This window comes from Cognatishimia sp. SS12 (assembly GCF_028369055.1).
Classification (GTDB): domain Bacteria; phylum Pseudomonadota; class Alphaproteobacteria; order Rhodobacterales; family Rhodobacteraceae; genus Cognatishimia.
This window is the reverse complement of record NZ_JAQNCZ010000002.1, coordinates 335,510-390,828: the sequence shown is the minus strand read 5'-3', so window position 1 is coordinate 390,828 and position 55,319 is coordinate 335,510. Positions and strand designations below refer to the sequence as shown.

At 59.1% G+C, this 55,319-nt stretch carries 55 protein-coding genes (2 of these 55 running past the window's edge); 23 read left to right on the top strand and 32 right to left on the bottom strand.

What is annotated here, in order from left to right:
* Positions 1-91, top strand: the 3' portion of a protein-coding gene (locus N6L24_RS06545) for a transglycosylase SLT domain-containing protein (protein ID WP_271843859.1). The gene continues 497 nt to the left of window position 1, outside the view; the window shows 91 of its 588 coding nt (coding positions 498-588); the start codon falls outside the window, past its left edge; it ends in the stop codon at positions 89-91.
* A gap of 80 nt (positions 92-171) precedes the next feature.
* On the opposite strand, the gene N6L24_RS06540 is transcribed toward N6L24_RS06545, so the two are convergent.
* From N6L24_RS06540 to N6L24_RS06525, 4 genes are all read right to left on the bottom strand, one after another.
* Positions 172-786 (bottom strand): outer membrane lipoprotein carrier protein LolA, encoded by a 615-nt coding sequence (locus N6L24_RS06540; RefSeq protein WP_271843858.1) that lies wholly within the window; start codon positions 784-786, stop codon positions 172-174.
* 81 nt (positions 787-867) lie between these two features.
* Entirely contained in the window at positions 868-3,774 is a 2,907-nt protein-coding gene (locus tag N6L24_RS06535) for a DNA translocase FtsK (protein ID WP_271843857.1), read from the bottom strand.
* A gap of 16 nt (positions 3,775-3,790) precedes the next feature.
* Positions 3,791-4,969, bottom strand: a complete 1,179-nt coding sequence (locus N6L24_RS06530) for an aminotransferase class I/II-fold pyridoxal phosphate-dependent enzyme (protein ID WP_271843856.1) — start codon at positions 4,967-4,969, stop codon at positions 3,791-3,793.
* A 122-nt stretch (positions 4,970-5,091) separates the two neighbouring features.
* On the bottom strand, positions 5,092-6,420 hold the full coding sequence (locus N6L24_RS06525) for an amidase (protein ID WP_271843855.1): 1,329 nt from the start codon (positions 6,418-6,420) through the stop codon (positions 5,092-5,094).
* A 74-nt stretch (positions 6,421-6,494) separates the two neighbouring features.
* On the opposite strand from N6L24_RS06525, the gene N6L24_RS06520 reads away from it, so the two are divergent.
* Positions 6,495-7,709: a UbiH/UbiF/VisC/COQ6 family ubiquinone biosynthesis hydroxylase gene (locus N6L24_RS06520; RefSeq protein ID WP_271843854.1), complete on the top strand. Its 1,215-nt coding sequence runs from the start codon at positions 6,495-6,497 to the stop codon at positions 7,707-7,709.
* Positions 7,710-7,726: 17 nt separating this feature from the next.
* Here the strand turns inward: N6L24_RS06520 and N6L24_RS06515 are convergent, their stop codons facing one another.
* The 5 genes from N6L24_RS06515 to N6L24_RS06495 form a co-directional block, all read right to left on the bottom strand.
* Positions 7,727-7,909 carry a Trm112 family protein gene (locus tag N6L24_RS06515; protein WP_271843853.1) on the bottom strand — a complete coding sequence of 61 codons (183 nt, stop codon included), beginning with the start codon at positions 7,907-7,909 and terminating at the stop codon, positions 7,727-7,729.
* Complete coding sequence (locus N6L24_RS06510) at positions 7,906-8,550, bottom strand: LON peptidase substrate-binding domain-containing protein (RefSeq protein WP_271843852.1); 645 nt, start codon at positions 8,548-8,550, stop codon at positions 7,906-7,908. Before N6L24_RS06510 ends, N6L24_RS06515 begins: the two co-directional genes overlap by 4 nt.
* Positions 8,551-8,576: 26 nt before the next feature.
* Positions 8,577-9,488 carry a thioredoxin family protein gene (locus tag N6L24_RS06505; RefSeq protein WP_271843851.1) on the bottom strand — a complete coding sequence of 304 codons (912 nt, stop codon included), beginning with the start codon at positions 9,486-9,488 and terminating at the stop codon, positions 8,577-8,579.
* A 77-nt stretch (positions 9,489-9,565) separates the two neighbouring features.
* Positions 9,566-10,354: an exodeoxyribonuclease III gene (locus N6L24_RS06500; protein ID WP_271843850.1), complete on the bottom strand. Its 789-nt coding sequence runs from the start codon at positions 10,352-10,354 to the stop codon at positions 9,566-9,568.
* Positions 10,355-10,607: 253 nt separating this feature from the next.
* Complete coding sequence (locus tag N6L24_RS06495; protein WP_271843849.1) at positions 10,608-11,294, bottom strand: response regulator transcription factor; 687 nt, start codon at positions 11,292-11,294, stop codon at positions 10,608-10,610.
* A gap of 159 nt (positions 11,295-11,453) precedes the next feature.
* Here N6L24_RS06495 and ribA point away from each other — a divergent pair, with 159 nt between their 5' ends.
* Complete coding sequence (gene ribA / locus N6L24_RS06490; RefSeq protein WP_271843848.1) at positions 11,454-12,545, top strand: GTP cyclohydrolase II; 1,092 nt, start codon at positions 11,454-11,456, stop codon at positions 12,543-12,545.
* A complete protein-coding gene (locus N6L24_RS06485) occupies positions 12,542-13,045 on the top strand; it encodes a L,D-transpeptidase family protein (RefSeq protein WP_271843847.1) in 504 nt (167 codons plus the stop codon). Before ribA ends, N6L24_RS06485 begins: the two co-directional genes overlap by 4 nt.
* Here the strand turns inward: N6L24_RS06485 and N6L24_RS06480 are convergent.
* Both N6L24_RS06480 and N6L24_RS06475 read right to left on the bottom strand, forming a co-directional pair.
* The gene (locus N6L24_RS06480) at positions 13,042-13,695 is read right to left on the bottom strand and encodes a YggS family pyridoxal phosphate-dependent enzyme (RefSeq protein WP_271843846.1); all 654 of its coding nucleotides are present in this window, start codon (positions 13,693-13,695) and stop codon (positions 13,042-13,044) included. The genes N6L24_RS06485 and N6L24_RS06480 overlap by 4 nt on opposite strands.
* Positions 13,696-13,802: 107 nt before the next feature.
* Positions 13,803-14,627, bottom strand: a complete 825-nt coding sequence (locus N6L24_RS06475; protein ID WP_271843845.1) for a porin — start codon at positions 14,625-14,627, stop codon at positions 13,803-13,805.
* Between the two features lie 293 nt (positions 14,628-14,920).
* Between N6L24_RS06475 and N6L24_RS06470 the strand changes: the two genes are divergently transcribed.
* Positions 14,921-15,421 (top strand): DUF3576 domain-containing protein, encoded by a 501-nt coding sequence (locus N6L24_RS06470; protein ID WP_271843844.1) that lies wholly within the window; start codon positions 14,921-14,923, stop codon positions 15,419-15,421.
* A gap of 58 nt (positions 15,422-15,479) precedes the next feature.
* On the opposite strand, the gene N6L24_RS06465 is transcribed toward N6L24_RS06470, so the two are convergent.
* Entirely contained in the window at positions 15,480-16,739 is a 1,260-nt protein-coding gene (locus N6L24_RS06465; protein WP_271843843.1) for a glycosyltransferase family 4 protein, read from the bottom strand.
* A 165-nt stretch (positions 16,740-16,904) separates the two neighbouring features.
* Between N6L24_RS06465 and leuS the strand changes: the two genes are divergently transcribed.
* The 3 genes from leuS to holA are packed head-to-tail and all read left to right on the top strand — an operon-like array spanning position 16,905 to position 21,032.
* Entirely contained in the window at positions 16,905-19,526 is a 2,622-nt protein-coding gene (leuS, locus tag N6L24_RS06460) for a leucine--tRNA ligase (protein ID WP_271843842.1), read from the top strand.
* On the top strand, positions 19,513-20,010 hold the full coding sequence (gene lptE, locus N6L24_RS06455) for an LPS assembly lipoprotein LptE (RefSeq protein WP_271843841.1): 498 nt from the start codon (positions 19,513-19,515) through the stop codon (positions 20,008-20,010). The genes leuS and lptE overlap by 14 nt, the downstream gene beginning before the upstream one ends.
* A complete protein-coding gene (gene holA / locus N6L24_RS06450; RefSeq protein ID WP_271843840.1) occupies positions 20,007-21,032 on the top strand; it encodes a DNA polymerase III subunit delta in 1,026 nt (341 codons plus the stop codon). Before lptE ends, holA begins: the two co-directional genes overlap by 4 nt.
* On the opposite strand, the gene N6L24_RS06445 is transcribed toward holA, so the two are convergent.
* The 4 genes from N6L24_RS06445 to N6L24_RS06430 all read right to left on the bottom strand — a co-directional run bounded on the left by N6L24_RS06445 (position 21,029) and on the right by N6L24_RS06430 (position 24,980).
* Positions 21,029-22,195, bottom strand: a complete 1,167-nt coding sequence (locus N6L24_RS06445) for a TIGR03862 family flavoprotein (protein WP_271843839.1) — start codon at positions 22,193-22,195, stop codon at positions 21,029-21,031. The two genes, holA and N6L24_RS06445, sit on opposite strands and share 4 nt — an antisense overlap.
* The gene (locus N6L24_RS06440; RefSeq protein WP_271843838.1) at positions 22,192-23,514 is read right to left on the bottom strand and encodes a mechanosensitive ion channel family protein; all 1,323 of its coding nucleotides are present in this window, start codon (positions 23,512-23,514) and stop codon (positions 22,192-22,194) included. The genes N6L24_RS06445 and N6L24_RS06440 overlap by 4 nt, the downstream gene beginning before the upstream one ends.
* A 108-nt stretch (positions 23,515-23,622) precedes the next feature.
* Positions 23,623-24,234 carry an enoyl-CoA hydratase/isomerase family protein gene (locus N6L24_RS06435; protein ID WP_271843837.1) on the bottom strand — a complete coding sequence of 204 codons (612 nt, stop codon included), beginning with the start codon at positions 24,232-24,234 and terminating at the stop codon, positions 23,623-23,625.
* On the bottom strand, positions 24,231-24,980 hold the full coding sequence (locus N6L24_RS06430) for an SDR family oxidoreductase (protein ID WP_271843836.1): 750 nt from the start codon (positions 24,978-24,980) through the stop codon (positions 24,231-24,233). The genes N6L24_RS06435 and N6L24_RS06430 overlap by 4 nt, the downstream gene beginning before the upstream one ends.
* Before the next feature lie 133 nt (positions 24,981-25,113).
* Between N6L24_RS06430 and N6L24_RS06425 the strand changes: the two genes are divergently transcribed.
* From N6L24_RS06425 to N6L24_RS06415, 3 genes are all read left to right on the top strand, one after another.
* Positions 25,114-26,625, top strand: coding sequence for a DUF2125 domain-containing protein (locus tag N6L24_RS06425; RefSeq protein WP_271843835.1), 1,512 nt, complete (start codon positions 25,114-25,116; stop codon positions 26,623-26,625).
* 118 nt (positions 26,626-26,743) lie between these two features.
* Positions 26,744-28,090, top strand: coding sequence for a TldD/PmbA family protein (locus N6L24_RS06420; protein WP_271843834.1), 1,347 nt, complete (start codon positions 26,744-26,746; stop codon positions 28,088-28,090).
* Positions 28,077-28,847 carry a 3'(2'),5'-bisphosphate nucleotidase CysQ gene (locus N6L24_RS06415; RefSeq protein WP_271843833.1) on the top strand — a complete coding sequence of 257 codons (771 nt, stop codon included), beginning with the start codon at positions 28,077-28,079 and terminating at the stop codon, positions 28,845-28,847. The genes N6L24_RS06420 and N6L24_RS06415 overlap by 14 nt, the downstream gene beginning before the upstream one ends.
* A gap of 10 nt (positions 28,848-28,857) precedes the next feature.
* Here N6L24_RS06415 and N6L24_RS06410 read toward each other — a convergent pair whose 3' ends face one another.
* Positions 28,858-29,601 carry a glutamine amidotransferase gene (locus tag N6L24_RS06410; protein WP_271843832.1) on the bottom strand — a complete coding sequence of 248 codons (744 nt, stop codon included), beginning with the start codon at positions 29,599-29,601 and terminating at the stop codon, positions 28,858-28,860.
* Between the two features lie 144 nt (positions 29,602-29,745).
* On the opposite strand from N6L24_RS06410, the gene N6L24_RS06405 reads away from it, so the two are divergent.
* Entirely contained in the window at positions 29,746-30,963 is a 1,218-nt protein-coding gene (locus N6L24_RS06405) for a 3-deoxy-D-manno-octulosonic acid transferase (RefSeq protein WP_271843831.1), read from the top strand.
* A complete protein-coding gene (lpxK, locus tag N6L24_RS06400; RefSeq protein WP_271843830.1) occupies positions 30,963-31,967 on the top strand; it encodes a tetraacyldisaccharide 4'-kinase in 1,005 nt (334 codons plus the stop codon). Before N6L24_RS06405 ends, lpxK begins: the two co-directional genes overlap by 1 nt.
* Before the next feature lie 51 nt (positions 31,968-32,018).
* On the opposite strand, the gene N6L24_RS06395 is transcribed toward lpxK, so the two are convergent.
* The gene (locus N6L24_RS06395; RefSeq protein WP_271843829.1) at positions 32,019-32,678 is read right to left on the bottom strand and encodes a DsbA family protein; all 660 of its coding nucleotides are present in this window, start codon (positions 32,676-32,678) and stop codon (positions 32,019-32,021) included.
* Between the two features lie 14 nt (positions 32,679-32,692).
* Complete coding sequence (locus N6L24_RS06390; protein WP_271843828.1) at positions 32,693-33,193, bottom strand: DUF721 domain-containing protein; 501 nt, start codon at positions 33,191-33,193, stop codon at positions 32,693-32,695.
* Positions 33,194-33,277: 84 nt separating this feature from the next.
* On the opposite strand from N6L24_RS06390, the gene mutY reads away from it, so the two are divergent.
* Both mutY and N6L24_RS06380 read left to right on the top strand, forming a co-directional pair.
* Positions 33,278-34,327: an A/G-specific adenine glycosylase gene (gene mutY, locus N6L24_RS06385; RefSeq protein WP_271843827.1), complete on the top strand. Its 1,050-nt coding sequence runs from the start codon at positions 33,278-33,280 to the stop codon at positions 34,325-34,327.
* A gap of 71 nt (positions 34,328-34,398) precedes the next feature.
* The gene (locus N6L24_RS06380) at positions 34,399-35,532 is read left to right on the top strand and encodes an alkane 1-monooxygenase (protein ID WP_271843826.1); all 1,134 of its coding nucleotides are present in this window, start codon (positions 34,399-34,401) and stop codon (positions 35,530-35,532) included.
* Positions 35,533-35,547: 15 nt separating this feature from the next.
* On the opposite strand, the gene N6L24_RS06375 is transcribed toward N6L24_RS06380, so the two are convergent.
* From N6L24_RS06375 to N6L24_RS06360, 4 genes are all read right to left on the bottom strand, one after another.
* On the bottom strand, positions 35,548-36,210 hold the full coding sequence (locus tag N6L24_RS06375) for a PEBP family protein (protein ID WP_271843825.1): 663 nt from the start codon (positions 36,208-36,210) through the stop codon (positions 35,548-35,550).
* A gap of 190 nt (positions 36,211-36,400) precedes the next feature.
* Positions 36,401-37,516 carry a site-specific DNA-methyltransferase gene (locus N6L24_RS06370; protein ID WP_271843824.1) on the bottom strand — a complete coding sequence of 372 codons (1,116 nt, stop codon included), beginning with the start codon at positions 37,514-37,516 and terminating at the stop codon, positions 36,401-36,403.
* Positions 37,517-37,630: 114 nt separating this feature from the next.
* Entirely contained in the window at positions 37,631-38,263 is a 633-nt protein-coding gene (locus tag N6L24_RS06365; protein ID WP_271843823.1) for a ribonuclease HII, read from the bottom strand.
* Between the two features lie 112 nt (positions 38,264-38,375).
* On the bottom strand, positions 38,376-38,858 hold the full coding sequence (locus N6L24_RS06360; RefSeq protein WP_271843822.1) for a hypothetical protein: 483 nt from the start codon (positions 38,856-38,858) through the stop codon (positions 38,376-38,378).
* Between the two features lie 169 nt (positions 38,859-39,027).
* Between N6L24_RS06360 and N6L24_RS06355 the strand changes: the two genes are divergently transcribed.
* Complete coding sequence (locus N6L24_RS06355; protein WP_271843821.1) at positions 39,028-39,330, top strand: hypothetical protein; 303 nt, start codon at positions 39,028-39,030, stop codon at positions 39,328-39,330.
* Positions 39,302-40,006 carry a hypothetical protein gene (locus tag N6L24_RS06350; RefSeq protein WP_271843820.1) on the top strand — a complete coding sequence of 235 codons (705 nt, stop codon included), beginning with the start codon at positions 39,302-39,304 and terminating at the stop codon, positions 40,004-40,006. The genes N6L24_RS06355 and N6L24_RS06350 overlap by 29 nt, the downstream gene beginning before the upstream one ends.
* Positions 40,007-40,011: 5 nt before the next feature.
* Here N6L24_RS06350 and arfB read toward each other — a convergent pair whose 3' ends face one another.
* The 6 genes from arfB to N6L24_RS06320 all read right to left on the bottom strand — a co-directional run bounded on the left by arfB (position 40,012) and on the right by N6L24_RS06320 (position 45,128).
* Positions 40,012-40,431: an alternative ribosome rescue aminoacyl-tRNA hydrolase ArfB gene (arfB, locus tag N6L24_RS06345; RefSeq protein WP_271843819.1), complete on the bottom strand. Its 420-nt coding sequence runs from the start codon at positions 40,429-40,431 to the stop codon at positions 40,012-40,014.
* Positions 40,432-40,688: 257 nt separating this feature from the next.
* Entirely contained in the window at positions 40,689-41,312 is a 624-nt protein-coding gene (locus tag N6L24_RS06340) for a queuosine precursor transporter (protein WP_271843818.1), read from the bottom strand.
* A 69-nt stretch (positions 41,313-41,381) separates the two neighbouring features.
* A complete protein-coding gene (locus N6L24_RS06335) occupies positions 41,382-42,284 on the bottom strand; it encodes an esterase-like activity of phytase family protein (RefSeq protein WP_271843817.1) in 903 nt (300 codons plus the stop codon).
* Positions 42,257-43,168: a penicillin-insensitive murein endopeptidase gene (gene mepA / locus N6L24_RS06330; protein ID WP_271843816.1), complete on the bottom strand. Its 912-nt coding sequence runs from the start codon at positions 43,166-43,168 to the stop codon at positions 42,257-42,259. Before mepA ends, N6L24_RS06335 begins: the two co-directional genes overlap by 28 nt.
* Positions 43,165-44,502 carry an MFS transporter gene (locus N6L24_RS06325; protein ID WP_271843815.1) on the bottom strand — a complete coding sequence of 446 codons (1,338 nt, stop codon included), beginning with the start codon at positions 44,500-44,502 and terminating at the stop codon, positions 43,165-43,167. The genes mepA and N6L24_RS06325 overlap by 4 nt, the downstream gene beginning before the upstream one ends.
* A gap of 53 nt (positions 44,503-44,555) precedes the next feature.
* Positions 44,556-45,128 (bottom strand): acyl-CoA thioesterase, encoded by a 573-nt coding sequence (locus tag N6L24_RS06320; protein ID WP_271843814.1) that lies wholly within the window; start codon positions 45,126-45,128, stop codon positions 44,556-44,558.
* A 126-nt stretch (positions 45,129-45,254) separates the two neighbouring features.
* Between N6L24_RS06320 and N6L24_RS06315 the strand changes: the two genes are divergently transcribed.
* The 6 genes from N6L24_RS06315 to tdh all read left to right on the top strand — a co-directional run bounded on the left by N6L24_RS06315 (position 45,255) and on the right by tdh (position 51,494).
* Positions 45,255-45,536, top strand: a complete 282-nt coding sequence (locus N6L24_RS06315) for a YggT family protein (RefSeq protein ID WP_271843813.1) — start codon at positions 45,255-45,257, stop codon at positions 45,534-45,536.
* Between the two features lie 103 nt (positions 45,537-45,639).
* Positions 45,640-47,676, top strand: coding sequence for a DNA helicase RecQ (recQ, locus tag N6L24_RS06310; protein WP_271843812.1), 2,037 nt, complete (start codon positions 45,640-45,642; stop codon positions 47,674-47,676).
* Between the two features lie 29 nt (positions 47,677-47,705).
* Positions 47,706-48,482: a peroxide stress protein YaaA gene (gene yaaA, locus N6L24_RS06305; protein ID WP_271843811.1), complete on the top strand. Its 777-nt coding sequence runs from the start codon at positions 47,706-47,708 to the stop codon at positions 48,480-48,482.
* A gap of 43 nt (positions 48,483-48,525) precedes the next feature.
* Positions 48,526-49,089 (top strand): helix-turn-helix domain-containing protein, encoded by a 564-nt coding sequence (locus N6L24_RS06300; protein WP_271843810.1) that lies wholly within the window; start codon positions 48,526-48,528, stop codon positions 49,087-49,089.
* A 174-nt stretch (positions 49,090-49,263) separates the two neighbouring features.
* Positions 49,264-50,451, top strand: a complete 1,188-nt coding sequence (locus N6L24_RS06295; protein ID WP_271843809.1) for a glycine C-acetyltransferase — start codon at positions 49,264-49,266, stop codon at positions 50,449-50,451.
* A gap of 14 nt (positions 50,452-50,465) precedes the next feature.
* Positions 50,466-51,494: an L-threonine 3-dehydrogenase gene (gene tdh, locus N6L24_RS06290; protein WP_271843973.1), complete on the top strand. Its 1,029-nt coding sequence runs from the start codon at positions 50,466-50,468 to the stop codon at positions 51,492-51,494.
* Positions 51,495-51,788: 294 nt separating this feature from the next.
* Here tdh and N6L24_RS06285 read toward each other — a convergent pair whose 3' ends face one another.
* From N6L24_RS06285 to N6L24_RS06275, 3 genes are all read right to left on the bottom strand, one after another.
* On the bottom strand, positions 51,789-52,532 hold the full coding sequence (locus N6L24_RS06285) for a metallophosphoesterase (protein WP_271843808.1): 744 nt from the start codon (positions 52,530-52,532) through the stop codon (positions 51,789-51,791).
* 68 nt (positions 52,533-52,600) lie between these two features.
* On the bottom strand, positions 52,601-54,193 hold the full coding sequence (gene serA / locus N6L24_RS06280) for a phosphoglycerate dehydrogenase (RefSeq protein ID WP_271843807.1): 1,593 nt from the start codon (positions 54,191-54,193) through the stop codon (positions 52,601-52,603).
* Between the two features lie 90 nt (positions 54,194-54,283).
* Positions 54,284-55,319 carry the 3' portion of a phosphoserine transaminase gene (locus N6L24_RS06275; RefSeq protein WP_271843806.1) on the bottom strand. 104 nt of this gene lie beyond the right edge of the window, so only the last 1,036 of its 1,140 coding nucleotides appear in the window; its start codon lies off the right edge, out of view; its stop codon occupies positions 54,284-54,286.

Here is a 55,319-nt window from a genome sequence, read left to right as displayed (position 1 = left end):
TAAATCCTGGCTGATGCGCGTGTCCGGCGAAGTGGCCAGCCGCGCCGCTATGTATCAGCGCCAATTGGCCAGCTGCCGCCGCTATCGGTAAGGGGCAGACATCAAATGAAACAGGGGCGGAAATTCCGCCCCTTTTTTATGCGCGCGGCCTTTGTGCCTGCGGCGTCGCGATCAATCCTCTGCCGCCGGGGCGCGCAGCACCTTGAGCCGTTCGATATTGAAAAGGCTATTTGCGAGCGACACATCGCGCTTCAACTCCCCAAGCGCAACGGTGGTCGAGCCGCCGTCGCCATCGTTGATCACCCATTGACGCAATTGCACCGGATTGCTGGTGAAATGCAGCTGGATCGAGCCGTATTCCGGGTTCTCGGGGTCCTGTGCGGTCACGGTTGTCACGGTGCCGTCATAGCCATGGCCCGTTACCATATCGCGCTGTTTCAGGTTCACGTTGGGCTCCAGAATGACCCAAAGCGGCGTTTGGCGCAGCGGGTAATTCACCGGATCTTCGTTGGATTTCAGATCAAAAATCGCGACCTGCCCACTGCCTGCCAACAACAGCGCCGCCTCGGGCGGATCATATTCAAACCGCGCGCGACCCGGACGTTTCAGCATCAGCGTGCCGGTCGAAACCGAATTGTCATCGTTGATCTGGGTAAAGTTGGCCCGTGCCGCGCCGATCCCGTTGAGATAGGCGGAAATAGCATCCAGCGACAATTTTTCCGCAAACGCGGGGGCTGTCATCGCTGCCCAGAGAGCTGGGACAAGAAGAAATTTCATCTTTTTCATACTCTTTATGTAGGCATAAAAAAGGGCGGTGCCAGCCCGCCCTTTCCCTGTCTGCGCATTCTCGGCTCAAAACCGCTCAGTTCACTGTTCTGGCACAAGAATTTCGCGTTTACCCACGTGGTTGGCTGAAGACACAACGCCCTCATCTTCCATTTGTTCCACCAGTCGGGCTGCCTTGTTGTAGCCGATGGCCAGTTTGCGCTGGATATAGGAGGTCGAACATTTGCGATCCTTGATCACAATCGCCACCGCCTGATCATACAGTGCATCTTCGCCATTGGTGTTGCCGCCCAGACCAAGGACCGCGTCGATATTGTCGGCCTTGTCGTCCTTGGGCCCGTCAATCACACCGCCCACATATTCAGGCGGACCAAAGCTCTTGAGGTGGTTCACAACCTCTTCGACCTCTTCGTCGCTGACAAAGGGGCCGTGGCAGCGGGTGATCTTGGCACCGCCCGCCATATACAGCATATCGCCCATGCCCAGCAGCTGTTCGGCCCCCATTTCACCCAGAATGGTGCGGCTGTCGACTTTGGACGTCACCTGGAAGGAAATCCGGGTGGGGAAGTTGGCCTTGATCGTCCCGGTGATCACGTCCACCGAGGGGCGCTGCGTGGCCATGATGATATGAATGCCCGAGGCCCGCGCCATCTGCGCCAGGCGCTGAATGCAGGCTTCGATCTCTTTGCCCGCCACCATCATCAGGTCCGCCATCTCATCGACCACGACGACGATGTACGGCATTTTCTCTGGGATGATCTCTTCGGTTTCAAAGACCGGCTCGCCGGTTTCATCGTCAAACCCGGTTTGCACCGTCCGGCTGAAAGTTTCACCCTTGGCCAGCGCATCTGCGACCCGGCTGTTATAGCCGTCGATGTTGCGCACACCCATCTTGGACATCTTGCGATAGCGATCTTCCATTTCGCCCACGGTCCATTTCAGCGCAACAACCGCTTTCTTCGGATCGGTCACAACCGGCGACAGCAAATGCGGGATGCCGTCATAGACCGAGAGTTCGAGCATTTTCGGATCGATCATGATCATGCGGCAATCATCCGGCGTGAGCTTGTAAAGCAGCGACAGGATCATGGTGTTGATGGCGACAGACTTGCCCGACCCCGTGGTACCGGCGATCAACAGGTGCGGCATCTTTGCAAGGTTGGCGACAATCGGATCACCGCCGATATCTTTGCCCAGCGCCAGCGGCAGTTTGCGGTTGCTGCTTTCGTATTCGCGCGAGGACAGGATTTCGCGGAAAGCCACCATCTCACGCTTTTCGTTCGGCAATTCGATGCCAATGACCGACCGGCCCGGCACTGTCGAAACACGCGCCGAAAGCGCCGACATCGAGCGCGCAATATCATCGGCCAGGCCAATCACCCGGCTCGCCTTAAGACCCGGCGCGGGTTCCAGCTCATACATGGTGACAACAGGGCCGGGGCGTACCGAAACGATTTCGCCTTTGACGCCGTAATCATCCAGAACCGCTTCGAGCATGCGGGCATTTTCTTCCAGTGCCTCATCGCTCAGCACATAGCGTTCAATGCTTTGCGGGCTGGTCAACAGGTTGAGCGGCGGCAGTTCGTATTCGGCAGCCGCCGGATCAAAGGCCAGCTGCGGCTCCGCCTCTGCGCGGGCGCGCGCCGACGGTTCCACGGCTTTGCGCGGGCTGTGCTGCACAACTTTGCGAGGTTCAGCCACCGGGATTTGCGGTGCCGGGGCACGCGGGGCCTGTGCAGGTACGGGCGACGGTTCGGCGACCGGGGCTTGCGGCGCGGGTTGCATCGGCACGACCTCGGCCGCTTCAATGGGCTCTTCTTCAGCTTCGATGAAGGGCGCGGCATCGTCATAGGGCGCTGCACTCGCCATATCTGCCGTCAAAGGTGGCTCATTGCGCATCTGCGGCGTGCCGCCCGGCTGCAAAACCAAGGGCGATGGGCCACGACCCAGACCTTTGGTGACGGGCGCAATATCCGGCGCATAGGTGGGCTTGTTGCTGCGCACGCGCGATTTGATCACATCGGCGATCTTGGCCTTGATGCGGTCATCGCCCGGCATTTCACGGTCGTCCGCTTCGAGGTGATGCTCCACCAGTTCAGGCTCCGGCATCGGTTCTTGCACCGGCTCAGACCGTTTGATCAGCGCGGGCACGCGGCTCAGCAATGTGGGCTTGGTCGGCTCTTCCAGAACCGGGTCAGGGTCCGCATAGGCATCGGCATAGTCTTGGGCCGCCGCATAAGTTTGCGCGGAGGCTTCCGCTGGCTGCGGCATCTCTGCGGCCACGGCCCGACGCTCACGACGCTTGGCCTGCAGCGACTGTGCGGCCGATACCGCCCCCGTTGCGCCACGCCCCAGAAGGGTCATCAAGTTGGCGTATGTCATGATCACGCCGATCAGCAGGAAACGCCCGACCCACGAAAGCTCTGGCCGTGTGAACCCCATCACAAAAAGCGTCAGCGCCAAAACCCCAAGCCCCATCAGGAAGGACATGATTTTCAGCCCCAATACAGCCCCGATCGGCAGGATGGTTAATATCGCACCCAGCACCGTGTCGCCAAAGAGCCCGCCAAGGCCAAAGCTATGGGTCCAGCTGTCGCCCGGTACCAAAGTCGCGGCATAGACCGAGCCCAGAGCAAGAACGATGGGCGCAAAAATGACGCGGCTGAGCGCACTGTCTTCGCCGCGATGCAGGGCGAACCGCAGCCCCCAGGCCAAAGCGACAAGCGCCACGCCCCAGCTGCCCCAGCCCACAATCATAAAAAGCGGCGCAGAAATCGACGCGCCCAGACGGCCCATCCAGTTTTGCACTGGCGCATCGGTGGCTGACATCCAGTTTGGATCATCCGGCGTGTAAGAGATGATCATCGCCGCCGCCATCAGGCCAAGCAGGATCAGAACGATCCCGATCAACTCCTTGCCACGCTTCTCCAAAGCAGCCTGTGTGTCGCTGTCCAAGAGCGGGTCTCTGCCACGTGCCTGATATGCCATCGTTAAACCTCGATACTTATGGGTAGAGACAGGCGCGAATGGTGTTGAGCGCCGCTTCCACGTCTTTTTTTGGGGCCACAAGCGCGACCCGGATATAGTTTTTGCCGGGGTTGTCCCCGTTTACGTCTTTGCTCAGGTATGCGCCGGGCAGGACCCGTACACCTGTTTCTTTCCAAAGTTTCAGCGCCGCGGCCTCGCCATCCTCAACCGGAAGCCATAGGAAAAAGCCCGCCTGCGGTTTCATATACCCGGGGACGCCCGCAAAAATGCGATCCGCGATATCAAACTTCTCGGCATAAAGCCGGCGGTTCTCTGCGACATGGGCCTCATCTGCCCAGACCTTTTCAGAGGCCATCTGCAGGGGCAAAGGCAAGGGTGCACCAGAATAAGCGCGCAGTTGTTTGATCCGCTTCAGGCTGTCAGGTCCCCCGGCCACAAACCCAGAACGCAACCCCGGAAGGTTGCTGCGTTTGCTGAGCGAATGGAATATGAGCACGCGCTCAGGATCAGCCCCCAGATCCTGCGCGACTTTTAAGGCTCCGTCGGGTTTCTGGTCGCGGTAAATTTCGGAGTAGCATTCGTCTGCGAAAATCTTGAAATCGTATTTTTCGGCCAGCGCGACCAGCTTTTCCAGATAATCCCGGCTCGCGATTGCCCCCTGCGGGTTGGAGGGCGAACAGATATAGGCGACCGCCACGCGGCGCAGCACCTCTTCGGGCAATTGCGTGTAATCCGGCATAAAGCCATTTTCTGCGGTGGCCGGGCAGAAATACGGCTCTGCCGCCACGGAGATCGCGGCGATCATATAAACCTGATAAAACGGATTTGGCGTCAGGATGATCGGCTTTTGGCCGTGTTTTGTTTCCGGGCAGACCGCCATGGCCGCGTTATATAGCCCTTCGCGCGTGCCATTGAGGGGCATGATTTGCGTGTCAGCATCCACCTTGGCCCCGAAACGGCGCAGCAGCCAATCGGCAATCGCTTGGCGCAATTCGGGTGTGCCATCATTGGGCGGGTAGCGGTTAAATCCGGCAGTATTCTCCGCAATAATGTCACTGACCCAGGCCGGGAACGCATGTTTGGGCTCACCAATGGTCATATGCACAATTGCGCCGCCGGGCTCATGAGAGTCCAGAAGGCTCCGCAAGCGCGGAAACGCATAGGCCGGAAGGTTCGAAAACCGCTCGGGAAACATCTAATACTGCCTCAGTTATCGGGATCATTCACGCCCCGTTTGCAGACAAATTACCGGACTGCGCGCGTCACGTCCACAAAAACCGGGAATTCCCAATCGGTTGTGGCTTTGGCGCCAAGGGATCAGATCAAGGCTTTCTCAGCGGCGGCTGCGATCCGCAAGAGCCGTTTGTCCTGCCCAGCAGCCGCCATAAACATGATACCACAGCTTGGCACACCGGTCGGCAAGGATATCGCACTGGCATTCATCAGATTGCCCACGCGGGTGTTGCGCAGTGCCAAAAGATTTTCGGTCACATAGTAATCACGATCGGTCATCAAGCGTTCAAGATTTGGCGGCAAGATCGGTGCGGTCGGCGCAAGGATCGCATCATAAGGCGCAATACGCGCCTCCCAGGTGCTGCGATATTGGTCCAGCGCGTGCCAGGCGGCGACATAGTCCGGGCCGGACACCGACGCACCAGAGCGGAAACGCGCCAAAATTTCCGGGAACATAACCTGCGGGTTGGCTTCGATCTGGTCCTTCCAAAGCCCATAAGCCTCGGCGGTAAAAAGCGGCGCGCTGAGGCGCATGGCACTGTCAATCTCAGGGGCATTGATCGTTTCGATGATGCAGCCCGCGTCTCGCAGCCGCGCCACGGCCTGATCAAATCCGCGTTGCGGGGCCTCGCGCACCTCTTCCAGCACAACGGTTTCCAAGATCGCAAATCGCAGCCCCTTGAGCCGCGCACCGCGCAGGTCGGCGGCGGGCTTCCCCTCCAAAGCGGCAAGGGACAGCGCCGCGTCCTCAACCGTTCGGCAAATGGGTCCGATGGTGTCAAATTTTGCACAAAGCGGCACGGTGCCTGCGTTGGACACCCTGCCCCAAGTGGTCTTGAGCCCAACTAGATCATTCCAGGCCGCCGGTATGCGCACCGACCCGCCGGTATCCGACCCGATGCCAATCGCTGCAAGGTCAAAGGCCACCGAGGCCGCCGCCCCGGAAGACGACCCGCCCGGCACAGCCTTCGCATCGTTGACGCAAGGCGGCGTCGCCGTAATTGGGTTGAGGCCTAGCCCAGAAAAAGCCAGCTCTGACATATGGGTTTTGCCAAGGCACACCAGCCCCAGTTGGGTCGCAATGCGCAGCGTTTCGCCATCCCGCACTGGCCGCCGTCCTTTGAGCAGCGCAGAGCCAGCCTCGGTCGGCGCATCCGCGCTGTCGATCAAGTCTTTCCAGCTGATTGGCACGCCATCCAGTGGCGACAGCCGCGCCCCGGCGCGGGCGCGTTCCGCCGCTGCCTCAGCCTCGGCCAATGCCCGGTCATAGGTCACATGACTGTAAATCTTGTCCTTCAGATCATGGCTGTCGATTGCGCCCAGAAAGGCCTGCGTCAAGGCGACGGGATCAATCTTGCCCTCGCCAATTTCGCGGCCAAGCTGCGCCGCACTCATTTTCAACCAGTCAAACATAGCGCCTCCGAATTTGGACCCTAGCGACCGCAAGGCGCATGGACAATGCGCAAAATGAGGTCATATTGCACCCCATGACAGAGAGCAGCGAAATCATCATTGCCGGGGGTGGGCTGAATGGCCCTGCGCTGGCGCTGGGTCTGGCGCAGGCCGGTTTTTCCGTGACAATGGTGGATGCCCGCCCAGAACGTGCGCGGGCTGACAGCAATTTTGACGGGCGTGGCTATGCGCTTGCCCTGGCCTCGCAACGCCTGCTCAGGGCGATTGGTGTCTGGGCCGATGTCGCCGATGACAGCCAGGCGATGCTCGACATCAAAATCACAGATGGCCGCGCCGGCGAAGGCCCTGCGCCTTTCTTTCTGCATTTTGACCATGCGGAACTGGAAGAGGGCCCCATGGGCTATATGCTTGAGGATCGGCACCTCTATCGCGCACTGCTGAAAGCCGTGAAAGCAGAGCCGCGCATTACCCAGATCACAGAAGACACGGTTGTGTCCCAAGAGATTGGCTTGGCGGGTGTCACCGTCTCGCTGGCGTCGGGCCGCAGCTTGACCGGGCAACTGCTGGTCGGCTGTGACGGGCGCCAAAGCGGCGTCGCCGCGCGCACCGGTATCAAGCGCACCGGATGGGATTACGGCCAAACCGCCCTGGTTTGTGCCGTGCAACATGAACGGCCCCACAATGGCGTGGCCCATCAGTTCTTTATGCCCGCCGGTCCGCTGGCCATCCTGCCGCTGCCGGGCAACAAAAGCTCAATCGTCTGGACAGAAAAGACCGAAACCGCCGTGGCCATTCAAGCCATGACGGATGAGGATTACCTTGCCGCCTTGCGACCCCGGTTTGGGAATTTTTTGGGCGCTATATCACTGGCAGGCGCGCGCTTTACCTATCCGCTGGGGCTAACGGTTGCCGACCAGTTTGCATCCAAACGCGTGGCATTGGTCGGGGACGCCGCCCATGGGCTGCACCCGATTGCCGGCCAGGGCCTGAACGCCGGGCTGCGAGATGTCGCGGCCCTTGTCGATGTTTTGAGCGCCGCGCGCCAACGCGGGGAGGACATCGGTGCAGAGACGGTATTGGCGCGTTATGAAGAATGGCGCCGCTTTGACACCCATAGCCTTGTCGCGGCCACTGATCTGACCAACAAGGTCTTTTCGAACGACAATCCGCTGATGCGGCTTGGGCGTGATTTGGGCCTGGGTGCGCTCAGTAAACTGCCCGGACTGCGGCGCCGGTTCATGCGCGAAGCCGCAGGGCTGACAGGGGATCTGCCCAGCCTCATGCGCTGAGGCTGGCGGCCGTCGCGTCAATCGAGGGCGCGCGCTTCATCGATCAACATGATCGGAATGCCATTGCGAATGGGAAAGGCCAGATTGGCCCCACGCGAAATCAATTCTTGCTTTTCGGCATCATATTGCAGCAACCCATGGCACTGCGGGCAGGTCATCGCCTCAAGCATTTTGGGGTCAAAGCTGGATTTCTCACTCATTGCATTCGGTCCTCAGCGTCGCCGCCACGCAGCGCAAATTCGATCAAAGTCGTCAAAACCTCGCGCCGTTCTGTCAGCGTCGGCGCTTCGAGCATGGCCTGTTTGTCTTCTACGTCCAGCTCAAGCAGCATCGCAAGCGAATTGATCAGCATTTCATCTTCTGCCCCTTGAAGAGCATCCCAATCCGTAGAGAGCGCATTGGCCTCAAAGAATTTCTGCAAAATCATCAAGAACGCTGCGCGGTCAAAGCCCAGATCTTCTTCATGTTGGCCAAGGTCGCGCTGAAAATCTGCCCAGGCAACGCGACACTTGCGATAGGATTGAAACCCGCCAACTTCTTCCAGAATACGAAAGCGCGACACGCCGGTCAGCGTGATCATATAGCGGCCGTCTTCTGTTTCGGCAAATTGCGAAATGCGTCCAACGCAGCCAACATCATGCAGCTTTGGGGCATTTCCATCCTGGTTCGGCATCGGCTGCACCATACCGATCAAGCGCGTGCGCGTTTTCAGCGCATCTTCGAGCATGGCGAGATAGCGCGGTTCAAAGAGATGAAGTGGCAGCCGGGCACGGGGCAACAAGAGCGCCCCGGGCAAGGGAAACACGGGAATGACGTCGGGCAGGTCCGCGGCTCTAAACATAAGGAAACCTTAGCGCGGAGTTGGCATTAGGCAAATATCATTGAGCTCAGGCGGCGACGCCCGTTCAGCACCACCGGATCTTGCGGTTTCAGCGCGTCAAAAATGGTGAAGAGCTGCGCTTTCGCGGCACCCTCATTCCAGTCGCGGTCCCGGCGGAACAATTCCAGCAACTCGTCAACGGCAGCCTGCGCATCACCGCTGGCAAAAAGCGCCTGCGCCAGATCATAACGTGCCTGATGATCCTCGGGGTTCGCGTCAACTGCGTTGCGCAACTCGGCCACCGGCCCGGCGCTTTCGGCTTGATGCGCCAGCTCGATCTGTGCGCGCGCTGCTTCGATTTCGACGGCGTCGGCAATCTCGGCAGGGGCACCGTTCAAAACGGCCTCGGCTTCTGAAACATTGCCCAGCGCAATCTGCGCCCGCGCCAATCCGCCAAAGGCCGCGGCGCTCATCGGGTCTTCTTCAATGATCGCGGCAAAGGTCTGCGCGGCATCGGCGGCCTCGCCAGCGGTCAGCATGTCTTCGGCAGCCTCAAGCGCCTCGCCCAATCCGCCATCCGCGCTAGCGCCAGCTTTTTCAGCGACACGCTGAACGAAAGCGTCGATCTCGCTGGCAGGCACGGCACCCTGAAACCCATCAATCGGTTGCCCTTGATAAAAGGCATAGACCGTCGGAATGGATTGCACGCGCATTTGGCCAGCGATGGCCTGATTTTCATCCACGTTGACCTTGGCCATCAGCACCGCGCCTTTGGCCCGCGTCACAGCCGCCTCCAGCGCCGGGCCAAGCGTTTTGCACGGGCCGCACCATGGGGCCCAGAAATCAACAATTACCGGCGTGGTCATGGACGCATCCACAACGTCCTGCATAAAGGTCGCTTCGGTCACATCTTTGATCAGATCGGCGGCGGGCGCAGTGCCTTGTCCAAGTTCCAGCATGGATTCATTCTCCCATCAGTGGTTGAGGGTTATATGGACCTTCCGGCCCGCGCTGCCAAGGGTCATCCAAGACGTGATCAAAGATCAAACGTCGCAAATACCGGGGCATGATCGCTGGGCTTTTCCCAACCGCGTGCGTCACGCAGAACATGACTGGAGTGCCCAGCCGCTGCAATGTCTTTGCTGGCCCAGACGTGATCCAGACGCCGCCCTTTGTCTGCGGCATCCCAGTCGCGGGCACGATAGCTCCACCAGCTATAAAGCTGCCCCTCGGGAATGTCCTGCCGGGTGATATCCACCCACTGCCCGGCATCTTGGGTTTCGGCCAGCTTTTCGACCTCGATCGGCGTGTGGCTGACAACTTTCAAAAGTTTCTTGTGATCCCAGACATCATCCTCCCGCGGGGCGATGTTCAGATCGCCCACCAGGATGGATTTTTTCGGAGGCTCCGCGCGAAACCAATCGCGCATATCAGAAAGGTAATCGAGCTTTTGTCCGAATTTTTCATTCACTTCGCGGTTGGGCACATCGCCACCAGCCGGGACATAAAAATTCTGAATGGTCACCCCATTTTCAAGCCGCCCGGCGACATGGCGCGCATGGCCCAGCTGCGCGAAATCCTGATCGCCCGCATCCTCCATCGGGATCTTTGAGAAAATGGCGACGCCGTTATAGCCCTTTTGGCCGCGCGCAACCATGTGGGTGTATCCCAGCGCGCGCATCCCTTCGAGCGGGATCAGGTCCACCGGACTTTTGCATTCCTGCAGGCACAAAACGTCTGGGGCCTTCTCCGCCAGGAGTTTCAGCACGATGGGCTCCCGTAGGCGCACAGAATTGATGTTCCAGGTGGCTAGTGTGAAGGACATGTCCGCTCCGAGAAGTTCACGATTTGTGCGAAGCTACCTCAACCTCGGGGTCACTTGCCACCGCAAAGGGGGCGATCCACAAAAAAGGTCCGGACAAATGCCCGGACCAGTCCAACAGGGAGGTACATACCATTACCCGGATATGCGCGGGAACCCGTCTTTCTTTTTAAGGTCTCACAATGAGTTCAATTCTGTCAACGCATGCCTTGCGGTTTGGAAAAGGCCTGTTGCAGAAATACTCACCCAAAGGTTGTCACGATACCAAACGATAGCCGCCCGATTCCGTGACCAAGAGCCGCGCGTTTGAGGGGTCAGGCTCAATTTTCTGGCGCAGACGATAGATATGCGTTTCCAGCGTATGGGTCGTGACGCCAGCGTTATAGCCCCAGACCTCGTGCAACAGTACGTCACGCGCAACCACACCATCGGTGCTGCGGTAGAGGAATTTCAGGATGTTGGTTTCTTTTTCAGTCAGGCGGATCTTGCGGTCATCTTCTGTCACCAGAACCTTCATCGCTGGCTTGAACGTATATGGCCCAAGTGTGAACACCGCGTCTTCGCTTTGCTCGTGCTGGCGCAGCTGCGCGCGGATACGGGCCAAAAGCACAGGGAATTTGAAGGGTTTTGACACGTAGTCATTTGCACCGGCATCCAACCCCAGGATCGTATCTGCGTCGGTATCATGGCCGGTCAGCATCAGGATCGGGCTTTTGACGCCCTGCTTGCGCATCAAACGGCACAGTTCGCGCCCATCTGTGTCTGGCAGGCCCACGTCGAGGATCACCAGATCATACAGGCCCTCTTTCACGCGCGCCATAGCCTCGGTGCCATTGCCTGCTTCAAAGACGTCAAAGTCTTCGGTCATCACCAGTTGTTCTGACAGCGCCTCGCGCAGATCATCATCGTCGTCAACCAGCAGGATTCTCTTGAGCTGTCCCATAGGGGTCTCCGTTTTCTGTTTCCCAAAACTTGCGCATGGCGCATGGGTTTCACAAGATATGCTGCAAGGTTCTCACGCCGACGTGTAAAACCGTGTCGTTTTGTTTCACAATGCTACAAAAGCGGTTACATCTGCTGAGCACGCTGCAATGAGAATGAAATGAGCTTTGCACCGAATATCGTAGAACGCATCGCCCGCGCCCGCGCTGACCTGCGCATGGGCGTGCCCATTGTGTTGACTGGCCGCAAGGATGCTTTGCTGGTTCTGGCTGTGGAAACCTTGGGCAATGACCGGTTTGAAGACCTGGCAAATTTGGCAAGCGCGCGAACGCTGGTTGTCACCGACCGGCGGGCGCGGACCCTCAAGGCGATGGCGTATGACGACGGGCTGGCGCGCATCACAGTGCCGGGCCGCGCTGATGCGGGTTGGCTGCGCTGTGTGGCCGACCCTGCCGATGATTTGAACATCCCCTTCAAAGGCCCGTTTGTGACCGAGCGTGGCGGTGATGTCAGCCTGCACCGTCTTGCGCTGGATCTGGTGAAAACCGCGCGGCTGCTCCCGGCGGTGCTGGTCGCGCCTTTGCCGCAGGCGGCAGAATTTGCAAGCAACCATGGTCTGACCCTGCTGCCGGAGCATCAAGTTCTGCCATTCATTAACGCGACCAGCCCCATGCATCCGATTGTCGATGCGCGGCTGCCAATTCAGGCCAGCGCGGCGGGCAAGCTGCATATCTATCGCCCCGAGGACGGCGGCGAAGAGCATTATGCGATCGAAATTGGCAAGCCCGCGCGCGACAAACCCGTGCTTGCGCGGTTGCATTCGGCCTGTTTCACCGGCGATGTGCTTGGGTCGCTCAAATGCGACTGTGGCCCGCAATTGAATGGCGCATTGGCGCAAATGGGTGCCGAAGGCGAGGGCATCTTGCTCTACCTCAATCAGGAAGGGCGCGGCATTGGCCTGGCCAATAAGATGCGCGCCTATTCGCTGCAGGATCAGGGCTTTGACACCGTAGAGGCCAATCACCGCCTTGGCTTTGAAGATGATGAACGCGACTTCCGCATTGGCAGCGAGATCCTCAAGAAACTTGGATTTGCGTCCGTGCGTTTGCTGACGAATAACCCGCGCAAGATCAAAATGATGGAAGCCTCAGGCATCAAGGTTGCAGAACATGTGCCGCTGAAGGTGGGTGAGAACATGTACAACAGCGCATATCTGGCCACCAAAGCTGCGAAGTCCGGGCACCTTTTGTGACCGATCTGATCCTGACGCGCACGCATCTGCGGTTTGGTCATGTCCGCCTGCCCTGCACGGTTGGGCGGGGCGGCATCCGAGGCGACAAGCGCGAAAGCGATGGGGCGACGCCGGTGGGCAGCCACCGGATTGTAGGCCTGCTCTATCGCCCTGACCGGCTGACAGCGCCACGCCCGTGGGCACGGCCGATCGGCATTTGTGATCTATGGTCGGATGACAGCGGCGATGCACAATACAATCAGCTGGTCCGCGCGCCATATTTGCCTAGCCATGAAAAACTGCGCCGGGCAGATCCGCTCTATGACATCGTTTTGCTGACTGACTGGAACTGGCCCGACGCCACGCCGGGGTGCGGGTCAGCGATATTTTTGCACAGTCAGCGGCGGCCGGGGTATCCGACCGAAGGCTGCATCGCATTTCGCCGCGATCATTTGCTTTGGCTTGTCAGTCGGATCGAGCTTGGTCACAGGCTGATCGTGCCGCGGGGCCTCGCAACTTAGCCGTAGTCGCGCGCGCCAAAAATGGCAGAGCCGACACGCACATGGGTCGCGCCTTGGGCGATTGCCTTTTCGAAATCGCCACTCATACCCATCGATAGGCCCGCAATTTCATTGCGCGCTGCGATCTTGCGCAGCAGGGCGAAATGCAGGCTGGCCTCTTCGTTCACCGGCGGGATGCACATCAACCCGACAATCGGCAGATCAAGGCTGCGGCACTCGGCAATGAAGCCATCAGCCTCCTTGGGCAGAACGCCCGCCTTCTGGTCTTCTTCGCCGGTATTCACCTGAATGAAAAGGTCCGGGCATTGGCCAAGATCCTGCGCCAAACGGGCCAGAGTGTTGGCCAGTTTTGGGCGGTCCAGCGAATGGATGGCAGAAAAGAGCTGCATCGCCTGTCGCGCTTTGTTGGTTTGCAAGGGGCCAAGCAGGTGCACGGTGGCGTCCGGATATCGTTCCTGAAGGCCGGGCCATTTGCCTGCCGCTTCCTGCACTTTGTTTTCGCCAAAGAGGCGATGCCCCTCTGCCAGGACAGCGTCCACCCGGTCATTCGGCTGCACCTTGGACACTGCAATCAGCTGTGTCGCGCCTTCAGGACGCCCAGCCTTTGCCTCGGCTTTGTAAATACGCGCTTGAATTTCCGCGAGTGACATTTGGTGCACGCCCCCTTTTTGATTTGGGGCAAAGAACACCATCTCTGCGCAAAAGAAAAGGGCAGGTCCGAGGACCTGCCCTAATTTGGGATCTTCAGCTTCTAAAATTAGAAGGAGAAGGAGATACCCAGATCAGCAACAGTTGTGTTTGCAACTTCACCGATACCACCGGCCAGGGTTGCGCCACCCAGGTCGTATGCAACACCGATACCGTATGCGTCAGATGTGCCATCTGCGTATACTGCAGTTACAGTAACGTCGCCAGTTGTGTAGGAACCTTCGATGCCCCATGCGTCAGCTGCGCCGGTTTCACCGTAGTGAACTTTCGCACCGAATGCGCCTGCGGAGTAACCCAGGGTTACACGGTAGAAGTCAGTACCACCGGTTTCACCGAAACCTGCTGCAACAGTGAACGCGTCAAAAGATGCGTTACCACCCAGAGCCCAGTCGCTGTTGGTGGAGTCAAGCGATGCCGCCAGGTTGATGTCGCCTACAGCGTAGTCAACACGAACGTCATCGTTGCCGAAACCGTTGGAACCGCCTGGTTTCTCAGCAACATCGTCAACGCCGATGCCGTTGTAACCCAGATCCGCGAGACCACCTTGGTCTGCAGCGGAGGAAACCTCACCAACAGTCAACTTCAGACCGTTATAGGAAATGAAAACTTCTGGGTCGAACTTGTTGCCAGCACCAGAATTGTTGGTGATAGTGTTGTTATCAGTATCTGCGTCCAGATCGATGGATGCACCGAATGCTACGCCGCCATCAGTTTCACCGGAACCAACGATGTTGAAGTCGATGTCGTTGTGCACAGTAGTGGTTGTACCGTTATATTCCAGACCCATGTCTGCGCCACCGGTGATGGCGATGTCTGCGGATGCTACACCTGCGGTCAGAACCAGCGCGGTGGATGCAAAGAGAACTTTTTTCATCTTTTTTCCCTCGGATTTCCAAATTAACGCCCTAGCCAGAGAATCCGGAAAGGGTATGACGAGGGTTTCGCTCTTTTCGGGGTCACTTTGCAAGCACCTCAAATCGGCCCCCCGCATTGTCGGGGAAAGTTGATGCATGTTTGTCACACTTCAGCCAAGCCACCGGTGCCCCTACAGCAATTTCCGATTCATCCCGCTGACATACGGCATATATATAGAGCGAATGGAAAAGCCTTGCTCTGCTGCGTCTGCTTGGATAGGACGATACAGAACTGGGCAAAATGGGCGGGATCATGACAGTCAAATCCGTTGCAAAACTGATCGTCTCGGCAGGCGCACTTAGTACGCTTGTGGCCTGTGGTGGTTTCGGGCGCAGCAGTGACGCCGACAGTTATGGCACAAATTCTGGTTCTGACCTGACGAACCGGGCTGTCCCCGTTCAGGAACGCGAAACCACAATCTGGGACATCTTCAAAAGCGACGACAGTGATGTCACCGTAAAGGTGAACAAATACATCTGGGCCGCTTCACTTGAGATTCTCGACTTCCTGCCTGTGGAATCGGTTGATCCCTTTTCGGGTGTCATCGTGACCGGATATGGCACGCCGCCCGGTGGCGGGCGCGCTTATCGCGCGACGGTATTGGTGCGCGACCCGGCGCTGGATGCGCGCGCACTGCATGTGGCGCTGCAAACCCGTGGCGGGCGCGCCGTTTCTGAAAGCACCGTGCGCGCGGTCGAAGATGCGATTCTGGCCCGCGCGCGTCAGCTGCGCATTCGTGACGGCCGTTTCTGATCGCTTAGCGTCTCTTAGCAAACGGAACACCATGGGCCCTTTGGGGCCCATTTTTGTGTCAGCTTCCTGTGCCGCCCGGTTTAGTGCGTGCCAACCGATCCACCCATGTCAGTTGTTCGGGCAGGCACACAGACGTCAGATCATAGCGGGTTTTGATCAGCGCCCGCGCCTGCGTGCCCAATGTCGCCCGCGCATCAGGATCATTCAAAAGATCGCTGATCCGCCCAGCAAGCGCCGCGCTGTCAAAGAAATCTACCAGACGACCCGTGACCCCATCTTTGATCACTTCGCGCACCGGCGGCGTATTGCTGGCGACAATCGCCGCGCCGCAGCTCATCGCTTCCAAAAGCGACCAGCTCAGTACAAAGGGATAGGTCAAATAGACATGCACCCGCGCAAGCTGCAGCAGTTTCAGGAAATGCTCATAAGGGATCTTGCCCAGGAAATGCACCCGCGCCCAATCGGCATCCGAAATCTCACCGCGCACCTCATCAATAAAGCGCTGCTTCCAACTGATGCCATCTGTCGGGGCCGCGCCATAAGACTGCCCTTCACCGCCGACAATCAAGATCCGCGCATGCGGGCGGTCGCGCAATAACTGCGGCAACGCGCGCATGAAGATGTGATAGCCGCGATAGGGCTCCAGATTGCGGTTCACAAAGGTGATCACCTCATCTTTGCGCGTAAGCTGCTGGCCGTCTGGCAAGGCAAACCGCACATTTTCATCCGGCACGGCGCGCGCCGTGTCGATGCCGTCGTGAATCACACTGATGCGTTCTTGGTAGGGTTCCGGAAATGTCGCCGCTTGATATTTCGTTGGGCTCAGCCCCATATCTCCGAGCGGAAAATGCATCATGTTATTGAGGTTCTTGAGCCTCAGCCGCATCGCATCATCCGCATCATCGCTGCGCGGAAACTCCGGGTCAAAGCCCGCATCTGCGGCGTGCTCCTGATAGAAAAGTTCGTAATAAAGCCCGATCCGCGCCTTTGGCCAGACGTCGCGCAGAAACAAGGATTCGCCCCAGCCGGGGTGAGCGATGATCACATCCGGCTCAAAGCCCCGCTCTTTCAGCGCGCGCGCGGCACGCATGCAGGCTTCGCCCCGCAGCACCTTGGTGTCAAAATCCTTCAACCAAGGGTGGGTGCCGGTGCCCTGCTTGCGCTGCACGCGATAGGGTAAAACGCGCACGCCTTTCCAGTTGGTCGGTTCTTTCACGCGCAGGGTCAGCGCCACGCAGCGATCGCCGCGCGCCGCCAAAGCCGGGGCCAGATTCTTAAATTGCCCCGGAAAGTTCTGGTGAATAAAAAGAATGTTCATGCCGGGCCTGCCCAAAATGCGCTTTGCTTCGTTATAGACAGGTCTGATTCCCGCTGGGAACCGCATTTTTTGCTGCCAGCACTGGACCACCGCGCGCGCGCAGCCTATCACCTTGGCGACTGAGCCCACGCCGGGCCACCAAGGAATGTGAAAGGGATGTCCCGCATGACGCGCTATAGCCCCGCGGAAATCGAAGCAAAGTGGCAAGCGGCCTGGGAAAAGGCTGACACCTTCAAAGCGGTTCGCGATGAGAGCAAGCCCAAGTATTACGTGCTTGAGATGTTCCCCTACCCGTCGGGCAAGCTGCACATGGGTCATGTACGCAACTACACCATGGGTGACGTCATTGCGCGTTATAAGATGAGCACAGGGCACAACGTGCTGCACCCAATGGGTTTTGACGCTTTTGGCATGCCCGCCGAAAACGCTGCCATGGCCAGCGGCGGCCATCCAAAGGATTGGACCTACGGCAATATCGACACGATGGTCGAGCAGATGAAACCGCTGGGCCTGTCGCTGGACTGGTCGCGCATGTTCGCCACCTGCGATGTGGAATATTACGGCCAGCAGCAGGCCTTGTTTTTGGACATGCTCGACAAGGGCCTCGTCTATCGCAAAAACGCTGTCGTGAACTGGGATCCGGTCGATATGACCGTGCTGGCCAACGAACAGGTTGAAAACGGCCGTGGCTGGCGCTCGGGCGCATTGGTTGAGCGGCGCGAGCTGACCCAATGGTTCTTTAAGATCTCGGATATGTCCGAAGAACTGCTGAGCGCGCTCGATGGTCTGGACAATTGGCCCGCAAAGGTGCGGCTGATGCAGGAAAACTGGATCGGCAAATCCCGTGGTCTGCAATTCAGCTTTGAGCGCACCGACCGTGCCGCCCCAATCGAAGTCTATACCACCCGCCCCGATACGCTGATGGGCGCATCCTTTGTCGGCATCTCGCCTGACCATCCGATTGCCAGAGAGCTTGAGGCGCAGAACGCTGAGGTCGCGGCCTTTGTCGCCGAATGCCGCAAGGGCGGCACCACCGAAGAAGCGATTGAAACCGGCGAGAAGCTGGGCTTTGACACTGGGCTTAAGGTGAAGCACCCGCTGGACCCGAATTGGGAATTGCCGGTCTGGATCGCGAACTTTATCCTGATGGATTATGGCACCGGCGCAATCTTTGCCTGCCCGGCGCATGATCAGCGGGATCTGGATTTTTGCCGCAAATATGACCTACCGGTTAAAGCAGCATTCGAAGAAGCTTCGGGTGAGACCTATGTTTGGGGCATTTCAGATACTCTAGCCAAAAATCCCAACGCTGAACAGAGCGATATTGCATTTGTACCACCAAAAAATGAAAAGGTTCGCTTTATCAACCACTTCGCTGGGCTGACCGAAGCTACCGGAGAAGAAGCCATAAACGCTTCAGTGGATTTCGCAGAAAAAGCGGGCTGGGGCGAAGGCGTCACCAAATACCGCCTGCGCGACTGGGGGCTGTCACGCCAACGCTATTGGGGCTGCCCGATCCCGGTGGTGCATTGCAACAGCTGCGGCGTGGTGCCGGAGAAGAAAGAAAACCTGCCGGTTGAGCTGCCCTATGACGAAGAGGGCAAAGCGATCGACTTTTCGGTGCCCGGCAACCCGCTGGATCGCCATCCGACCTGGCGCGATTGCGCCTGCCCGTCGTGTGGCAAGCCAGCGCAGCGCGAAACCGACACGATGGACACATTTGTCGACAGCTCTTGGTATTTCGCACGCTTCACTGCGCCGCGTGCCAGCACGCCAACTGATCTGACCGAAGCAGATTACTGGATGAACGTCGACCAATACATCGGCGGCATCGAGCACGCGATTTTGCACCTGCTCTATTCGCGCTTCTTTGCGCGCGCGATGAACATCACCGGCCATCTGCCAGAAAAAAGCATTGAGCCGTTCAATGCGCTCTTCACCCAGGGCATGGTGACTCACGCGATTTACAAGAATGCAGAGCGTACGGATGACAACGGCCGGGCGATCTATCATTACCCCAACGAAGTCGAAGAGCGTGACGGCCAAACGGTCGTGAAAGAAACTGGCGAGAAGATCACCGTGATCCCGTCAGCGAAAATGTCCAAATCCAAAAACAATGTGGTCGACCCGCTGGCGATCATCTCGGCTTATGGTGCCGATACCGCACGTTGGTTTGTTCTGTCCGATAGCCCGCCCGAGCGCGATGTCGAATGGACGGCCTCGGGCGCAGAAGCGGCGCATAAACACCTGAACCGGGTCTGGAACCTCTGCGACAAGATCGGCGCGATGGACCCGGGCGCCAAGGGCCAGGAAGACGAAGCGTTGCTGCGCGAGATGCACAAGACCATCCGCGACGTGACGCTGGGCGTCGAAAGCTTCGGGTTTAATGCAGCGATTGCAAAGCTTTACGGCTTTACGGCCACACTCGCGAAATCCAAAGCCGGGGCCGCCGCGCAAAAACAGGCCATCATGACGTTGGCGCAGCTGATGTCACCCATGACGCCGCATCTGGCAGAGGACATCTGGGCTCATCAGGGCGGCGAAGGTCTGATTGTCGATGCACCTTGGCCCGTTGCCGATGAGGCGATGCTGGTCGAGGCCAATGTCACGCTGCCCATTCAGATCAACGGCAAACGCCGCGCCGAAATCAGCGTGCCAAAAGACATGAGCAAGGAAGAGGTTGAAAAACTTGTCCTTGCACACGAAGCTGTGCAGCGAGCGCTGGATGGGGCCCAGCCCAAGAAATTGATTGTTGTCCCCGGCCGGATTGTGAATGTCGTCATTTGATCGCCGCAGCTTTCTGAGACTTACCGCAGCGCCGCTTTTATTGGCGGGCTGCGGATTTGAACCCGCCTTTGGTCCCAATGGTGCGGCGCGCACCCTGTTGGGTCAGGTGTTGGTGGATGAGCCCACCACAAGCGATGGCTTTGTGCTGACGCGGCAATTGGAACATCGGCTGGGCCGGGCGGCAAATCCCCGCTATGGGCTTTCGGTGGCCATCACCACCGAGAAAGAAGGCGTGGCGCTGACCGCCGACAACCGCACCACGCGGATCGACATTTTGGGGCAGGCCACCTGGGCCCTGCGCGCGCTGGACAGCAAAGAAGTCTTGCTAAGCGGCAAGGTCGACAATTTCACCGGCTATTCCACCACCGGGGCCACCGTGTCCGAATTGGCTGCAGAACGCGATGCCCGCCGCCGCCTGATGATCATCCTCGCCGACCAGATCACACTCGCCCTGACGGCGCAGGCCAGCGAATTACCCGCATGAAACTGTCGCCGCGCGATGCCAGCCGCTATTTCGGGAAGCCTGATCCCAGCCGGACCGGCCTGCTGATCTATGGGGCGGACACCATGCGCGTGGCCCTCAAGCGCCAAGAGATGATCGCTGCCTTGATCGGACCGGCAGGCGAAGAGGAAATGCGCCTGACCCGCATCCCCGCCGCCAATCTGCGCAAAGATCCCGCGCAGCTGGTGGACGCGATCAAAGCCGTGTCGTTCTTTCCCGGCCCGCGTGTCGCTTTTGTCGAAGAGGCAAATGACACCGCCGCGCCGGCGATTCTGGCTGCGCTCGAGGATTGGGCCCCGGGGGATGCCCAGATTGTTGTGACCGCCGGGCAGCTCAAGGCAACGTCAAAAATCCGCAAGGCGTTTGAGGCGCATAGCAATGCTTATGCCGCGGGCATCTACAACGATCCTCCCAGCCGCGAAGAGATCGAGGCTGAGCTGGCCAAGGCAGGTCTGAAAGAGGTCTCGCGCGATGCGATGACCGACCTCACCAACCTGTCGCGTGCCCTTGATCCCGGTGACTTTCGGCAGACCGTGGAAAAGCTTGCGCTTTATAAATATGGCGACGCGGGCGGCGTGACCTCAGATGATGTGGCAGCCAGCGCCCCCGCCTCAACTGAGGCGGCGTTGGATGACGTTCTGAACATCGTGGCAGAAGGCCGCGCCAGCGAGATTGGCCCGATCATGGTGAAACTTCAGGCGCAGGGCACGCAGCCCGTCGGCCTGTGCATTGGCGCAACGCGGCACTTTCGCGCGTTATACGTCGCGGCCTCTGACCCGGGCGGCGCGGCGCAGGGCATTTCCCGAATGCGCCCACCGATTTTTGGCCCGCGCCGGGATCGCATGCTGCGCCAAGCGCAGACCTGGGGGGCCCCGAAGCTTGAACAGGCGCTGACATTGCTGACAGACACCGACCTGCAATTGCGCAGCGCCGGTCAGAATGCCCCGGCCATGGCTTTGGTTGAACGCGCGTTGCTGCGCCTGTCGATGCTGGCGCGCCGCTAGGGCTGCTGCAACAGCCAAGCCGCCGCCCCCTGCCCCGCCCAGCGCCCGGTCGCCAAACACGCCGTCAGCAGATAACCTCCGGTTGGTGCCTCCCAATCCAGCATTTCACCGGCTGCAAATAGGCCGGGATCAGCGCGCAGCATCAGATGTTCGTCCAATGCAGCAAAGGGCAAGCCTCCCGCCGTCGAAATCGCCTGATCAATCGGGTAAGGCCCGGTGATCGCAAGCGGCAAGGCTTTGATCAAAGGGGCCAGATCATCGGGCAAGGGCTGCGCAACCTCGCGGAGCAAGGCCTGCTTCACCGGATCAAGCTTTAGGGTTTTACGCAGAAAGTTACTGACGCTCATCTTGCCGCGCGGCTTTTCCAGACGCCTCCGTATGGTTTCAACGGAAACATCCGGCATCAGGTCAATCTGCAAAGCCGCGCCCTCGCGCAGCGCGCGGGACACTTCGTATATGCCGCCGCCTTCAACGCCCGCGGTGCCTATCACGAACTCGCCGCGCCCGACCTGCCCCCCGGCATGCAGCGCGACGCCTTTGACGGGGCTGCCAAAGAACCTTTGCATATGCGATGACCAGTCCACCACAAAGCCAACATTGGCGGGCGCAAATGGGGTGATCGGCTGGTCGATCAAATCCGCCCAAGCGCCGTCTGATCCCAGCCGCGCCCAGCTTGCGCCACCACAGGCCAGCACGCAGCAATCTGCAGAGAGCGTCACGCGCCCCGTCGCGGTCTCAAAGACAAAGCCGTCAGCGTCGCGCCCCACCCAGCGGTGGCGCGTGCGAATGTCGACAGGTTTCGCGCTAAGACGGCCAAGCCACTGCCGCACAAGCGGGGAGGCTTTCATCACCTCGGGAAACACCCGCCCGGTCGAGCCGGTGAAAATCTTTTGCCCCAGAGCTTCAGCCCAGGCCTGCACATCTTTGGGCCCGAAGGCCCGTAGCATGGGTTCCAGCGGCTCTGACGCCTCGGCAAAGCGACCGAGGAAATCTTCAAACGCTTCGTCCTTGGTCAGGTTTAACCCCGATTTGCCCGCCATCAGCAATTTGCGCGCTACGCTGGGTTTCGCTTCAGCGATGATCACTGCATGGCCGGCATCCGCCAGCGCCTCTGCCGCCATCAGCCCGGCCGGACCCGCCCCGATGATCAGCGCTGTTTTCATACGGGCAGTGCGCCTGCTGGGCCTTTGATCTCAACCACGCGGTGCGGATAGGGAATCTCGATCCCATGCGCTTTCAAGGTGGTCCAGATGGTCATCAGAACCTGCGGGGTGAATTTATTCTTGCCGTCATCAATGCCGTTGACCCAGAACTCCACCGCGAAATCCACACCTGAATCGCCAAAACCGCGCAGCTCGCAGTCGGGCCCATCTGGCGCATCCAGTACAAAATCCAGCCCGGCCACAGCGGCCTCAATCAAAGCTGGCACTTTGGTGATATCCGTATCGTAGCTGACGGAAAACGGGGCCTCATAGCGGTTGGCAGAGCCACTGTCGGAAAAATTCACCACCCGCGTGGTGATGAAATCTTCGTTTGGCACCACAATCCAGCGGCCGTCGAATGTTTCCAGGATCGCGGCGCGCGCTGTCATCTTTACGATGGTGCCCGCCTCGCCGCCGTCCAGTTCCACATAATCGCCGACGGTGGCCTGCCCTTCGATCAGCAGGATCACCCCTGAAATAAAGTTGCTCGCGATCTTTTGCAGACCAAAGCCAAGCCCCACACCAATCGCCCCCCCGAGCACCGCGAGCGATGTCAGCGAGATGCCCATGATGTTCATCAGCAGCAGGAAGGCGACGCCAAAAATCAGGATCTCGGCGGCTTTGGAGGCCAGCTCCCGTGTGGCGGGGCGCATGTCGGTTTGCCCCTGGATCAACGCCGTGGACTGCGCATTTGACCAACGGCCAAGCCAGAACACAACGCCGCCGACAATCGCAAAACGCGCCAAGAACAGGAGCGAGAAACTCAGGTTGCCCAGCGGAATGACCGTGGCCTCCAGCTTGGCTGTCGCCAGCCCCAAAAGACCAAATGTATGCAGCGCAGCAATGGGCAGCAGCAGATAGCGCCCAAGCACCTTAAGGAACGGGTCCCGCACCACACTTTTGACCCAGATGCGCACAGCAATCAGCAGGATCAGCCGGTTGCCAAAGGCGATGACCGCCCCAGTGCCAAATACGCTGCGCGTGATGTTTTCACCGACATCGGTCAGAACAAACGCCAACAGCGGGAACAGCAGCGGCACATATTGCAGGGCAAAACGCCGGGCCTTGGCGATCAGCGTGTCTTGCTCCGGTGGCGGCGTGAGAAGCCGTTCAAGGATAGGCCTCAACCGGCGGCTCAGCCAGAAAGCCAGCGCAAAGGCAAGCGCGATCAGCGCAAATTGCGACCAGGCGGCAGGGCTGCGGGCCCAGCCTTCGGCCACATCCCAACTTTGCTGCGCCAACGACATGATGTCGGTCAGAATTTGCGGCTGCGTTTCCATCTGTGCCCCTTGCATTCCGAGAAATCTGCCGCATCCTCTTGCCTGCTTTGGTATGAAACCTCAAGGAAAACGATGGCTGAACCCGCTGCGCCGCCAAGGCTATGCCATCTAAAGACACATGGTTTTGATGCCCGCGGCAATGTCGGGCTGTGCCGCCAGCGCATCTGCCGCAAGCTCTCGGGCGGCCTTGATGACATCCCCGGGCGCGACGATCCGGTCGATAAGACCAAATTGCAGCGCCTCATCCGCCGTCAGTTTCTGCCCGCCCATCAGAATGAGTTTTGTGCGCGCCGGGCCGATCAGCGCTGCCATACGCTTGGGGTCGGAGGGTTGCGGCAGAAAGCCAAGCTTCATCACCGGGTAAAAGAACTTTGCCTCTGGCACTGCAAGTCGCAGATCACAGGCCAGCGCCATGCCAGTGGCACCGCCTGCCAAAGTGCCGTTCAGCGCCGCGATCGTCAGCCCGGGTGCCGCCGCAACCGCCGCTGACAGCCTCTCCCACAACGGAGAGGTGGCAAGACCCCTGCGCGCCGCCTCAAGATCCGCCCCGGCAGAGAACACTTTGCCTTGGCCCGTCAGAATGATCGCGCGCGCCTCTCCCGCGCCTTCGAAAACCTCGGCAAGATGCTGCAACATATCTTCGGTCAGCGCATTGGCTTTGCCCGGGCGGTTCAATGTCACAAGCCACAGGCCGGACGCTTCTTTGGTTACTTCGATCACATGAGACCCAATCGCTGGCGCAGCTCTGGGCTGCGCAAAGAAATTTCTTGCCCCAGCAACCCGTCCGCTTCTGGACTGCACATCCACAACAGCGCCTTGGCCGGCCATTCGGGCGGCACGTGATCTTCCCACGCCAGGTCGCTGACCGGATTTATGCCACTGGCCTTGATGTCACGCTGCATCTGCGTTGCAACCGTGCCCGGCGACAGGCTGATTGCTCGAATGCCTTTTGCGCCCTCTTCTGCATGCAACGCGCGGGTCAGCATCAGCGTGGCCGCCTTTGAGGCGCAGTAAGCACTCCAGCCCTCATAGGGAGTACTGGCCGCGCCAGACCCGATGGTCAACACCGTGCCGCCGCCCGCGCGCAGCATCTGCGGCACGGCAGCGCGCATCCCGTTGAACACGCCTTTTGTGTTTACATCCAATACGTTGCCCCATGCGTCCGGCTCTGCATCCAATAGGTGGCATATCGGTTCCAACACGCCGGCATTATTGATCAAAACATCCAAACCCCCGAATTGATCAATGCAAATGTCAACCGCCGCTGACATATCGGCAAAGCTGCTGACATCGCCAGAAATCGCACGGGCCGTGGGGCCGATGTCTGCGGCAAGCTCTGTAATTGCACCTGCGCTGCGCGCCATAAGCGCCACATTCGCCCCCGCATCGGCGAAAACCCGCGCGGCGGCGGCACCGATGCCGCGGCTGGCCCCGGTGATCAGCACCGTTTTCCCTGTCATTTCCATATCAGGCATCTCCGATTTGCAATTTTGCTGAATTGGTAGCGAGCCGCGGGCCGGTGGTCCAGCCCTTCCCCCCTTGACGCTGGGTGCCAGAGCACCGAAGTTATTGGAGATTTTTATTTGGGAAGGGTTCGTTATGTCACGTTGGACTCAATTGACTGGGGCCACTGCACTGGCCTGCATTTTTACTGCATCAGCGGCGACCGCCGATGTCACTGCGGCCGAGGTCTGGAGCGACTGGCGCGCCTATATGGAAGGCTTTGGCTATCAGGTCAGCGCGGATGAAGCGACCTCAGGCGACTCTCTGGTTGTCAGCAACATCATCATGACCTTTGACATGCCCGACAATGAAGGCAGCTTTGCCATGTCGATGCCGGAGCTGCGGTTTGACGGTCAGTCCGACGGCAGCGTGCTAGTGGGCATGCCTGACGTCACTACGATGCGCGTGATCGCAGAACCTATGGACGGCGAGAGCCTGGACATGACGATTGAGATGGTCAGCGATGGCCTGTCCACGGTCGTATCCGGTGAGCCGGACGCCATGACCTATGACTACGAAGCGCGCAGCATGACCATCACGCTTGCCGACGCGACTTTTTCCGGGGACGATGCGCCAGATGAGATGGATTTCACCATCGTCATGAATGACATGTCCGGTAGCTCGACCATGGAAGTTGGCGATATGCGCACCATGGCCCAGGTGTTTGATGTGGCCAGCGTGACCTATGACATGTCTGTGGTGGATACGGACGAAGACGCGAACATCAATATGTCCGGCACCATTGATGCCCTGTCGTTTGAAGGCACAGGTGCGGTGCCGCTGACATTTGATGCCGAGGACCCGAATGCGCTGTTCAAAGCCGGCTTTGGGTTTGAAGGCAGCTTTAACCAAGATGGTGCCGCTGTGGCGATGAATGTCACATCCGAAGGGCAGCCCTTTGCGGTCGAAAGCACCTCGGGTCAGGGCGATCTGGAAGTGAGCTTCAGCCAAGAGGGCCTGTCCTACGCCGGGCAAGGCAACGATCTGACGCTGAACCTGAGCGGCGCAGAAATTCCCTTCCCTGTTTCCCTGACGATGGCCGAGGCCAGCTATGATCTGCTGATGCCGCTGATGGCCGCTGAGGAAGACCAGGATTTCGCCTTTGGGATGACCATCGGCGATCTGGCGGTGCCGGATGTTCTGTGGAACATCTTTGACCCAGCCGAAGTGCTGCCGCGCACACCGGCAACAATCGGTTTTGATTTGCTGGGCAAAACCCGGCTCTTTACCGATCTGATGGACCCGAGCATCGAAAGCAGCGACGAATTCCCTGGTGAATTGAAGGCGCTGACCTTGGAAAACCTGGTGATTGAACTGGCCGGTGCAGAGCTGACAGGTCAGGGCGATTTTACCTTCGACAACAGCGACACACAAAGCTTTGACGGGATGCCCAAGCCCTTGGGCGCGGCAGAGTTTCGCCTGCTGGGTGGCAACGCGCTGCTGGATGGCCTGATCAAAATGGGCATCGTCAGCGAACAGGACGCCATGGGGGCACGCATGATGATGGGTCTCTTCGCCGTTCTTGGCCCGGCAGAAGATGAACTGAAATCTCGCATCGAGGTCAATGAGGACGGCCATGTCCTGGCCAATGGGCAGCGCATCAAATAAGCGCCGTCACAAAATGCTGAGGGCCGTTGGCGCAGATGCCAGCGGCCCTTTTTCTTTGCGCTCTTGCGTTGGGCGGGCGTCACGTCTACCTCAGAAGGAGCAGATACCCGGAGAACGCATGACCCAGCCGCTCGCAGATTTGACGCAAAAGCTCCTAGACGCCGCCAAGAAAGCCGGGGCCGACAGCGCCGACGCCATGGCCGTCAATGGCACCTCTGTTTCAATTGACGTGCACGCCGGGGCGCTGGAACATGCAGAACGGTCCGAAGGCACCGATATTGGCCTGCGGGTGTTCATTGGCCAGCGCCAAGCCAATGTGTCCGCGTCTGATACCAGCGAGGCGACCATTGCGATGATGGCCGAACGCGCGGTTGCGATGGCGAAAGAGGCCCCGGAAGATCCCCATATCGGCCTCGCGGATCCGGGCCAGTTGGCTGCGCACTGGGACATCGACGCGCTTGAGCTTTGCGATCCGACTCCAGAGCCCGCCCCTGCAGATCTGCAAGCCGACGCGCTGCGCGCGGAGGCCGCGGCGCTCAATATTGACGGCATCACGCAGGTGCAGGCCGCCACCGCGGGCTATGGCGCAACACAGGTTCATCTGGCGGCCAGCAACGGGTTTTCCGGCGGCTATGCACGCACCGATCGCGGCACATCCTGCGTTGCCATTGCTGGGTCCGGGGCCGCAATGGAACGGGATTATGATGGCGACAGCCGCATTTTCCAGGCGGATTTGCGCGACCCCGCTGAGATTGGGCGCACCGCAGCCGAACGCGCGCTGGCGCGCCAGAACGCCCAGCAGCCGCCCACCGGCAGTTACCCGGTGCTGTTTGACGAACGCATTTCAAGCTCTCTCATCGGGCATCTTTTGGGCGCGATCAACGGCGCGGCGATTGCACGCGGCTCGTCCTGGTTACTTGATGCGCTTGGCAGCGATGTGCTGCCCAAAGACCTGTCGATTTTCGAAGATCCGCATCGCGCCCGAGTATCTGGCTCACGCCCATTTGACGCCGAAGGGCTGGCCACCAAACCCCGCGCCATCGTCGAGAATGGCACGCTCACGGGGTGGACGCTTGATCTGGTGAACGCCCGCAAACTGGGCCTCAGCAGCACCGCCAATGCGGCGCGCGGCGTGGGTGGCCCGCCCTCGCCCAGCACATGGAACATCGCACTGACACAAGGCACGCAAAGCCGCGATGACTTGATCCGAGATATGGGCACCGGGCTACTGGTTACGTCGCTCATCGGCTCGACCATCAACCCCAATACGGGGGATTATTCACGCGGTGCCGCCGGTCTGTGGGTGGAGAACGGCGAAGTGACCCATGCGGTGAATGAATGCACGATCGCGGGCAATCTGCGTAACATGCTGCGCAGCCTGCGCCCGGCCAATGACGCACGCACGCATCTGAGCCGCGTTGTCCCCTCGCTACTTGTCGAAGGAATGACCCTTGCCGGAAAGTGACCTCGCGCTGCTGATTTCAGCGGCGCAAGAGGCCGGTGAGATTGCCAAATCATTTGCCAATGCCTCTGCCAAAGTTTGGGACAAACCCGATGGGGCCGGTCCCGTGACCGAGGCGGACCTGGCGGTCAATGACCTGCTGGAAGCCAAGCTGATGGCGGCGCGGCCCGATTATGGCTGGCTATCCGAAGAATCGCCGCACAATGACCGGCGCCAATCCACAGAGTCGGTGTTCATTATCGACCCGATTGACGGCACGCGAAGCTTTATCGAAGGCAAACCGATCTGGTCGCATTCGCTTGCCATTGTCAAACACGGTGTTGTGCGGGCCGCAGTGGTCTATCTGCCGATGCTCGACCGGCTTTACAGCGCCAATCTTGGGGGCGGCGCAACACTGAATGGTGCTGGCATCACCGTTGGCACCTCCCAAGCGCTCAACGAGGCTGACATCCTAGCCACCCGCCCGACCCTTGACCCTGCACTCTGGAAGGACGTGCCGGGCTTTAAACGCAGTCATCGCCCATCGCTGGCCTATCGGCTGTCCTTGGTCGCGCAGGGCCGGTTTGACGGCATGATGACGCTGCGCCCGACGTGGGAATGGGACATCGCGGCTGGCGATTTGATCGCGCGCGAGGCCGGCGCGGTCAGCACCGACAAGACCGGCACGGCGTTAAGCTACAACAATCCAGATCCGCGCCTGCCCGGTATCATCACCAGCAACAAGACCCTGCATCAGCAGATCATCAGCGCACTGGCATGATCCGGCAAAGCTAGTCAGCTTGCCGATAACGCTCCACAAAATTTCTGAGAATTTGCGCCGGCGCGTGCACGTCTGCGGCGCGGCACATCTTGATCAATGCTGCGGCGTCTTCGGGCGGGAAATAGCCGCTGTGTTTGTAAAAATTGATGCGCACTTCAAAACCATCTGCGTCCGCCTCGGGGTGGAACTGCGTGGCGTAAACATTCTGACCATAGCGCACCATCTGAAACGGGCAGGTTGGCGATTCCACCAAATGCACGCAGCCCTCGGGTAGGCGCTGCATGGCTTCTTTGTGCCCGACGAAGGCCTGAAATTTCTGCGGCAGACCGGCCAGAACCGGATCTGCTGCGCCGTCTTTGGTGAGGCGACAGTCGCTGGTTCCGGGGCTTTCAGAATAGTTCTCTTTGCTGATCACCCGCCCCAGGTGATGCCCCAAAACGCCGATGCCATAACAACAACCCATGAATGGGATGTCCTCTTTGGTTATCTCGGGCATCAGCGCCAGAATCTCAGCCTCAATATGCGCCTCGATGTCTGATTTCTGCGCGGGCGCGTCGCTAACGCAGCCCGGCCCACCTCCGACGATAACGCCGGAATAGTCCCGCAAATTCAAATCATTTGGCAGCACATCCTTGTTAAGTTCGAAGCGCACCACTTCGGATGCTGTCAGGCCTGATTTTTCCAAGATGGCCGCAAATTCATTGTCGCTCACCTCGGCTTCGGGGCGCAATTGCAGGATCAGAAAAGGTTTCATGGTGGTCCCCTTGGCTCTTTATACGTGGGTTGCCCGATCCCGCGGATCGCGTCAACTGCCCTTGCTCTTGTGGCCAGCAGCCCAAGGCCTTAATTTGCCAGAAAGACCCAGGGCCAATTTGGCCCCAAGCAGCCACAGGCATCCATGGCCCCAACCCTTTCACTAACGGCGTATCTGGCAATCGCGCGACGCGAAGCCCAAGGCTGGCACCCCCCCGAGCGGGCGCGATCCGCCGTGCCGATGATCTGGATACATTGCGCTGACACCAGGCGGGCGCGGGCCATGGCCCATCTTGGGCTGCGCCTTGCCGCGCAGCGCGGCGACGCGCAGGTCCTTTTGACGGTGCCTGCACGCACACGTAACCTCCCCGGGCTGCCCGACGGTGTGACGCTGACCAGCGCACCTGGCGAAAACCCCAACGACATCGGAAAATTTCTTGACTATTGGCACCCCGAGGTTCTGATTTACCTGGGGCCCGATGTGCGCCCGGCGCTCACGTTGAAAGCCCATCAACGCGGCATCCCCCTGTTTCTGATTGACGCGGACGAGCTGCGCCTTGAACTGCGCAGCGCGCGGTGGCTGCCCGATACGCTGCGCGCCACGCTCAGCCTTTTTACCCATATCTTTGCCCGTGATGCGGCCTGCGGCTTTCGCCTCAGGCGCATGCTGGGCACGCTTGCCCCCGTAAGCGACAGCGGCCCGGTTTTGGACGAAAGCCCCGCACTTGGCTGCAATGAAACCGATCTAGAAGAACTAAACAGCAGCCTGCGGGCCCGGCCGCTTTGGTTGGCGGCCCATGTCCAGCCGCAGGAATTGCCCATCATTCTGATGGCCCACCGCGCGACCATGCGGCTGTCGCCACGACTGTTGCTGATCCTGGTGCCTGATTCTGCCGCAGATGCCGCAGCCATGCGCGATGAGTGCAAAGACGCGAGTTGGCGCGTGCGCAACTGGGATGACGCAGAAATGCCCGAAGAACGAACCCAGATCCTGCTGGCCGAAAACCGCGAGGAACTTGGCCTGTTTTATCGTGTTGCCCCGATCAGCCTGATGGGCAGCTCGCTGGTGCCGGGCAAAGGGGGGCGCAATCCGCTGGAGCCCGCAGCGCTTGGCTCGGCCATTCTGTATGGACCGGGTATTCGCAATCACCTTGACGCCTACTCTCGGCTGGCGCGCGCAGGCGCGGCGCGGATCGTCAAAGATGCCGATAGTCTTTCTGCGGCGTTGGCCAACCTCATGGCCCCGGATCAAGTCGCGCAAATGGTGCATGCCGGATGGGAGTCGGTCTCGGAAGGGGCCGTGGTGGTCGATCACATCGTGGATGTCATCAGCGATCATTTGGACAAAACAGGAGGCCGCTGATGCGCGCACCCGGATATTGGCAGAACCCGCCAACAACGCCCGGCTGGCAGGCCCGTTTGCTGGCCCCCATCGGGCAGATTTACGCAGCAGCGACTGCCCGTCGTGTCGCGCAAAATCCTACGGTGAAAGCTGACGTGCCAGTGATCTGTATCGGCAACCTAAATGCCGGCGGGACGGGCAAAACGCCCACGGCCATTGCAATGCTGCAGCATCTGCAGGCGCGCGGGTATCAGCCCGCCGTGGTGTCGCGTGGCTATGGCGGCCAATTGGAAGGCCCTGTGCAAGTCAACGAGCGTCAGCACCGTGCGGATCAGGTCGGAGATGAACCGCTGCTGCTGGCCGCGTTTGCACCAACTTGGGTTGCCAAGGACCGGGCCGCAGGGGTTAAGGCCGCTCAGGCGGCGGGCGCAGAGATCATATTGCTGGATGATGGGTTCCAGAACCCATCCGTTCACAAGGACCTGTCGATCATCGTCGTGGATGCGGCACGCGGCTTTGGTAACGGCAGATGCATCCCGGCCGGCCCTTTGCGCGAGCCTGTCCAAACCGGATTGGCGCGCGCAGATATTGTTCTGTCGATCGGGGACGCAGAGGCGCAACAGACATTTAGACAGACCTGGGGGCCACAGCTGACGGTGCCACAGGTCGCCGGGGCGCTGATGCCGCTACAAACCGGGATGGATTGGCAGGGCACACCTTTTTTGGCCTTTGCGGGCATCGGATATCCCGAAAAATTCTTTGCCACGTTGCGCCAATTGGGCGCAACGCTGGTGCAGACCCATGCGCTGGATGATCACCAGCCTCTGTCCAGCAGTCTATTGGCGCGCCTTGAGGCGGATGCACGCAAATTGGGGGCGCAGCTTGTGACCACGGAAAAAGATGCGGTGCGGCTGCCAGCATCCTATCGCCCCAAGGTTTTGACCGTGCCTGTGCGCCTGCACATCGACGATTGGGCACCCGTGGATGCGCTGCTAAAGCGCCTGCTGGACCGGAAGAGCAAATAAAAACGCCCACCGATGGCGGGCGCTTTTCAATCACGTTTTGAAACCCAGGCCTTACAGCTGGCCGTCCAGAATTTCTTTCATGTCGGCATACGGCATGTTGCTGTATTTTGTGCCATTGATCACGAAAGACGGTGTGCCGGTGATATCATCGGCTGCGGCATTGTTCTGATACCATGCCACCAGTTCTTTGGCGTGTTCTTCGTCTTGGATGCAGCTTTGCAGTTGCTCTTCGCCCAACCCAGCCAGACGGCCAACTTTGCGAATCGCATCAGCAATCGCGACCGGATCACCCGCACGGGCCCAGTCAGATTGGCTCTTGTACAGCAGATCAGAGATCCCAAAGAAACGTTCCTGACCGCCGCAGCGTGCAATCAGAGACGCCCAAAGACCATAGCGATCAAAGTATACCTCGCGATAGACGAATTTCACTTTGCCGGTGTCGATGTAATCCGCCTTGAGCTGCGGATAGACCGTCTGGTGGAAATTCGCGCAATGCGGGCAGGTGTAAGACGCATATTCGATCATGGTGATCGGTGCGTTTTCATCACCCAAAAACATCTCGGGGATGCCGGATGTGTCCAGATCATTGGCTTGCGGTGTTTCCACCGTGGTCTGCGCATTGGCGCTGTTGCCGGAATCGCGCGTCACGAAATAGACGGCACCGGCAACGGCCAGCGCCAGGGCGACGACGATAGGGATAATGCGGTTCATTCCTGAAACCTTCCTCAGTTTTTTGACTTCGATAGAACGTTTGTGGCCAGAAGTTCAAGGGCTTGTCGCAGCCCTTCGTCCTGAACCGGGGCCGCCATGTGCTGCGCCTCTTTCACTGCCTGCGGATCGGGCGGGGATGCCGCGGGTTTGGGCGCTGCGGCAAACCGGGCTTGCCCCTCGGAAAATCCGACAGGCGCGGTCTGTGTCAGACGGATCCGCGCAATCGCGTTATACCCGTAAGCGGCATTCACCTTTTCACGCAGTTTCTCTTTCTGCATTTCCAGCATCGGGGCCTGCGCGCCGGTGGTCAGCACCGTCAGCGTGGCGCCAAAGCCCTGGCGACCGTATTTCACATCGACCGGGAGACAGATGGCGGCCACATCCGGGCCGACGATTTCAGCCCAATGGGTCAGCACCCGGGTGACGGCAAACCCACGGGTTTCACCCGCTTTGCGAATGCGATCACGCAGCAGGGTGGACGTGCGTTGAAAGCCTTTGTAGGAGGGTCTGCGCATCAGGGCTTGTTTCCATAAATTCCAGCCTATCATAAACAGAGTTAAGGCATAGGCCAATGCCGTCCACCGATGGGGATATAACAGTTGTGTGACCAGCCAAAAGCCGCCGATCTGCTTGAATGGTACGACCACAACGCCCGCAAAATGCCGTGGCGCGTCAGCCCGACGGACCGCGCCATAGGGGTGGTGCCAGATCCCTATCGTGTCTGGCTTTCGGAAATCATGTTGCAGCAAACCACGGTCGCGGCGGTGCGCGCCTATTTTCTTGATTTCACGCAGCGTTGGCCCACGGTCGCGGACCTGGCGGCTGCCAAAGATGCCGATGTCATGGCCGCCTGGGCGGGGCTGGGGTATTACGCCCGTGCGCGCAACCTTTTGAAATGCGCCCGCATGATTGTGCAGGACTATGAGGGGAAATTCCCCAATGATCACGCGGCGTTGCTTCGCCTGCCGGGTGTTGGCCCCTATACCGCCGCTGCCCTCAGTTCCATCGCCTTTGATCACCCGGAAACCGTGGTGGACGGCAATGTAGAACGGGTGATGTCACGGCTCTTTGACATCCATACGCCACTCCCTGCCGCCAAGCCTGAACTGACCGCCCTTGCAGCAACGCTCACACCACACGACAGACCCGGAGATTATGCGCAGGCTGTCATGGATCTTGGCGCGACGATCTGCACCCCCAAGAACCCGGCTTGCGGGCTGTGTCCCTGGCGCGCACCCTGCCTGGCGCGACAAACAGGCACCGCCGCCGAGCTGCCGAAAAAGACCCCCAAAAAACCCAAGCCCATTCGCTTTGGCTCTGTCTATCTCGCCCAGCGTGTCGATGGGGCCTATCTGCTGGAGCGGCGCCCGGACAGCGGGCTTTTGGGCGGCATGCTGGGCTGGCCCGGTACCGATTGGGCCGAGGGGGAAACCCCCGCCTCAGAGGCCCCGATCAAGGCAGAATGGAAAACCTTGAATGCCGAGGCCCGGCATACCTTCACGCATTTCCATCTGCGCCTGAAGGTGCTGACCGCACTGGTGCCGATGGACCGCACGCCGGCGCAAGGAAGCTTTGTGCCTGCCGCAGAGTTCGACCCGTCCGATCTGCCGACCGTGATGCGCAAGGCCTTTGACCTCACGAAAGCCTAATCGCTGCATTGATCCTTCTTCTTGCTGGGCGCATGATGCACCCAAAGCGTCACAAACAGACCGGAGCAGGCATGCAGCAGGTGAAAGCACAGCCCAGCACATGGAAAGCGCTGCCATTCTGGCTGCCGCTGCTGCTGATCCCGCTGATCTGGGTCAGCGCGGTGCAGGGCGGTTGGTGGGTCATCAGCGTCCCACTTGCGACTTGGTATCTCTTTTCTCTGCTGGATTCTCTGACCGGGTTAAACCAGGAAAACCTCGACCCTGAGACGCCTGACACCGCGCTTTTCTGGTATCGCGGCGTCACTTTGGTCTGGGTGCCTTTGCAATTCCTGACGGTGTTCGGATTGATCGCCTATACCGTGGATGCGCCGCACCTTGGTGCGGCAGAGCGCATCGGGCTCTTTTTTGGGCTGGGGGTGGTCACGGGCACGATCGGCATCAATTTCAGCCATGAGCTGATGCATCAGCGCAACCGGCTGGAACGCTGGCTAGGCGATGGTCTGCTGGCAATGGTGCTTTATTCCCATTTCCGCAGCGAGCATCTGTTGGTGCATCATCGCTATGTCGGCACGCCGCGCGATCCGGTGACAGCACGCTATAACGAAGGGTTTCACAGGTTCTTTCCGCGTGTACTGCGTCAATCGCTGCTGAGCGCGTTTCGCGCCGAGAAAGCCATGCTCGCCCGAAAGGACCGCCCTTGGCACGACCTGAAAAATCCGTTTTTCCGCTATTGGGCGCTGCAGCTGGCCATGTTGCTGCTGGCGCTGCTGCTTGGTGGCTGGCTCGGGCTTGCGCTGTTCTTCTGGCAGGCATGGATTGCCATCTGGCAGTTGGAACTCGTCAATTATGTGGAGCACTATGGCCTGACCCGCGAACATCTGGGGGACGGGCGCTATGAACATGTCAAACCGCGCCACAGCTGGAACGCCGCCCATCGCGCCACCAATTGGTTGCTGATCAACCTGCAACGCCATTCTGATCATCATTACAAACCAGATCGGCGCTTCCCGCTCTTGCAAACCTATCGCGCGGAAGAAGCCCCGCAGATGCCCTATGGCTATCCGATCATGACTATGGCGGCGATGGTGCCCCCGCTCTGGCGGCGGATCATGAACCCGAAAGTGCGCGCCTGGCGCAAGGCCAATTATCCGCAAATCACGGATTGGAAACCCTACAACAAAGCGCGCACTCCGATGCCGCGTTAACGCGGGCTGAGCAGATCAATTGCCAATTGTCGCACGGCAAAGCACGATATTGTCGCGCTCCAGATCCGCGCTCCAGATCAGATGCGCTGCGTCATCCCATGAAATACGGTCATAGCCATCTTTGGGGCGCACCGCCTGTTCGCTTTGCTCGATCGCATTGGCCCAGCCGCTATCGTCAAAGCCGGGTTCCGTCCAGCCAGCGGGCGCCGCGCTGATGGTGCCCGCGCAGGCCCCGACGCCGATCTGCGGATTGCTGGATTTCGCGCAGGCGGACTGCACCGGTGCGTGGTGGATCACCTCGCATTTCCAATCGGCAGACGACGCCCCGATCACCTTGCCATTGGCCGAAAACTGCAGGATCGCACCGCCATCGCCCATCTGTTGCTTGCGGCTGCCAATATATTCCAGACCAGTATCATTCTCCATGAAATCGCGCAGCTCTACGGCCACGGTCATCGGCAAGGCAGCCTGAAACCGCAGAGTTTCCGCGTTAAACGACCGCTCGGTTTTATAGGCCACGGAATCTTCCCCGACCTTTTCGCCATTCACATGCAGGGCAAACCAATTGTCGACCCAGATCTCGGCGGTGATGTCTTCGGCCGCAGCACTCAGCGCTGCGCAGGCCAGCCCGCCGGCAAGAACAAAGCCAAGTGGTTTTGAAAAGGATTTGCGTGTCATTTTCGTCCTCAAAATTTGGGTAGTGTTAGAAACTGATACGGGGCTAGCACCGTCTTCCGTCGAAAAAAAGCCCCGCCAAAGGCGGGGCAAGTCATGGTGCATGTGTCGTCAGTCCACAGGCACCGGCGGTACCTCTGTTCGGGGGGGGGCGCGGCGCGCCGCCCCTAGGGTGTCCTTGTGAAACTGAGTGTCAGTTGGGTCGCGTTTCCATTTCAGCCCGGATTTCCTGGCGCAGAAGGTCAATCGGCACCTTCTTGCCTTCCTTTTTGTATGTCCAATAGGTCCAGCCATTGCAGCTCGGTGCGCCCTCATAGGCGGCGCCAACCTGATGGATCGAGCCTTTGACATCTTTGCCGACCAAAGTGCCGTCGGCCCGGACCTTGGCCTTGTAGCGCCCGTTCATCGAATAGAGTTCTTCGCCAGGACGCAGCATGCCGCGCTCGACAAGTTGCCCGAAAGGGACACGCGGTTGCGCCCGTTTCGAAGTGGAAACTTCCAGCGCCTCGCGATCATATTTCTTAACCGAAGCAATGCGCTTTTCAGCGACCTCGCGGTATGCCTCTTCGCGCTCAATGCCGATGAATTCGCGGCCTAGCATCTTTGCAACTGCGCCGGTGGTGCCGGTGCCAAAGAAGGGGTCCAGCACGACGTCACCCGGGTTGGTGGAGCCGACCAGCACGCGGTGCAGCAGAGATTCTGGTTTCTGCGTTGGGTGCGCCTTGGCACCGTCTTCGTTTTTCAGGCGCTCGTGACCTGTACAGATCGGCAGCACCCAATCGCTGCGCATCTGCACACCTTCGTTCAATGCCTTCAGCGCTTCGTAATTGAACGTGTATTTGCCACCTTCAGATTTCGAGGCCCAGATCATGGTTTCATGCGCATTGGTAAAGCGTTTGCCCCGGAAATTCGGCATCGGGTTCGATTTGCGCCAAACCACATCATTGAGGATCCAGAACCCTTGGTTCTGCAGCTCGGCCCCCATGCGGAAGACATTGTGATAGCTGCCGATCACCCAGATCGCGCCATTGGGCTTCAGCAGGCGGCGCGCCGCCTTCAGCCAGTCGCGGGTGAATGCGTCATAGGCCGCGAAGGACGAAAACTGATCCCACTCGTCATCAACCGCGTCCACTTTGGAATTGTCCGGGCGGTGCAAATCACCCTTGAGCTGAAGGTTATAGGGGGGATCGGCGAAAATCAGGTCGACCGACTCTGCGGGTAGACTGTTCATCACATCGATACAGTCCCCGGCGAGGATCGAGTTCAAAGGGAGCTCTGTCGAGCCCTTTTTCTTAGCTTTATTCGTCATTTTACTGCCTCAGTATGTCCGGCGCTTGTGCGCTCTTAGATAACCGGCACTTTTGTGCTCTATGGTTATCCACAGGATCAACTAAAGCGGATTCCGCGTCAATTTCTTTTTGAATCAAGAAGTTAGGTTTTTAGCTTGATACAAGATGTTGTGTATCGGCTTAAAGGAACGCCTATGATGTGGTGTTATCCCCAGCCTGTGGATAGATTGCAGGTGCTCTTTGGTGGGGTATCCCTGATTTCTTTCCCAGCCATATCCCGGAAACTGTTGCGCCAATGTCGCCATCATCCGATCACGCCAGGTTTTGGCAACAATCGACGCCGCCGCGATGGAGACAGAGGTCGCATCGCCTTTGATCACCGGATCAGCCGGAAGCGTCAGCGCCTTGGGCAGATGTTTGCCATCCACCAGCGCAAAATCCGGCACCACCGCCAGATTCTCAATCGCGCGGATCATGGCCAGATGGCTGGCCTGCAGGATGTTGATCTCGTCAATCTCGGCAACCGTCGCCTCGCCGACACCGACAATGGCCATATCCAGAATTTGCGCATACAGCGCCTCGCGCCGTTTTGCCGTCAGCTTTTTGGAATCATTCAGCCCCTCGGGAATGCGCGCCGGATCCAGGATCACGGCGGCGGCAACCACCGGCCCGCACAAGGGGCCGCGCCCCACCTCGTCCACGCCGCATACGCGGCTTGCCCCGCCAGCCATGGCCGCTGTCTCAAGATCGAAATCTGGTAAAGTCATACCGCATGGCAAAGCCTACGGCAGCGCAAAGCGCAAGAAAAAACCGGCGCCAGGGGTCTGGCACCGGTTTCCCGGGGGCGGCGGGGGACATGCCGTTGCCCCCTGCTCGACCTCAATTGGATGCGAGGCGATATCCGTTGTGGCGCAGGCAGCGCAGCTGATAGCCCCGGCGCGGACCATTTTCGGTGCGCACCCGCGTTTTACAGGCCTGCGGCAGGCGGTCAGCATGGCGATAGCTGCGGTCCAGACAGTATTTGCTCATCATGCGCACACGGCCATCGCGGGTGTGATAGGTGCGCAGGCAGGATGCTGGCAGGGCGCGATTGCGGTGACGTTGATCACGGTTTTGATCCGCGCGGTGCTGCCCATCGCGGCGCCAACGCTCATCGCGCGGGTTCACATAGATCGGCGCGTTGCGGGTTGAGGCTTCGGCACGGTTGTTGCTGACGGCTTTGCCAATAATGATCAGCGCGGTCGCGCCAAACAGAAGTTTTGCCAGATCGTCGTTTCCGGCCCGTGCCGGAGCGGCGGACAATGAAATCCCTGTCACGGTGACAGCGGCGATCAGAATGGATGTGATAAACTTGCGCGACATCATAAAACCTTTCAACTTGGGTACAGCGCCACCGGGTGGCACAAAGGGGATGCCCAAGCCTGGCTGGCACGACGCAAGACAGGCAATATCGGTGCGCTGCTATCGGATAACAGAGCTGCAAAACGCTGAAGTTATTGAATAACGCGGCCCCTCACCGCAAAGTGAGCGTATGACACATGCATTGATCCGAATCCTTCCAGCCCTCGCCTGCATCGCAGCCGTCACCTTCGCCAGCGGTGCTTTGGCAGAGGATTGTTTTGCTGATTACAAAGCCAAGCAGAATGACCCGCTGCGGCTGCATTATGGTGTCGCTGAAATCAGTGGCAGTTGCACGGCAAGTCAGGCGCAACAAGAGTTGTCCCCCCGCCTTGCACCAGACGGTTGGGTTTTGTTGAATGTTCTGTCAGTGTTTGACGCATCCGGTTTGGACTCAAGGAAAGCCGATGCAGGACAATTCTACCTCCGCTATTGAAGCGCGTCAGATCGGCAGCCGCGTGGTGACGCTAGGCGTCATCGCAATTGTGGCTGTGCTGATTGGGGCCGGCATTCTGCTGCTCTTCGCGCTGCCTGACGCCAACGCCTTTAATGCGCGGGTGGAGCGATTGTTTGTCGAAAACGATGATCTGACCCGGCAGGCCGACCTCAAGCTGCTAGAAATTCTTGCCCAGTCCGGCACCGCCTTTGCCGAGATCCTTGCCAGCTATCGCATGGTGATCTTCGTGCTGCTGATCTTTGCCACCGGCATGATGGTGGCGGCACTGGTCTTTTTGGTGATGCTTGTCGCGATGAACCGGCGCATGGCGCAGATCGAGCGCGCGGGCATACAGGTCAACTCGCTTCTGATCAGCCGTGAGGAAAAGAAAGTCTACCTGAATGATATGGGCTTTAAGCTGACCGATGCCGCGCTGGAAACCTTGTCGGTCCTGGCTGAGGCGCGGATGGATGATGACGTGCTGTCCGGGATCGAGATTGAGGCGATGATTTCCGGCAAACCGGCCGCCGATTGCGAAGAAGCCGCCGGCGCAACCCGTATCAAACGGCTGCGCGACAGTCTGGGCAATCAACTGGTCAGTGAGCTGCTGGTCAAAAACATCGCCCGGCGCGGCTATGTTTTGGGCATCGACAAGGATGTCATTCGCATGCGCTAACGCGCTCAGTCGTCCTCAACTCGGCCGCGCAGGGTTTTGACCTGCCCCCGCACCTTTTTCGCCTTGAGCCGCCGCTGCTGGCTGCCATAGGTTGGTTTGGTGGCGATCCGGCGTTTGGGTTTGACCAGGGCTTTCTGGATCAGCTCCGCCAGGCGATCCCGCGCAATGTCGCGGTTGCGCGCCTGACTGCGGGTTTCATCGCATTGAATAACAATCGCGCCATCTTTGGTCCAGCGGCGCCCGGCCAAGCGGCGCAGGCGCGCTTTGACGGGTCCCGGCAGATTGGGCGAGCGGTCGGCTTCAAATCGCAACTCAACCGCCGTTGCAACCTTGTTCACATTCTGCCCGCCCGGCCCCGAGGCGCGCATGAACTGTTCGGTCAGTTCCCAATCCTCAATGGTGATCTGTTCGTTGATGACAAGCATGACAGCAAATGTAGTGACATTAGTTGAAACGAAAAGGGCTGTTCCTACGCGGGAACAGCCCTTCGAGATGTTGGGAGGTGCGCCGGTTAGGCAGCAACCAATTCAAAGTTCTTGCACACCAGGGGCTGCCCTAGGTACCGTCCCTCAGAACTGTTCCGACACCGTTCTCCATTACTTCTCTAGACAATGGGCACCTCCTTTCAAGCTAATTTGCGTATGAGTAGGTTGCCACAGATTTTCTAGATGTCAAAACAAAATCATGTGGTGGTCTTGATAACCGACCCCATGATGATGCGGAAAGGCACAAGTGCCAGTACCGCAAGCGACAGTTTGACCAGCCAGTCAGCGAAGGCCAATGACACCCATAGAGGGGCCTCCGGGCCCATACCAATAAGGGGTACGGCGTCCCCGGCCCAGCTGACATCATTGCCCGGCTCAAGAAAGCGCAGCGTGCCGGAAAAGGCGATGCTGAAAAATAAGGCAGTGTCGATGCTGGACCCCACCAGAGTGGAGGCCAAGGGCGCGCGCCACCATGCACCGGCGCGCAGCCGATCAAAAATGGCAACGTCGAGCAACTGCGCCGTGAGGAAGGCAATGCCGGACCCAAGCGCAATGCGCAGTGTGACCAGCGGGCCAAAATCGCCCTGAATCTGCGTCCCAATCAGCGAGCAGATCACGCCGACGACGAAACCGGCAAACACGACGCGGCGCGCAGCGGCGACGCCATAGATGCGGTTCATCAGGTCAGTGACAAGAAATGCAAATGGATAGGTGAAGGCCCCGTAGGTGAGCCAGTCCCCATAGAGAAATTGCACGAGGATATTTGAGGCCACCACAATAGCGGCCATGGCAAGAATGCCCGGAAGATAGATCGTTTTCATTGTTGGAACCGTTTTACAAGGTGGCGGCGACTCGGCCCTACCCGCGCGGCAGGACGGCCCCCTATACTGCTAGGATCCCACCTGATCAAGTTTTGCGGGCAAAACGTATTCGACGATCTCTGTCCGTTGGTAGAACAGGAAATTGTCATCCGAGATCATGGTCAACCGCAGCTGCCCCGCTGCATCCTGCCAAACGGCGAGCCCTTCGAGGTTGTCATGCCGCCCCGTCGCAGTCCGCAAGAGCATCACTTCGCCCGTCACCGTGTCGCCGGAAATGTCAAAACGGCGCACCTGTGTGCGAAAGCCAAAGCCGCGAAAATCGCGTTCCAACAGGTACAGTTTACCATCCGGGCCAAAATCCGCGCCGACCGGCAGATACCCTTCGCGGCGTGGCAGGTGGAAGGGGACGCTCCAGGTCCCGCGATCATAGCGATAGACCGGAATTACATCCTTGTCCTTGGGATCCTCGGGCATGGTATAAAGCCGATTGCGGTCATCGACCGCCAAGGCCTCAAGCGAGCCGTTGTTGCGCATCCGCTTGAAATCTTCGTGCCGCTCTATGCCAGCGGCCTGGGCGCCGAACTGCATATAGGCCCAGACCCGATGCGCGCCCTCAAAGGACACATAAAGCCGCCCGTCCTTGCGAATGGCCAGCCCTTCGGTGTCGCGCTGATGCCGCGACTGCACTTCGCCTTGCAGCCCATAGATCGGGCTGTCTTTGGTCAGCGCGACGCGCGCAATACGCCCGGCATCCCGCGTCAGCGTGCCTTCGACAATGCGGCCACGATCAGAAATGGCAACAAATCCCGTACCATCATCGGACAATTCGATGCCCGAAAAGCCGCCGAACCAGTCGGCGTTGTGATGCCATTTGGTGGACGACACAAATTGCGCCGCACCGTCAGGTGTTGCGCGCACTTGCCAGCCCAAGAGAAGGGCTGCGCTCAGCGCGATTGCAAGACGTTTACGCATTGATTGGGAAGATCCGCAACTGTCAGTTCTTTTCGTGGTTTTGGGGGCGGTGCATTTGGATCGGGCGGGGGCGGATTGAGGATATTGTTCACCCAGACATCCGCATCCTTGCAGCCATCCCCGGCCGGGGGCGGCGCTTGGTTCACGCAGCCCGCCGCGCCATCAGGACAGTTCAGGCGCACATGAAAATGGTAATGGTGTCCCCACCACGGGCGCACCTTGCGCAGCCAGCTGCGATCGCCGGTTTCGTCCTTGCACATCTGCACCTTGGCACCGGGGAACACAAAAATGCGCGCAGTGCGCGGATCCTGCGCCGCAGCCTTGAGGATCTCATGGTGCTGGCGTGTCCAATTGCCATTCACATAGGCCCCATTGGCGCGGCGTGTAGAAATCGAGCTGAGGCTTTCGCGTTCCGCCACCGTTAGATCAAGCCGCTTGGGCGGTAGCATCCAGACATCAATATCCATGCCGATCTGGTGGCTGCGGTGACCGCTGAGCATTGGGCCGCCGCGAGGCTGACTGATGTCGCCGATATAAAGCCCCGCCCAGCCGGGCTGCGCTGCGGCCTTGGCGGACAGGCTGCGAATAAAATCTATGGTTTCTGGATGCCCCCAGTTGCGATTGCGCGACAGGCGCATCGCTTGCCAGGTCGGGCCGGTTTCAGGCAACATCGCGCCGCCGGCGATGCAGCCTTTGGCATAGCTGCCATAGGGGGCCGCCGATTGCACAGACGCGCTGGTTTTTGCGCCAAACAGTTGCCGGGCCTCGACGCCCTGCATTTCAGGCGGAATTTCCTGCCGCGAGGAAACGCGCGCATTTTCCGGTTCGGTTTGACAGGCCGCCAGCCCGCAGGCCGCGGTGATCATGAGAAGAAGTCGCCTCATGCTGCTCTATCCCCTTCTGCTTTCACCCAGCGTAGCAGAACCAGACCGCAAAGAAAGAGCGCAATCAAAGGCGTGATGCCGATCTGCTGACTTCCGCTGATCTGGGTCGCAAGGCCGATCGTCAAGGGCGCAACAAAGCCGGTGGCTTTACCCGCGAGTGCATAGAGCCCAAAGGCTTCGGTCATATGGGCGGGATCGGCTTGGCGCACCATCATCGTGCGGCTCGCCGATTGCAGCGCGCCGCCGGCGGCACCAATGACCGCGCCCAGACCGTAGAATATCAGATCCGGCAGTTTGGACTCGGGCGCCTGCGGCATACCGAACACCGTCTCGCGACTGATGAACATAATGGCCACAGCCACAAGCGTCAGCAGGCAAATGCAGGTCACGATCACCGGGCGCGGACCAAAACGCGCATCCAGCCGACCGCCGACAACCGCAAAAATCGCGCCCGACACGATGGCCAAAATGGCAAAGGCACCGATATCCGGGACGCTCCAGTCCAAGACACCAGCGGCGTAGATACCGCCAAAGGCATAAATCCCGTTCAGCCCATCGCGATAAAGCATCGAGCTGCCAAGATAGGCAAAACGTGACGGGGCTTGCGGCAGGTTGCGCACCGTATGCACGACCTGGCGCAAGGCGGATCTGACCGCGCCTTTCGGGGCCGGCGCGGTTTTGGGGTCTTTGACCCACAGAAAAAACGGCACCATGAATATCACGTACCAGATCGCCACCAAAGGACCCACCGCGCGGGTGCCTTCGCGCGCTGCGGCCTCCAGGCCCAGGGCCGGGTCACGTCCCAACAGTGTTTTGCCGGTCTCGGCATTTTCCGCAAACAGCGTGAGAACAATGACCAGAGCAATCAGCCCGCCGAGGTACCCAAAGGCCCAGCCGTTGCCGGAAATACGCCCGATCTCGTCCTTGGTGCCCAGGTCTGGCAGCATTGAATTGGTGAAGATGGTGGCGAACTCCATGCCGAATAGGCCAATCGCAAAGACAACAAGCGTCAGAACCGGATCAAAATTGCCCGGCGCGGCCCACCAGAGGCCAAAGGACCCAATCACATACAGCACTGAAAACAGCCAGATCCAGCGCAGGCGGTTGCCCGAGCTGTCCGCTGCCGCCCCCAGAACTGGCGCGCAAATGGCGATGACGATGCCCGCAGCGCCTATGCCCATGCCCCACAAGGCCTGCGCCTCAGCACCGCTGCCCATGAGTTCTTTGAAATAGGGTGCAAAGATAAATGTCAGCAGCAGAGTGGTATAGGGTTGGCTGGCCCAATCAAAAAAGAACCAGCCCCAGATGCGGCGGCGTGCAGAATGCTGTGTCATGACGTTCCCCTTTGAAAAAGGGGTTCGCATCAAACATCGTCAATGGCAACTGTTTACTCGGCTGCTGCCTGTGGTTGTGCCGCGGCATGGCAATCCTGCATAGGCGGCCAGGGACGCGCGCTTTCGGCGTCAATCCATTTTGTCACCCACTCGTCAAGCACCGGCGACGGACCGACATGCCCCATCTCGGCGGCAACTTTTGCCGGGGCGACCATGCCAGCTTCGCTGACGATGGCCACGCGGAACACCGCATGATTGGCGCACTCGCCCGATTTTTTCCAAAGCGATTGTTCCATGTACAGAAACTTGTCATCCCAACCGATCGCGCGCGTTTGCATGGTGAATTTCTCCATGATTAGTAAACGCCGCCGATAGCGCACGACGCTGCCCGCAATCGTTAGCCCCCAGCGGTTCGCGCGCATGATCTTCGTCAGGCCGCTGCGAAACCCAAGACTGACGCGCCCAAGGTCATAGAATGTCAGCGTGCGGCCATTGTTCAGCTCCCCCCAAGGATCAATATCCCAGGGCATGCAGCGATGGCTGGTGGTCAGCGTGTCAAACATCGCCAAGGCTGGTTGGCGTTTTGCCTGAAGAGCGGTGGTGATCAAACGGATTAATGGGTACATCGAAACTCTCCTTGCCCGATGCATTCCGCCCCCCGCAGCAAAGGTCAACAACGACCTCGCGGCACTCTTGCCCTTTTGCGCGCGGCGGCTTAATTCTGTCAGCAACAACAAAGAGGACATCGACCTATGATGGCGATTTACGGGCCGCTGCGGCTGATTTTGGATGCCGTGTTTTTTATCATGATCGTCCACATCATCATGAGCTGGCTGATCAACTTTAACGTCCTCAATCTGGGTCAGCAGTTCGTGGCGCAGGTTTGGTATGGTTTGAACCGCCTGCTTGAGCCGATTTACCGGCCGCTGCGCAATATTCTGCCCAACACGCACCCGCTTGATCTTGCGCCGCTGGTGGCCTTTATCATCGTGATTTCGCTGCGTGATTACATTTTGCCCGCCATTCTTCTTTAAGGGGTCTGGCTGACAACAGTTGGCACCACCACTTGTGTCGCTGACTCTGATGTGATTCAGTCTCTGCAAGAAGCAGTATCAAGAAACATTTGCAGGACTTTTCATGGCGGCCGCCACGCTGTTGCGCGATATCTTTGGGTTTGATGCGTTCCGTCCCGGCCAGGAAGAGATTGTGACCGCCGTCAGTCAGGGCCAGAATGTTCTGGCAATCATGCCCACCGGCGGCGGCAAATCGCTGTGTTTTCAACTTCCCGCTCTGATCCGCGATGGCGTGACCGTTGTCATCTCTCCGCTGATTGCATTGATGCGCGATCAGGTGCGCGCCCTGCGCGAAGCCGGGGTTGAGGCCGGGGCGCTCACCTCGGGCAACACCGAAGAAGAAACTGCCGCGGTCTGGGACGCGCTGGATGCTGGGCGGCTCAAACTACTCTACATCGCGCCGGAACGTCTGGCCGCGGGCGCTGCGCTTGGCATGTTGCGGCGCATTGGCGTGTCGCTGATTGCGGTGGACGAAGCGCATTGCGTCAGCCAATGGGGCCATGATTTCCGCCCCGATTACCTGCGTATCGGCGAATTGCGCCGCGCACTTGATGTGCCGCTGGCGGCCTTTACCGCAACTGCCGATGCCGAGACCCGCGAAGAGATCATCCGCCGCCTGTTTGACGGCGAAGCGCCCGCAACCTTTCTGCATGGGTTTGATCGGCCCAATATTCATTTGGCCTTTGCGGCCAAAGACAACCCGCGCCGCCAGATCTTGGAATTTGCCGCCGCGCGCAAGGGGCAGTCAGGCATCGTCTATTGCGGTACACGCGCCAAAACCGAAACCTTGGCCAAGGCGCTGAAGGATGAAGGGCATCTGGCGCTGCATTATCACGGCGGCATGGAGGCCGAAGACCGCCGGATCACCGAAACGCGGTTTCAGCGCGAAGATGGGCTGATTGTCGTGGCCACCGTGGCCTTTGGCATGGGCATCGACAAACCCGACATCCGCTGGGTCGCCCATGCGGATCTGCCCAAATCCATCGAGGCCTATTATCAGGAAATTGGCCGCGCGGGCCGTGATGGCGATGCCGCCGAAACCTTGACGCTGTTTGGGGCCGATGACATCCGCCTGCGCCGGTCGCAAATTGACGAGGGGCTTGCCCCGCCCGAGATGCGCGCAGCAGATCACGCGCGGCTCAATTCCCTGCTTGGTCTGGCCGAGGCGCTCCGCTGTCGGCGCGCAACGCTGCTGACGTATTTTGGCGAAAGCGATGTGCGTTGCGGCAATTGCGATCTTTGCGATGCCCCGGCCGAGGTGTTTGATGGCACCGAAGCGGTGCGCAAGGCGCTTTCGGCGATCCTGCGCACTGGCGAGTGGTTTGGCACCGGCCATCTGATTGACATACTCTTGGGCAATGAAACCGACCGGATGCGCGAAAAGGGCCATGATGCTTTGCCTACCTTCGGCGTGGGGCGCGAATTTGACAAACGCCAATGGCAGGCGGTCTTCCGGCAGATGATGGGGCATGATCTGATCCGCCCGGACGCAGAACGCCATGGCGCGCTGCGCATGACCGACGATGCGCTGCCCATTCTCAAGGGCGAAGCCAGCATTGAGCTGCGCCGCGACAGCCTGCGCAAGGCATCGCGGCAACCTGCGGTCAAAACCATGGTCAGCGAAGAAGATGCGCCGCTGCTCTCGGCGCTCAAGGCCAAGCGCCGCGCCTTGGCCGAAGCCGCCCGAGTGCCCGCCTATATCATTTTCAACGATCGCACCCTGGTCGAAATGGCCGAACGTCGCCCGGACACGCTGGACGCTATGGCGCGGATCGGCGGCGTTGGTGCCAAAAAACTAGAGCGCTATGGCAATGACTTTCTCGCGGTAATTACCGGCGCGACCGAAGAGCTGCACCCCAGCCGCCGCAAACTGGCGGGACGCGAAGCCGGATCGCTCTATGATCGGCTGCTCGAAGCACAGGCCACATTGGCGCGCGGCCCGGAGGGGATCGACAAACCGCTGTCCTGTTCCGCCGGCCTCTTGGCCAAGGTTGCCTCCGCGCGGCCCACCACCTCAGATGCCATTGGGCGGCTGCTCGGCGACAAGCGGGCCGAACGGTTTTCTGACGCCTTCCTCACCATTTTGCGCGAAGCGGACTGACCCGCCGCGCCGCCCAGATAGGACACCACATGCTTGTCGTGATATCCCCTGCAAAACGTTTGGATTGGGCCGAAACCCCCAGCGAGATGACCACCCCGGCCCTGCATTCAGAGGCCGAAAAACTGGTGAAAACCGCGCGCAATCTCACGCTTGGCGATTTGCAAAAACTGATGGCGCTCAGCCCGGATCTGGCGCGGCTGAACCGCGATCGGTTTCAGGCCTTTGAGGCTGCACCGAGCGCTGCCGTGACGCGCCCGGCTGTCTATGCTTTTGCTGGTGACACCTATGTCGGACTTGAGGCCAAGAGTCTGGACGCCGAAGAAATCGCCTGGGCGCAAGAGCATCTGCGGATTCTCTCGGGACTCTATGGTGTGCTGCGCCCGCTGGATGCGATTCAGCCCTACCGCTTGGAAATGGGCAGTCGCCTTAAGACGCGCCGCGGTAAGAACCTTTATGAGTTCTGGCGCGATGCGCTTTCAAAATCTCTGAATGCGCAGGCCGAAGAATTGAATACCGATGTGCTGGTGAATTGCGCCTCGCAAGAATATTTTGGGGCTGTTGACCTTAAGGCCCTCAAGCTGCGGGTTATCACCCCAGTCTTCATGGAAATGAAGGCGGGCACGCCAAAAATTGTCAGCTTCTTTGCCAAAAAGGCCCGGGGCAGCATGGCACGTTATGTGATCGAGCGGCGGTTGACGGACCCAGAAGCGCTGAAGGATTTTGATCTGGGTGGCTATCAATACCAGCCTGAGATGAGTGACGGGGACCGCTGGGTATTCATGCGCGACTATCCTGTCGCGCCGTGAGCGATTATTGACTTTGCGCCCCGGGCACGGCAGGTGATACCCCATGAACACAGATAGTGAAATTCTCAACCTTTTGCCTGCCCGCCTGAAAGAGGCGCGCCGCGCACAAGGTCTGTCGCTGGATGCGGTCGCAAAGCTTTCGGGCGTGTCGCGCTCCATGGTCAGTCAGATCGAACGCGGCGAAAGCAGCCCAACCATTGCCACGCTCTGGAACCTCACGCGCGCGCTGCAAGTGGATTTTGCCGGGCTGCTCGAGGACGGCGAAACCGCCGATCGTGTCGAGGTGCTGCGCTCTGCCAACACGCCCAGCATCGAAAACCGCGGCGAGGGGTGCAACATCCGTATTCTTTCGCCCCCAGAGGATGCCGGGCATCATGAACTATATGACCTGCGCTTTCGCGCAGGCGGCAAGCTTGTCAGCGACGCCCATAGCCGCGGGACGCGCGAGCATCTGACAGTGATCGAGGGACATGTTCGGGTGATTTCTGGATCGGCCGAAGAAGACGTCTATTCTGGCGACACCGCGCGCTATCAGGCAGATGTACCGCACCGGATCGAGGCGCTGGGCGGACCCGCTCATGCGTTATTGGTCGTGCAAAACGCTTGATTGCCTTCAAAACTGACGATTTTTTGGAAGCGCCCTTCTGGGCGCTTTTACTTTTTGTGGGATTTGCGTCAAAAAAATCCGTGATTACGGATATTTTCCAACATATCAAATTTCCCCTATTTCGGAAATAACTCCGCTATGATAGAAATGCCTCCGTAATTAAGGAGTCGACCCATGTCTGATCAATTCATCGCGCATATCAATTCAACGCTTGAGCAAATCGAAGCCGAGGGTCTGATGAAGCGCGAGCGAATGATCACCTCCCCTCAGGGGGGCGAGATTGCGGTGGGCGATCGTCAGGTGATCAACCTCTGCGCCAACAACTATCTGGGACTGGCCGATCACCCCGACCTGATCAAAGCCGCCAAAGACGTGATGGACCCTAAAGGGTTTGGCATGGCGTCGGTGCGGTTCATCTGCGGCACGCAGGACATCCACCGCACGCTCGAGCAGCGCATCGCAAAATTTCTCAACAAAGATGACAGCATTCTATTTGCCGCCTGCTTTGACGCCAATGGCGGCCTGTTCGAACCCCTGCTCGGGCCAGAAGACGCGATTGTTTCTGACAGCCTGAACCATGCGTCGATCATTGATGGTATTCGACTCTGCAAAGCCAAACGCTTCCGCTACGCCAACAACGACATGGCAGATCTGGAAGCCAAACTCAAAGACGCCCGCAATGCCGGCGCGCGCCATGTGATGATCGCCACCGATGGGGTGTTCTCTATGGATGGCTATCTGGCGAACCTGCCTGAAATCACCCGCATCGCCAAAGAATATGACGCCATCGTCATGGTGGATGATTGCCATGCCACGGGGTTTATGGGGCCGCGCGGCGCGGGTACACCCGATCACTTTGGCGTCGATGTTGACATCCTGACAGGCACGCTGGGCAAGGCGCTGGGTGGGGCCATCGGCGGCTATATCGCCGGGCCGCAGCCGGTGATCGACCTGCTGCGCCAACGCGCACGCCCCTATCTGTTTTCAAACTCGCTGCCCCCGGCGATTGTCGCAGCGGGCATCGAAGCCATCCGATTGGTCGAAGAAGGTGCAGAGGCGCGCGCGCAGCTCTTTGAGAACGCGCGTTATTGGCGCGCCGGGCTGACCAAGCTGGGTTTTGAGCTGCTTGACGGCGAGCATGCGATTATTCCTGTCATGCTGGGCGAGGCTCAATTGGCGCAAGACATGGCCGCGCGTCTGTTTGACGAAGGTGTCTATGTTTCGGGTTTCTTCTTTCCGGTGGTCCCGCGCGGTCAGGCCCGCATCCGCACGCAGATGAATGCCGCACTGACCCGTGACGAACTGGACCGCGCGCTGGCCGCCTTTGGCAAGGTGGGCAAAGATTTGGGGATCCTGTCATGACCAAACCCAACACAATGAAAGCGCTTGAGAAATCCAAACCCGAAGAAGGGCTGTGGATGGTGCAAGCGCCTGTGCCCGAAATTGGCCCGGATGACGTTCTGATCAAGGTCAACAAAACAGGCATCTGCGGTACGGATATTCACATCTGGAATTGGGATGATTGGGCCAGCCACACCGTGCCCACACCGATGATCACGGGCCATGAATTTGCGGGCGAGATCGTCGAGATTGGCCGCAATGTCACCGGACTGAGCATCGGGCAGCGCTGCTCGGGCGAGGGGCATCTAATCGAGACCGACAGCCGCCAGTCCCGCGCCGGTAAATTCCATCTTGATCCGGGTACGCGCGGTGTTGGGGTCAATGTGCAGGGGGCGTTTGCGCAGTACCTGAGGTTGCCGGCGTTCAACGTTGTGCCCCTACCAGAGGACATCCCCGATGAGATTGGCGCCATTCTGGACCCGCTCGGCAATGCGGTGCACACCGCGCTCAGCTTTGATTTGCTGGGCGAAGACGTGCTGATCACCGGCGCGGGTCCCATTGGCATCATGGCCGCGGCTGTGGCCCGCCACGCCGGTGCGCGCAATGTGGTGATCACCGACATCAACCAAGATCGATTGGCGCTTGCGCAACACGTCGTGCCCTCGGTGCGCCCCGTTGATGTGACCAAAGAGGATCTGAACGACATCAAGCACGAGCTCAAGCTGCGGCAGGGCTTTGATGTCGGGCTGGAGATGTCGGGCAACCAGCAAGCTTTGGACCAGATGGTCGAGGCGCTGGTAATGGGCGGCAAAATCGCGCTCTTGGGCATTCCGCCCGGCAAATCCCCGGTGGATTGGTCGCGCATTGTCTTTAAGGCCATCACCATCAAAGGCGTCTATGGGCGCGAGATGTTTGAAACCTGGTACAAGATGATCGCCATGCTGCAAAACGGGCTCGATGTCAGCCGGGTCATCACGCATCGCTTTGGGGTGGATGATTTCAAAGACGGCTTTGTTGCGATGAAATCCGGGCAATCCGGCAAAGTGGTACTGGATTGGACCTAAACCAAAGCGGCGGGTGTTGTACCCGCCGCTTTCAGTCTTAGTATTTGAACGTCTTAAACAACGTCGACTCCCCGAAACTGTCCAACAAGCGGATCATGCTTGGGGTCTGCTCTTTCTGAGCGGCCACAAACTTCTGGAATGCACCCGAAGTCTGCTCTGCTGTCTGCATCTGACGTGCCTTTTGCATAAGTTCACCTATACCTCACACGCCCCCACAACCTGAGCTTGCAAGATCAGACAGGGCAAAACCATGCGCGAATTGCGGCGCAAACCGGGATCTTTGGTTAAAGCAGGTTAAACGTTTTCGCCCTGCGGGCTGAGCGGGACCCGCCCATCTTCGGTCAGCAGCCAGACATCGCGCCCCTGCAGTACCGCCGGATAGAGCGGCCGCCCATAGGCCGCCCCGCCATCCAAATTTACGCGGTTGCCGCAGTGCTCTGGATAATCGCGCGCGGTGTGCCCATGCACGATCAGCTTTCCGAAATCTCTTGTGTCACTTAGAAACGGCTCGCGTATCCAGACCAGATCCTGCTCGTTCTGGGCGGTCAGCGGCACATCCGGGCGAAGGCCCGCGTGCACAAAGATATGGTCATCGGTTTGGTGCCACCGCGTGAGCGCGCGCAGAAACTCGCGATGCGCCTGCGGCACCGCTTTCAGCGCCTCAGCGTGCACCGCCTCAAGCCGAATACCCTCAGGCACAGCCACCCCGTAAGAGGCCAAAGTCGTCTGACCGCCGAGATCCGGATGCAACCAGTAATGGCCAACTTTCAGATGTGGGTCATGGCGGGGCGTCTCTTCCAGGAACCATTCAAACAGCCGGTCATGGTTGCCCTTTAGCGCGGTCCAGGGTTTGCCATCGGCCAGCCCCTTGCGCAGCAATTCGATCACCGCGGCTGAATGAGGTCCACGATCAACATAATCCCCCAGAAACACAATCGGCGCATCCGGCCCGCCATCGCGCTCAATGCGGTCCAGCGCAATCAAAAGCTGGTCGATCTGACCGTGAATGTCGCCAACGGCATAAATGGGCTGGGTCATGTGATCCTCAAATAAAAAAGACGCCGCCCGCGGGCGACGCCTTATGTCTAATCAGAAATGCGGGATGATCAAACGTCAAACCGCAGTGTTTTGATCTGGCGGAACTTGCCGGTGTCCGCGAGTTTTTTCTGCACGTCGGCCGGCACTTCTTCATCGACGTACAAGAGAGCAATCGCGCCGCTGCCAACATCGGAGCGACCAAGGGTAAAGTTGGCAATGTTCACGCCGTTTTCGCCCATGGTTTGACCAAGCGTCCCGATGATGCCCGGCACGTCTTCGTTGGTGGTGTAGAGCATGTGCTCGCCAATTTCGGCGTCAATATTGATGCCTTTGATCTGGATGAAACGTGGTTTGCCATCCGAGAAGACAGTCCCCGCGATCGAGCGCTCGCGCTCTGCTGTGACAACGGTGACTTTGATGTAGCCATCAAAGCTGCCGGATTTGTCCTGATTGGTGGTGCTGATCTTCATGCCGCGTTCTTTGGCAACCACAGGCGCAGAAACCATGTTCACATCTGGGTTGGCTTTTTTCAGAATGCCCGCAATCACCGAGCAGTTCAGCGCAGCCAGGTTCATGTCGGCAACAACACCGTCATAAAGAATGTTGATTGCAGTGATCGGCTCATCCGTCATTTGGCCCGCAAAGGCACCCAGGTGATCGGCCAGCTTGATCCATGGGCCCATGATCTTGGCTTCTTCGGCGGTCACAGATGGCATGTTCAGCGCGTTTTCAACCGCGCCGGTCAGCAGATAATTCGACATCTGTTCAGCCACCTGCAGGGCGACGTTTTCCTGCGCTTCGGTTGTTGCCGCGCCCAGGTGCGGGGTGCAAACCACATTTGGCAGGTTGAACAGCGGGTTTTCTTTGGCCGGCTCTTCGGCAAACACGTCAAAGGCCGCGCCAGCAACATGGCCGGATTTCAACAGCTCGGCCAGGGCCGCTTCGTCAACCAACCCACCACGGGCACAGTTGATGATGCGCACGCCTTTTTTGGTTTTGGCGAGGTTTTCCGCAGACAGGATATTCTTGGTGCCATCGGTCAGCGGCACGTGCAGCGTGATGAAATCAGCGCGCGACAGCAGATCGTCCAGCTCAACCTTTTCAACGCCCATCTTGTCAGCTTTTTCCTGCGACAGGAACGGGTCAAACGCGACGACTTTCATCTTCAGGCCACGGGCGCGGTCGCAAACGATGCCCCCGATGTTGCCCGCACCAATCACGCCCAGCGTTTTGTTGGTCAGCTCAACACCCATGAACTTGGATTTTTCCCATTTGCCCGCGTGGGTAGACACCGAGGCTTCGGGGATCTGGCGCGCCACGGCAAACATCATCGCAATCGCGTGCTCTGCGGTGGTGATCATGTTGCCGTAAGGCGTGTTCATGACGATCACACCTTTTTTGGAGGCCGCTTCTTTATCCACGTTGTCGGTGCCGATGCCCGCGCGACCAACAACTTTCAGATTTGTGGCGGCTTCCAGAATGGTTGGGGTCACTTTGGTGGCCGAGCGGATCGCAAGGCCATCATATTGGCCAATCACTTCGGCCAGTTTTTCTTTGTCTTTGCCCAGTTCAGGCATGAAGTCGACATCAATGCCGCGATCGCGGAAGATCTGGACAGCGGTTTCAGACAGTTTGTCAGATACAAGTACTTTAGGGGCCATGGGTTTGGTCCTTTTTCTGGTGCGCCGGGCTAAAGCCCGGCCTACAAATTCGGTGATGTTTGGGTAGGCCGGGCTTCAGCCCGGCACACCTTATGCGTTGATTTCTGCGTCAAAGGCCCATGCAAGCCATGGCAGCATCGCTTCGATATCGGCGGTTTCGACCGTGCCGCCGCACCAGATCCGCAGACCGGCTGGCGCGTCACGATAGGCCCCGATATCCAGCGCGATGTTTTCCGCTTCCAGACGTTTGGCCACGGCTTTGGCAAAGGCCGCGCCATCTTTGATGCGATCATCTGTGAACTTCAGGCACACCGAAGTGTTGGAGCGCGTCGCGTCGTCTTCGGCCAGATTGGCGATCCAATCATTGGCGTCGCAGAAATCAAACACCGCTTGCGCGTTCGCATCAGCCCGCGCGATTAGCCCCTCTAGGCCGCCGACAGAGCGCGCCCAGTCCAGTGCAAACAGGTAATCTTCCACCGCCAGCATCGATGGCGTGTTGATGGTTGCGCCGGTAAAGATACCCTCGATCAACTTGCCGCCTTTGGTCATGCGGAAGATCTTTGGCAGAGGCCAGGCCGGTGTGTAGCTTTCCAGTCGTTCAACAGCGCGTGGGCTCAGCACGATCACGCCGTGGGCTGCTTCGCCGCCAAGAACTTTCTGCCAAGAGAAGGTGGTGACATCCAGCTTGTCCCAGGGCAAATCCATCGCAAAGGCCGCCGAGGTTGCATCACAGATAGTCAGGCCCGCGCGGTCTGCGGCGATCCAATCGCCGTTTGGCACGCGCACGCCAGAAGTGGTGCCGTTCCAAGTGAAAACCACGTCATTGTTGAAATCAACAGAGGCAAGATCAACGATCTGACCATAGTCTGCAATCTTGGCTTCGGCGTCGATCTTCAGCTGTTTGACGACATCTGTCACCCAGCCCGCGCCAAAGGATTCCCATGCCAGCATCTCAACTTTGCGTTCGCCCAACAGCGACCACAGAGCCATTTCAACCGCGCCAGTGTCTGACGCAGGAACGATGCCGATTTTGTAATCTGCGGGGATACCCAGAACTTCGCGGGTGCCTTCGATGGCATCCTTCAGCTTGGCTTTACCAACAGCTGCGCGGTGGCTGCGACCCAAT

Excerpts from the sequence above, each read along its gene's own strand:
- N6L24_RS06540 (WP_271843858.1), bottom strand. The coding sequence starts at position 786 with ATGAAAAAGATGAAATTTCTTCTTGTCCCAGCTCTCTGGGCAGCGATG.
- N6L24_RS06535 (WP_271843857.1), bottom strand. The coding sequence starts at position 3,774 with ATGGCATATCAGGCACGTGGCAGAGACCCGCTCTTGGACAGCGACACA.
- N6L24_RS06530 (WP_271843856.1), bottom strand. The coding sequence starts at position 4,969 with ATGTTTCCCGAGCGGTTTTCGAACCTTCCGGCCTATGCGTTTCCGCGC.
- N6L24_RS06525 (WP_271843855.1), bottom strand. The coding sequence starts at position 6,420 with ATGTTTGACTGGTTGAAAATGAGTGCGGCGCAGCTTGGCCGCGAAATT.
- N6L24_RS06520 (WP_271843854.1), top strand. The coding sequence starts at position 6,495 with ATGACAGAGAGCAGCGAAATCATCATTGCCGGGGGTGGGCTGAATGGC.
- N6L24_RS06515 (WP_271843853.1), bottom strand. The coding sequence starts at position 7,909 with ATGAGTGAGAAATCCAGCTTTGACCCCAAAATGCTTGAGGCGATGACC.
- N6L24_RS06510 (WP_271843852.1), bottom strand. The coding sequence starts at position 8,550 with ATGTTTAGAGCCGCGGACCTGCCCGACGTCATTCCCGTGTTTCCCTTG.
- N6L24_RS06505 (WP_271843851.1), bottom strand. The coding sequence starts at position 9,488 with ATGCTGGAACTTGGACAAGGCACTGCGCCCGCCGCCGATCTGATCAAA.
- N6L24_RS06500 (WP_271843850.1), bottom strand. The coding sequence starts at position 10,354 with ATGTCCTTCACACTAGCCACCTGGAACATCAATTCTGTGCGCCTACGG.
- N6L24_RS06495 (WP_271843849.1), bottom strand. The coding sequence starts at position 11,294 with ATGGGACAGCTCAAGAGAATCCTGCTGGTTGACGACGATGATGATCTG.
- ribA (WP_271843848.1), top strand. The coding sequence starts at position 11,454 with ATGAGCTTTGCACCGAATATCGTAGAACGCATCGCCCGCGCCCGCGCT.
- N6L24_RS06480 (WP_271843846.1), bottom strand. The coding sequence starts at position 13,695 with ATGTCACTCGCGGAAATTCAAGCGCGTATTTACAAAGCCGAGGCAAAG.
- N6L24_RS06475 (WP_271843845.1), bottom strand. The coding sequence starts at position 14,627 with ATGAAAAAAGTTCTCTTTGCATCCACCGCGCTGGTTCTGACCGCAGGT.
- N6L24_RS06470 (WP_271843844.1), top strand. The coding sequence starts at position 14,921 with ATGACAGTCAAATCCGTTGCAAAACTGATCGTCTCGGCAGGCGCACTT.
- N6L24_RS06465 (WP_271843843.1), bottom strand. The coding sequence starts at position 16,739 with ATGAACATTCTTTTTATTCACCAGAACTTTCCGGGGCAATTTAAGAAT.
- leuS (WP_271843842.1), top strand. The coding sequence starts at position 16,905 with ATGACGCGCTATAGCCCCGCGGAAATCGAAGCAAAGTGGCAAGCGGCC.
- lptE (WP_271843841.1), top strand. The coding sequence starts at position 19,513 with ATGTCGTCATTTGATCGCCGCAGCTTTCTGAGACTTACCGCAGCGCCG.
- holA (WP_271843840.1), top strand. The coding sequence starts at position 20,007 with ATGAAACTGTCGCCGCGCGATGCCAGCCGCTATTTCGGGAAGCCTGAT.
- N6L24_RS06445 (WP_271843839.1), bottom strand. The coding sequence starts at position 22,195 with ATGAAAACAGCGCTGATCATCGGGGCGGGTCCGGCCGGGCTGATGGCG.
- N6L24_RS06440 (WP_271843838.1), bottom strand. The coding sequence starts at position 23,514 with ATGGAAACGCAGCCGCAAATTCTGACCGACATCATGTCGTTGGCGCAG.
- N6L24_RS06430 (WP_271843836.1), bottom strand. The coding sequence starts at position 24,980 with ATGGAAATGACAGGGAAAACGGTGCTGATCACCGGGGCCAGCCGCGGC.
- N6L24_RS06425 (WP_271843835.1), top strand. The coding sequence starts at position 25,114 with ATGTCACGTTGGACTCAATTGACTGGGGCCACTGCACTGGCCTGCATT.
- N6L24_RS06420 (WP_271843834.1), top strand. The coding sequence starts at position 26,744 with ATGACCCAGCCGCTCGCAGATTTGACGCAAAAGCTCCTAGACGCCGCC.
- N6L24_RS06410 (WP_271843832.1), bottom strand. The coding sequence starts at position 29,601 with ATGAAACCTTTTCTGATCCTGCAATTGCGCCCCGAAGCCGAGGTGAGC.
- N6L24_RS06405 (WP_271843831.1), top strand. The coding sequence starts at position 29,746 with ATGGCCCCAACCCTTTCACTAACGGCGTATCTGGCAATCGCGCGACGC.
- lpxK (WP_271843830.1), top strand. The coding sequence starts at position 30,963 with ATGCGCGCACCCGGATATTGGCAGAACCCGCCAACAACGCCCGGCTGG.
- N6L24_RS06395 (WP_271843829.1), bottom strand. The coding sequence starts at position 32,678 with ATGAACCGCATTATCCCTATCGTCGTCGCCCTGGCGCTGGCCGTTGCC.
- N6L24_RS06390 (WP_271843828.1), bottom strand. The coding sequence starts at position 33,193 with ATGCGCAGACCCTCCTACAAAGGCTTTCAACGCACGTCCACCCTGCTG.
- N6L24_RS06380 (WP_271843826.1), top strand. The coding sequence starts at position 34,399 with ATGCAGCAGGTGAAAGCACAGCCCAGCACATGGAAAGCGCTGCCATTC.
- N6L24_RS06375 (WP_271843825.1), bottom strand. The coding sequence starts at position 36,210 with ATGACACGCAAATCCTTTTCAAAACCACTTGGCTTTGTTCTTGCCGGC.
- N6L24_RS06370 (WP_271843824.1), bottom strand. The coding sequence starts at position 37,516 with ATGACGAATAAAGCTAAGAAAAAGGGCTCGACAGAGCTCCCTTTGAAC.
- N6L24_RS06365 (WP_271843823.1), bottom strand. The coding sequence starts at position 38,263 with ATGACTTTACCAGATTTCGATCTTGAGACAGCGGCCATGGCTGGCGGG.
- N6L24_RS06360 (WP_271843822.1), bottom strand. The coding sequence starts at position 38,858 with ATGTCGCGCAAGTTTATCACATCCATTCTGATCGCCGCTGTCACCGTG.
- N6L24_RS06355 (WP_271843821.1), top strand. The coding sequence starts at position 39,028 with ATGACACATGCATTGATCCGAATCCTTCCAGCCCTCGCCTGCATCGCA.
- N6L24_RS06350 (WP_271843820.1), top strand. The coding sequence starts at position 39,302 with ATGCAGGACAATTCTACCTCCGCTATTGAAGCGCGTCAGATCGGCAGC.
- arfB (WP_271843819.1), bottom strand. The coding sequence starts at position 40,431 with ATGCTTGTCATCAACGAACAGATCACCATTGAGGATTGGGAACTGACC.
- N6L24_RS06340 (WP_271843818.1), bottom strand. The coding sequence starts at position 41,312 with ATGAAAACGATCTATCTTCCGGGCATTCTTGCCATGGCCGCTATTGTG.
- N6L24_RS06335 (WP_271843817.1), bottom strand. The coding sequence starts at position 42,284 with ATGCGTAAACGTCTTGCAATCGCGCTGAGCGCAGCCCTTCTCTTGGGC.
- mepA (WP_271843816.1), bottom strand. The coding sequence starts at position 43,168 with ATGAGGCGACTTCTTCTCATGATCACCGCGGCCTGCGGGCTGGCGGCC.
- N6L24_RS06325 (WP_271843815.1), bottom strand. The coding sequence starts at position 44,502 with ATGACACAGCATTCTGCACGCCGCCGCATCTGGGGCTGGTTCTTTTTT.
- N6L24_RS06320 (WP_271843814.1), bottom strand. The coding sequence starts at position 45,128 with ATGTACCCATTAATCCGTTTGATCACCACCGCTCTTCAGGCAAAACGC.
- N6L24_RS06315 (WP_271843813.1), top strand. The coding sequence starts at position 45,255 with ATGATGGCGATTTACGGGCCGCTGCGGCTGATTTTGGATGCCGTGTTT.
- recQ (WP_271843812.1), top strand. The coding sequence starts at position 45,640 with ATGGCGGCCGCCACGCTGTTGCGCGATATCTTTGGGTTTGATGCGTTC.
- yaaA (WP_271843811.1), top strand. The coding sequence starts at position 47,706 with ATGCTTGTCGTGATATCCCCTGCAAAACGTTTGGATTGGGCCGAAACC.
- N6L24_RS06300 (WP_271843810.1), top strand. The coding sequence starts at position 48,526 with ATGAACACAGATAGTGAAATTCTCAACCTTTTGCCTGCCCGCCTGAAA.
- N6L24_RS06295 (WP_271843809.1), top strand. The coding sequence starts at position 49,264 with ATGTCTGATCAATTCATCGCGCATATCAATTCAACGCTTGAGCAAATC.
- tdh (WP_271843973.1), top strand. The coding sequence starts at position 50,466 with ATGAAAGCGCTTGAGAAATCCAAACCCGAAGAAGGGCTGTGGATGGTG.
- N6L24_RS06285 (WP_271843808.1), bottom strand. The coding sequence starts at position 52,532 with ATGACCCAGCCCATTTATGCCGTTGGCGACATTCACGGTCAGATCGAC.
- serA (WP_271843807.1), bottom strand. The coding sequence starts at position 54,193 with ATGGCCCCTAAAGTACTTGTATCTGACAAACTGTCTGAAACCGCTGTC.